General features: G+C 63.6%; 51 protein-coding genes and 1 pseudogene. 25 read left to right on the top strand and 27 right to left on the bottom strand.

The window, feature by feature from the left end; translation table 11 throughout:
- Positions 1–27 precede the first annotated feature (27 nt).
- The 4 genes from GDA49_06975 to GDA49_06960 all read right to left on the bottom strand — a co-directional run bounded on the left by GDA49_06975 (position 28) and on the right by GDA49_06960 (position 2,885).
- Positions 28–1,917, bottom strand: a complete 1,890-nt coding sequence (locus GDA49_06975; protein ID MBC6440141.1) for an ABC-F family ATP-binding cassette domain-containing protein — start codon at positions 1,915–1,917, stop codon at positions 28–30.
- A gap of 44 nt (positions 1,918–1,961) precedes the next feature.
- Positions 1,962–2,228, bottom strand: a complete 267-nt coding sequence (locus GDA49_06970) for a hypothetical protein (protein MBC6440140.1) — start codon at positions 2,226–2,228, stop codon at positions 1,962–1,964.
- Between the two features lie 80 nt (positions 2,229–2,308).
- A complete protein-coding gene (locus GDA49_06965) occupies positions 2,309–2,605 on the bottom strand; it encodes a hypothetical protein (protein MBC6440139.1) in 297 nt (98 codons plus the stop codon).
- Positions 2,606–2,693: 88 nt separating this feature from the next.
- On the bottom strand, positions 2,694–2,885 hold the full coding sequence (locus tag GDA49_06960; GenBank protein MBC6440138.1) for a hypothetical protein: 192 nt from the start codon (positions 2,883–2,885) through the stop codon (positions 2,694–2,696).
- Positions 2,886–3,037: 152 nt separating this feature from the next.
- On the opposite strand from GDA49_06960, the gene GDA49_06955 reads away from it, so the two are divergent.
- The 4 genes from GDA49_06955 to cas2 all read left to right on the top strand — a co-directional run bounded on the left by GDA49_06955 (position 3,038) and on the right by cas2 (position 8,989).
- Positions 3,038–3,907: an NAD(P)-dependent oxidoreductase gene (locus GDA49_06955; protein ID MBC6440137.1), complete on the top strand. Its 870-nt coding sequence runs from the start codon at positions 3,038–3,040 to the stop codon at positions 3,905–3,907.
- Positions 3,908–4,383: 476 nt separating this feature from the next.
- Complete coding sequence (gene cas9, locus GDA49_06950) at positions 4,384–7,707, top strand: type II CRISPR RNA-guided endonuclease Cas9 (GenBank protein MBC6440136.1); 3,324 nt, start codon at positions 4,384–4,386, stop codon at positions 7,705–7,707.
- A 29-nt stretch (positions 7,708–7,736) separates the two neighbouring features.
- Positions 7,737–8,648 carry a type II CRISPR-associated endonuclease Cas1 gene (gene cas1, locus GDA49_06945; protein MBC6440135.1) on the top strand — a complete coding sequence of 304 codons (912 nt, stop codon included), beginning with the start codon at positions 7,737–7,739 and terminating at the stop codon, positions 8,646–8,648.
- 35 nt (positions 8,649–8,683) lie between these two features.
- The gene (gene cas2, locus GDA49_06940) at positions 8,684–8,989 is read left to right on the top strand and encodes a CRISPR-associated endonuclease Cas2 (GenBank protein ID MBC6440134.1); all 306 of its coding nucleotides are present in this window, start codon (positions 8,684–8,686) and stop codon (positions 8,987–8,989) included.
- 518 nt (positions 8,990–9,507) lie between these two features.
- On the opposite strand, the gene groL is transcribed toward cas2, so the two are convergent.
- Together groL and GDA49_06930 are read right to left on the bottom strand one after the other, a co-directional pair.
- Complete coding sequence (groL, locus tag GDA49_06935) at positions 9,508–11,163, bottom strand: chaperonin GroEL (GenBank protein ID MBC6440133.1); 1,656 nt, start codon at positions 11,161–11,163, stop codon at positions 9,508–9,510.
- A gap of 70 nt (positions 11,164–11,233) precedes the next feature.
- Positions 11,234–11,539, bottom strand: coding sequence for a co-chaperone GroES (locus tag GDA49_06930; GenBank protein ID MBC6440132.1), 306 nt, complete (start codon positions 11,537–11,539; stop codon positions 11,234–11,236).
- A gap of 397 nt (positions 11,540–11,936) precedes the next feature.
- On the opposite strand from GDA49_06930, the gene GDA49_06925 reads away from it, so the two are divergent.
- The 9 genes from GDA49_06925 (at position 11,937) to GDA49_06885 (ending at position 19,924) form a co-directional block, all read left to right on the top strand.
- Positions 11,937–13,052 (top strand): extracellular solute-binding protein, encoded by a 1,116-nt coding sequence (locus GDA49_06925; GenBank protein MBC6440131.1) that lies wholly within the window; start codon positions 11,937–11,939, stop codon positions 13,050–13,052.
- 309 nt (positions 13,053–13,361) lie between these two features.
- On the top strand, positions 13,362–14,249 hold the full coding sequence (locus GDA49_06920; protein ID MBC6440130.1) for an ABC transporter permease: 888 nt from the start codon (positions 13,362–13,364) through the stop codon (positions 14,247–14,249).
- Positions 14,250–14,368: 119 nt separating this feature from the next.
- Positions 14,369–15,148, top strand: a complete 780-nt coding sequence (locus GDA49_06915; protein MBC6440129.1) for an ABC transporter permease — start codon at positions 14,369–14,371, stop codon at positions 15,146–15,148.
- 82 nt (positions 15,149–15,230) lie between these two features.
- On the top strand, positions 15,231–16,328 hold the full coding sequence (locus tag GDA49_06910; protein ID MBC6440128.1) for an ABC transporter ATP-binding protein: 1,098 nt from the start codon (positions 15,231–15,233) through the stop codon (positions 16,326–16,328).
- A gap of 97 nt (positions 16,329–16,425) precedes the next feature.
- Complete coding sequence (locus GDA49_06905; GenBank protein ID MBC6440127.1) at positions 16,426–17,604, top strand: aminotransferase class I/II-fold pyridoxal phosphate-dependent enzyme; 1,179 nt, start codon at positions 16,426–16,428, stop codon at positions 17,602–17,604.
- A 100-nt stretch (positions 17,605–17,704) separates the two neighbouring features.
- Entirely contained in the window at positions 17,705–18,286 is a 582-nt protein-coding gene (locus tag GDA49_06900; protein MBC6440126.1) for a DsbE family thiol:disulfide interchange protein, read from the top strand.
- On the top strand, positions 18,283–18,855 hold the full coding sequence (locus GDA49_06895; GenBank protein ID MBC6440125.1) for a TlpA family protein disulfide reductase: 573 nt from the start codon (positions 18,283–18,285) through the stop codon (positions 18,853–18,855). Before GDA49_06900 ends, GDA49_06895 begins: the two co-directional genes overlap by 4 nt.
- A 13-nt stretch (positions 18,856–18,868) precedes the next feature.
- The gene (locus tag GDA49_06890; GenBank protein ID MBC6440124.1) at positions 18,869–19,606 is read left to right on the top strand and encodes a cytochrome c biogenesis protein CcdA; all 738 of its coding nucleotides are present in this window, start codon (positions 18,869–18,871) and stop codon (positions 19,604–19,606) included.
- Between the two features lie 3 nt (positions 19,607–19,609).
- Positions 19,610–19,924, top strand: a complete 315-nt coding sequence (locus tag GDA49_06885) for an MGMT family protein (protein ID MBC6440123.1) — start codon at positions 19,610–19,612, stop codon at positions 19,922–19,924.
- 78 nt (positions 19,925–20,002) lie between these two features.
- Here the strand turns inward: GDA49_06885 and GDA49_06880 are convergent, their stop codons facing one another.
- Positions 20,003–21,643 carry an ABC transporter substrate-binding protein gene (locus GDA49_06880; GenBank protein ID MBC6440122.1) on the bottom strand — a complete coding sequence of 547 codons (1,641 nt, stop codon included), beginning with the start codon at positions 21,641–21,643 and terminating at the stop codon, positions 20,003–20,005.
- A gap of 344 nt (positions 21,644–21,987) precedes the next feature.
- On the opposite strand from GDA49_06880, the gene GDA49_06875 reads away from it, so the two are divergent.
- Entirely contained in the window at positions 21,988–23,058 is a 1,071-nt protein-coding gene (locus tag GDA49_06875) for an AI-2E family transporter (GenBank protein MBC6440121.1), read from the top strand.
- Between the two features lie 18 nt (positions 23,059–23,076).
- On the opposite strand, the gene GDA49_06870 is transcribed toward GDA49_06875, so the two are convergent.
- The 3 genes from GDA49_06870 to ccrA all read right to left on the bottom strand — a co-directional run bounded on the left by GDA49_06870 (position 23,077) and on the right by ccrA (position 26,944).
- Positions 23,077–24,078 (bottom strand): ornithine cyclodeaminase family protein, encoded by a 1,002-nt coding sequence (locus tag GDA49_06870; GenBank protein ID MBC6440120.1) that lies wholly within the window; start codon positions 24,076–24,078, stop codon positions 23,077–23,079.
- Positions 24,079–24,148: 70 nt separating this feature from the next.
- Complete coding sequence (locus tag GDA49_06865; GenBank protein ID MBC6440119.1) at positions 24,149–25,555, bottom strand: SEL1-like repeat protein; 1,407 nt, start codon at positions 25,553–25,555, stop codon at positions 24,149–24,151.
- Positions 25,556–25,711: 156 nt separating this feature from the next.
- Positions 25,712–26,944: a crotonyl-CoA carboxylase/reductase gene (gene ccrA / locus GDA49_06860; GenBank protein ID MBC6440118.1), complete on the bottom strand. Its 1,233-nt coding sequence runs from the start codon at positions 26,942–26,944 to the stop codon at positions 25,712–25,714.
- A 304-nt stretch (positions 26,945–27,248) separates the two neighbouring features.
- Between ccrA and GDA49_06855 the strand changes: the two genes are divergently transcribed.
- The gene (locus GDA49_06855) at positions 27,249–27,824 is read left to right on the top strand and encodes a hypothetical protein (GenBank protein MBC6440117.1); all 576 of its coding nucleotides are present in this window, start codon (positions 27,249–27,251) and stop codon (positions 27,822–27,824) included.
- An 88-nt stretch (positions 27,825–27,912) separates the two neighbouring features.
- Here GDA49_06855 and GDA49_06850 read toward each other — a convergent pair whose 3' ends face one another.
- The 3 genes from GDA49_06850 to GDA49_06840 form a co-directional block, all read right to left on the bottom strand.
- On the bottom strand, positions 27,913–28,587 hold the full coding sequence (locus GDA49_06850) for a DUF1028 domain-containing protein (GenBank protein MBC6440116.1): 675 nt from the start codon (positions 28,585–28,587) through the stop codon (positions 27,913–27,915).
- A 16-nt stretch (positions 28,588–28,603) separates the two neighbouring features.
- Positions 28,604–29,017 carry a RidA family protein gene (locus GDA49_06845; protein MBC6440115.1) on the bottom strand — a complete coding sequence of 138 codons (414 nt, stop codon included), beginning with the start codon at positions 29,015–29,017 and terminating at the stop codon, positions 28,604–28,606.
- A gap of 164 nt (positions 29,018–29,181) precedes the next feature.
- Entirely contained in the window at positions 29,182–30,627 is a 1,446-nt protein-coding gene (locus GDA49_06840) for a 4-hydroxyphenylacetate 3-hydroxylase family protein (protein ID MBC6440114.1), read from the bottom strand.
- 249 nt (positions 30,628–30,876) lie between these two features.
- Between GDA49_06840 and GDA49_06835 the strand changes: the two genes are divergently transcribed.
- Positions 30,877–31,833 (top strand): LysR family transcriptional regulator, encoded by a 957-nt coding sequence (locus GDA49_06835; GenBank protein MBC6440113.1) that lies wholly within the window; start codon positions 30,877–30,879, stop codon positions 31,831–31,833.
- 38 nt (positions 31,834–31,871) lie between these two features.
- Here the strand turns inward: GDA49_06835 and GDA49_06830 are convergent, their stop codons facing one another.
- From GDA49_06830 to pdxH, 4 genes are all read right to left on the bottom strand, one after another.
- Positions 31,872–32,600, bottom strand: coding sequence for an SDR family oxidoreductase (locus GDA49_06830; protein MBC6440112.1), 729 nt, complete (start codon positions 32,598–32,600; stop codon positions 31,872–31,874).
- A 140-nt stretch (positions 32,601–32,740) separates the two neighbouring features.
- Positions 32,741–33,604, bottom strand: a complete 864-nt coding sequence (locus GDA49_06825; GenBank protein ID MBC6440111.1) for a universal stress protein — start codon at positions 33,602–33,604, stop codon at positions 32,741–32,743.
- Between the two features lie 82 nt (positions 33,605–33,686).
- On the bottom strand, positions 33,687–34,703 hold the full coding sequence (locus GDA49_06820) for a cation diffusion facilitator family transporter (GenBank protein MBC6440110.1): 1,017 nt from the start codon (positions 34,701–34,703) through the stop codon (positions 33,687–33,689).
- Between the two features lies 1 nt (position 34,704).
- Entirely contained in the window at positions 34,705–35,337 is a 633-nt protein-coding gene (pdxH, locus tag GDA49_06815; protein ID MBC6440109.1) for a pyridoxamine 5'-phosphate oxidase, read from the bottom strand.
- A 294-nt stretch (positions 35,338–35,631) separates the two neighbouring features.
- Here pdxH and GDA49_06810 point away from each other — a divergent pair, with 294 nt between their 5' ends.
- From GDA49_06810 to aroC, 3 genes are all read left to right on the top strand, one after another.
- Positions 35,632–36,114 (top strand): glycine zipper 2TM domain-containing protein, encoded by a 483-nt coding sequence (locus GDA49_06810; protein ID MBC6440108.1) that lies wholly within the window; start codon positions 35,632–35,634, stop codon positions 36,112–36,114.
- Positions 36,115–36,315: 201 nt separating this feature from the next.
- Positions 36,316–37,128 carry an enoyl-ACP reductase FabI gene (gene fabI / locus GDA49_06805; protein ID MBC6440107.1) on the top strand — a complete coding sequence of 271 codons (813 nt, stop codon included), beginning with the start codon at positions 36,316–36,318 and terminating at the stop codon, positions 37,126–37,128.
- Positions 37,129–37,134: 6 nt separating this feature from the next.
- Positions 37,135–38,205, top strand: a complete 1,071-nt coding sequence (aroC, locus tag GDA49_06800) for a chorismate synthase (GenBank protein ID MBC6440106.1) — start codon at positions 37,135–37,137, stop codon at positions 38,203–38,205.
- Between the two features lie 15 nt (positions 38,206–38,220).
- On the opposite strand, the gene GDA49_06795 is transcribed toward aroC, so the two are convergent.
- Complete coding sequence (locus GDA49_06795; GenBank protein MBC6440105.1) at positions 38,221–39,489, bottom strand: Rieske 2Fe-2S domain-containing protein; 1,269 nt, start codon at positions 39,487–39,489, stop codon at positions 38,221–38,223.
- 166 nt (positions 39,490–39,655) lie between these two features.
- Here GDA49_06795 and GDA49_06790 point away from each other — a divergent pair, with 166 nt between their 5' ends.
- Positions 39,656–41,635, top strand: coding sequence for an FAD-dependent oxidoreductase (locus GDA49_06790; protein MBC6440104.1), 1,980 nt, complete (start codon positions 39,656–39,658; stop codon positions 41,633–41,635).
- Between the two features lie 140 nt (positions 41,636–41,775).
- Here GDA49_06790 and GDA49_06785 read toward each other — a convergent pair whose 3' ends face one another.
- The 7 genes and pseudogenes from GDA49_06785 to GDA49_06755 all read right to left on the bottom strand — a co-directional run bounded on the left by GDA49_06785 (position 41,776) and on the right by GDA49_06755 (position 52,254).
- Positions 41,776–43,293: a hypothetical protein gene (locus tag GDA49_06785; protein MBC6440103.1), complete on the bottom strand. Its 1,518-nt coding sequence runs from the start codon at positions 43,291–43,293 to the stop codon at positions 41,776–41,778.
- A gap of 443 nt (positions 43,294–43,736) precedes the next feature.
- Positions 43,737–44,984, bottom strand: a complete 1,248-nt coding sequence (locus GDA49_06780) for a GIY-YIG nuclease family protein (GenBank protein MBC6440102.1) — start codon at positions 44,982–44,984, stop codon at positions 43,737–43,739.
- Positions 44,965–47,046 (bottom strand): DEAD/DEAH box helicase, encoded by a 2,082-nt coding sequence (locus GDA49_06775; protein MBC6440101.1) that lies wholly within the window; start codon positions 47,044–47,046, stop codon positions 44,965–44,967. The genes GDA49_06780 and GDA49_06775 overlap by 20 nt, the downstream gene beginning before the upstream one ends.
- Positions 47,047–47,099: 53 nt before the next feature.
- Positions 47,100–47,738, bottom strand: a complete 639-nt coding sequence (locus GDA49_06770; protein ID MBC6440100.1) for a hypothetical protein — start codon at positions 47,736–47,738, stop codon at positions 47,100–47,102.
- Entirely contained in the window at positions 47,735–48,151 is a 417-nt protein-coding gene (locus GDA49_06765) for a hypothetical protein (GenBank protein ID MBC6440099.1), read from the bottom strand. The genes GDA49_06770 and GDA49_06765 overlap by 4 nt, the downstream gene beginning before the upstream one ends.
- Before the next feature lie 201 nt (positions 48,152–48,352).
- Complete coding sequence (locus GDA49_06760) at positions 48,353–49,471, bottom strand: pentapeptide repeat-containing protein (protein ID MBC6440098.1); 1,119 nt, start codon at positions 49,469–49,471, stop codon at positions 48,353–48,355.
- Positions 49,468–52,254, bottom strand: a pseudogene (locus tag GDA49_06755) (class I SAM-dependent DNA methyltransferase). The gene GDA49_06760 and the pseudogene GDA49_06755 overlap by 4 nt, the downstream one beginning before the upstream one ends.
- Before the next feature lie 182 nt (positions 52,255–52,436).
- Here GDA49_06755 and GDA49_06750 point away from each other — a divergent pair.
- Both GDA49_06750 and GDA49_06745 read left to right on the top strand, forming a co-directional pair.
- Positions 52,437–53,168, top strand: coding sequence for a DUF4065 domain-containing protein (locus tag GDA49_06750; GenBank protein MBC6440097.1), 732 nt, complete (start codon positions 52,437–52,439; stop codon positions 53,166–53,168).
- Positions 53,137–53,640, top strand: coding sequence for a hypothetical protein (locus GDA49_06745; GenBank protein MBC6440096.1), 504 nt, complete (start codon positions 53,137–53,139; stop codon positions 53,638–53,640). The genes GDA49_06750 and GDA49_06745 overlap by 32 nt, the downstream gene beginning before the upstream one ends.
- 193 nt (positions 53,641–53,833) lie before the next feature.
- On the opposite strand, the gene GDA49_06740 is transcribed toward GDA49_06745, so the two are convergent.
- Positions 53,834–54,649, bottom strand: a complete 816-nt coding sequence (locus tag GDA49_06740; protein ID MBC6440095.1) for an NAD(P)-dependent oxidoreductase — start codon at positions 54,647–54,649, stop codon at positions 53,834–53,836.
- 214 nt (positions 54,650–54,863) lie between these two features.
- Between GDA49_06740 and GDA49_06735 the strand changes: the two genes are divergently transcribed.
- From GDA49_06735 to GDA49_06725, 3 genes are all read left to right on the top strand, one after another.
- Complete coding sequence (locus GDA49_06735; protein MBC6440094.1) at positions 54,864–55,637, top strand: SDR family oxidoreductase; 774 nt, start codon at positions 54,864–54,866, stop codon at positions 55,635–55,637.
- A 226-nt stretch (positions 55,638–55,863) separates the two neighbouring features.
- A complete protein-coding gene (gene msrA / locus GDA49_06730) occupies positions 55,864–56,340 on the top strand; it encodes a peptide-methionine (S)-S-oxide reductase MsrA (protein MBC6440093.1) in 477 nt (158 codons plus the stop codon).
- Between the two features lie 234 nt (positions 56,341–56,574).
- Entirely contained in the window at positions 56,575–56,838 is a 264-nt protein-coding gene (locus tag GDA49_06725; GenBank protein MBC6440092.1) for a hypothetical protein, read from the top strand.
- A 323-nt stretch (positions 56,839–57,161) separates the two neighbouring features.
- Here GDA49_06725 and GDA49_06720 read toward each other — a convergent pair.
- A partial coding sequence (locus GDA49_06720; GenBank protein ID MBC6440091.1) for a hypothetical protein occupies positions 57,162–57,671 on the bottom strand: 510 nt, incomplete at its 5' end.

Raw genomic sequence — 57,671 nt, 5'->3', positions numbered from 1 at the left:
GCAACTGTGGCCATAGGAGGCTCCGTCTCAGGCGGCGTCGGCTGCCTCGAGCGCTTCATGGGCTTCGAGCCAGCGAGCTTCGGCGGCGCTCAGAGCTTCTTCGATCCTCGCTCGCTTCTTCATCAGATCGGTCATGGCAAGGTTCGTTTCGGGGCCATCGTGGTTGGCCGGATCGAACAATGCACGGTCGATATCGCTGCGCTGATCGGTCAGCCGGGTGACCTCGTTTTCGGCCTTTTCGACCGCCTTGCGCAGAGTGCGCGTCTTCTCGCGCGCTTCGGCGGCGCGTCGCCGTTCATCCTTGCGACTGAGCTTCGGTGCCGCTTTGTCGGAGGTGTCTGTGTTGTCGTTCGAACCCGAACGACCGAGGACGAGATTGCGGTAGTCGTCGAGGCTGCCGCCGAAATCGTTCGCAGTGCCGTCGGCCACCAGCACCAGCCGGTCGGCCGTCAGCTCCAGCAGATGGCGATCATGGCTGACGATCACGACCGCGCCACCATAGCCGGCGAGCGCCTGCACCAGGGCCTCGCGGGCATCGACGTCGAGATGGTTGGTCGGCTCGTCGAGAATCAGCATGTGAGGCGCTTCGCGCGTGATCAGCGCCAGTGCCAGCCTTGCCCGCTCGCCGCCTGAAAGGTGGCGTACGGCAAGTTCCGCCTTGTCGCCGGAAAAGCCGAAGCGGCCGAGCTGCGCACGGACGGCGCCGGGCTTTGCGTCGGGCATCAGCCGGGTCATGTGCTGCAGCGGTGTGTCCTGCGGTTCAAGCTCCTCGACCTGATGCTGGGCAAAGTAGCCGACCCGCAGCTTGCCGCTCGCATTCATGCCGCCCGTCATCGCGGCCAAGCGACCGGAGAGCAGCCGCGCGAGGGTCGTCTTGCCGTTGCCGTTGCGGCCCAGAAACGCCACGCGGTCGTCTGGGTCGAAACGCAGGTTGAGCCCTTGCAGCACGGGACCGTCGCCGTAACCGACGGCGGCGCCGTCGAGCACGATCAGCGGCGGGCGGAGCTCGGCGGGATCAGGGAACTCGAACGACAAGCTCGAATCCTCGACTGCCGCGGCGATCGGCTCCATGCGCACCAGCGCCTTCAGACGGCTCTGGGCCTGCCGTGCGGTGTGAGCCTTGTAGCGCCAACGGTCGACGAAGGCCTGCAGATGTGCGCGCTGGCGATCCTGCTTGCTGCGCATTGCCTCGATCTGGTCGAGCCTCTCGCGACGCTGCCGTTCAAAAGCATCGTAGCCGCCAGCGTAGAGCGTCACCTTGCCGCCTTCCAGATGAAGGATGTGATCGACCACATTGTTGAGCAGGTCCCGCTCGTGGCTGATCACCAGCAGCGTGCCGCGGTAGGTCTTGAGGAACGAATCGAACCAGATCGCCGCCTCAAGATCAAGGTGGTTCGAGGGCTCGTCGAGCAGAAGAAGCTCCGGGCCCGAGAACAGCGCCGAAGCCAGTGCGACGCGCATGCGCCAGCCGCCGGAAAAGCTGTCGAGCGGCTGGTGCTGGTCAGTCTCGTCGAAACCGAGACCCGCCAGAATGCGGGCGGCGCGCGCCGGCGCACTGTGGGCGTCGATCGCATTGAGGCGTTCGTGAATCTCGGCAATACGATGGCTATCGTCGGTCTCTGCTTCTTCGGCGAGCAACCGGGCGCGTTCCGTATCGGCCGCAAGAACACGCTCGAACGGGCTGTCCGGGCCGCCCGGCGATTCCTGGGCGACATAGCCCATGCGCATGTCCTTTGGAATCCCGATCGAACCGTCGTCGGCCTCCTGGATACCCGCGATCGCCTTCATCAGAGTCGACTTGCCAGCACCGTTGCGCCCGATCAGCCCAACCCGGCTCTTGGTCTGGATCGAAGCCGAGGCGCGGTCGAGGATAATCTTGCCGCCCAGCCGCACCGTGATGTTGGAGATCGTCAGCATGGCGCGGCTGATACCACGCCAGGCCGAGCGGCGTCATCGGGCGTTCATATCTCTTCTTCGGTGACGCCGTCGTCGTTGCTGTCGCCTGTCGCCTCGGGATTCACGCGCCGGATGATGATGTCGCCGTTTTCCAGAACCTCAGGCATCTCGTACTGCGGGATCCCCGCGACCAGCAGCTCAAGCGTCAGCATCAGGCGCTTCATGGTCTCTTTGGCCATGGCGAAGGGGTCATCCTCTTCTGCCAGGGCCGGCTGAAACGAAAGCGGAAAGGCGATAGCGGCTGCGATGAGGCAGCCCTTCAACGGGGGCATCGGCGGTCTCCGGTCCATGCGTCGGGCTGACGTTGCGGCGGCAATGCGGCGATCCTGTGACGGCTGGACCGCGTGCCGCCCTATTGCAGGTGGCCGCAAGCCGGTTCCGAGCAGGTCATCAGATCCCAGCGCGTGTCGATCTCGTTCCAGAAGAGGCGGTAGCTGCCTGCTTCGTTCAGGCGGTAGCGCAGTTCGACGCCGTCGGTGAGGATCAGGAAGTACCAGTCGGCCGCACCGCTGAACACGGCGACTTGGCCGGAGTCGAGCTTGAACCGGCTCCAGACCTCGTTGTCGTTGGAAAGGCCGAATGTCAGGCGTTGGGTCGCCGTGTTCTCGACGTAGATTTCGTTGGCTTGCGGGGCGGCTGTCTCATCCACCTGCGCGTCGACAGGTGTCCCACAGGCAACAAGGGCTGCGACGACGACGTGGAAAGCGAGGCGGTGCAGCCTCACGGGCTCGCGGGAATCAGTGCCCGTTCCTGGCGCGCACCTGATCTTCGGCGCGCTTGCCGTGATAAGCGACCATGAAGAACCAGGCGAACAGTATCAGCCCGATGCCCATGAACTGCGCCGGGCCGTCCTTGGCTCCGGCTGCGATGAGCAGGCCCATCAGGCCCATCAGGAAAAACGCAAGGGAGGTAACCAGCATACCCAGCATCAGTCTGTCTCCACGGAAACGTCGTTGCGCGGAGCATACTCGGAACGGCGCTTGAGGCAAGGCTGAGGCGCCCAATTCCAGGTTCTGGCGCCGTGGTCATCCACGGCCCTGATGGTTAGGATAGCGCCGACACGCGTGAGGGGAGATCAGCCGTGAAGGTGGCGTTTCTGGGTATGGGTGTAATGGGTTATCCGATGGCGGGCCACTTGGCTGCCAAGGGGCATGAGGTCACGGTCTACAACCGCACTGCGGCCAAGGCCGAGCAGTGGAGCGGGGAGCACGGCGGCAGCCATGCGGCGACACCGGCTGCAGCCGCCGAGGGCCAGGAGATCGTTTTTGCCTGCGTCGGCGACGACCCGGACCTGCGTGAGATCATCGCGGGCGAGAGCGGTGCCATGCACGGCATGAGCGACGGCGCGATTTTTGTCGACCACACCACCGCCTCGGCTGACATCGCGCGCGAGATGGCCGAGATGCTCAGCGCCAGGGACATTGGTTTCCTTGATGCGCCAGTCTCCGGCGGTCAGGCGGGCGCCGAGAACGGTGCGCTCACCATCATGGTGGGCGGTGACCGGGACCAGTTCGACCGTGCTGCGCCGGTCATGGAGTGTTACGGCAAGGCCGTCACGCTGATGGGCACAGTCGGCGCCGGCCAGCTCTGCAAGATGGCCAACCAGATCTGCATTGCCGGTCTCGTCCAGGGTCTCGCCGAGGGCCTCAACTTCGCCCAGCGCGCAGGGCTCGACGGCGACCAGGTGATCGACGTGATCTCACAGGGTGCGGCGGGCTCCTGGCAGATGGTCAATCGTGGCTCCACCATGTGCCGGGACGAGTACGACTTCGGCTTCGCTGTCGACTGGATGAGGAAGGACCTCCGCATCGCCATCACCGAAGCCAGGAACAACGGCGCACTGCTGCCTGTCGCTGCCCTCGTTGACCAGTTCTACGCTGAAGTCCAGTGCCTGGGCGGCAGCCGCTGGGACACCTCGAGCCTGATGCACCGGCTCAAGCGTGCGCCTTGAGCGAAGAGCGTCTCGTTGAGAGATGCGAAACTCTTTGTGCAAAGTGGTGGTCAGATCAGGGTCTATTCGGGTTTTTCAGGGATGTGTTGACATGATCAACACAGCGGGTCCCGTCGAGGGTCTCGGGGGTAACAAGCGGCATGGCGGGTTCCGGCTCTCCGGAAAGAGTTTATGGGATAGCGTGCGGTGCCGGGGCTGTGTCCGTCGGCCGTGAGCCGTCGGACATGTTTGTTCGATTGTCATTTCAGGTTGTGGCGATCAGGTCGTGCCAATAGAGTAAAGGGATGGAACAGAACACCGACAACCTCACCCGTCTCGGACTTGACATTGGCACAAATTCCATTGGCTGGTGGCTTTATTCGACCGACGGTAATCGCATAACCGACGTCATGGACGGGGGTGTGAGGATTTTCTCTGACGGTCGTGACCCGAAGTCCGGTGCGTCACTGGCTGTTGACCGGCGTGCAGCCCGCTCCATGCGACGCAGGCGGGATCGCTATCTGCGTCGCCGTGCGGCTCTCGTGCGAAAGCTGTCCAAGGCCGGACTGGCCTTCTCGATCAGCGAGGAGGGGGTCAAGAAGGGCGTGGCTCTCATGCGAAAACTGTCCAAGGCCGGACCGATGCAACTCTACCCCGGCGCCGAGGGCGGTGCGGCTCTCATGCGAAAACTATCCGAGGCCGGGCTGATGCCTGACGGCCCGGAGGCGGCCAAGGCGCTTGAGGTGCTTGAGGCGCTTGATGGTGAACTTGGCGACGCGGACCGAGGGGAGGCGGCCAAGGCGCTTGAGGCTCTTGCGTTGCTGGACCCTTACGCGTTGCGCGCCTGGGGGTTGGACAAGAAGCTTCCGCTTGCACATCTGGGCCGGGCGCTTTTTCACCTCAATCAGAGACGTGGCTTCAAGTCGAACCGCAAGACGGATCGGGGCGATAATGAAAGCGGCAAAATCAAGCCGGCCACGAAGCGGCTGGATGAGGAGATAAAGAAAAATAAGGCCCGAACCTATGGCAAGTTCCTTCACATGCGCCGCAGCGGAGAGCCAGAAGAACCGGGCGAGGACGGAACCCGGCCTGACGACCGCCGCACAAAATCCGTGCGTACCCGGTCGAGCATGGCTCGGCGGGGCGATGCAGAGAAAGAAGAAGAAGGTTATGATTTCTATCCGGACCGGCGGCACCTGGAGGAGGAGTTCAGGGAACTCTGGGATGCGCAAGTGAAACATCATCCGGATGTTCTGACGGATGATCTGAAAAAAGCTCTCTTCAAGACGATCTTCCATCAGCGCCCTCTGAAGAAGCCGGCTGTCGGGCTGTGCCTTTTTTCCGGTCAGCATGGTGTTCCGTCCGATGAGAGGCGGCTTCCCAAGGCACACCCCTTGACCCAGCGGCGCGTGCTCCATGAAACGGTGAACAACCTGCGTGTCACGGCCGACGGGCGTGCGAAACGGTCCCTGACACTGGAACAGCGCGATCGGATCATTCACGCACTGGACAACAGGAAGGCGACGAAATCACTGAAATCGATGAAGTTGACCCTCGATCAGCTCGGCAAGGTCATCGAGCTTGCGCCAGATGAGCGCTTTACGCTGGAAACTATCGCACGTGACGCCATTGCATGTGACCCGGTGCGGGCCAGCCTCAGCCACCCCGACAGGTTTGGACCGAGGTGGTCAGACCTGGATCTGGACGCGCAGTGGGAGGTGATCCGACGTCTTCGCGAGGTGCAGAGTGAGGCCGATCACAAATGTCTGGTCGCCTGGCTGGTCAAGACTCATGGATTGACGAAGGAGCACGCCTCGGCCACTGCAAATGCGCCCTTGCCGGAGGGATATGGACGCCTGGGAGAAACGGCTTCGCGGAAGATTCTGGGTGCGCTGGAAGCCGATGTGGTGACGTATGATCAGGCTGTCAAATCCTGTGGCTGGCATCACTCGGATCACCGCACAGGCGAGGTTCTGGATGAATTGCCCTATTATGGGGAAATTCTTGATCGGCATGTGATCCCTGGCTCGGGGCAGCCCGGGGATGACGACATCACCCGCTTCGGGCGGATTACCAATCCTACCGTGCATATCGGTCTCAACCAGTTGCGGCGATTGGTGAACAGGATCATCGCCACCTACGGGAAACCCGATCAGATCGTGGTGGAACTGGCCCGGGACCTCAAACAATCCGACAAGCAGAAGAAGGACACACAGAACCGCATCAAGACAAACACCGAGGCAGCCCGCAAGCGCAGCAAAACGCTGGAAGAAGAGCTTGGCCAGGCGGATAGCGGTGCCAATCGGATGCTGTTACGGCTCTATGAGGAGCTGGGGCCGGCAATCGGCCCGCGCTGTTGCCCCTACACGGGGAAACCGATCAGTGTCACCATGGTCTTTGACGGCAGCTGCGATGTGGACCACATCCTGCCCTATTCCCGCACGCTGGATGACAGCGTTGCCAACCGGACCCTGTGTCTGCGCGAAGCCAACCGGGAGAAAGGGAACAGAACCCCATGGGAGGTCTGGGGCGAAACGCCACGGTGGGACATGATCGCCGCCAACCTCGAACATCTGCCCAAAAACAAGCGTTGGCGCTTTGCTCCGGACGCGATGGAACGATTCGAGGGCGAAAACGACTTTCTTGACCGGGCGCTGGTGGATACGCAGTACCTGTCCCGCATTGCCAGAAGCTATCTGGATGCCCTCTATACCGAAGGGGGGCATGTCTGGGTTGGGCTGACCGAGATGCTGCGGCGGCATTGGGGCCTGAACAGCCTGCTGCCGGATCACAACAAGGGCGCGGCCAAGGCCAAAAACCGCACCGATCACCGACATCATGCCATCGATGCGGCTGTCATTGCCGCAACGGATCGGGGTCTGATCAAGCAGATCAGCGATGCGGCAAGGCGTGGCGAAGGAGATGGCCTGAGCGCCGAAGAGGTGGCAAGAACCACGCCCGAACCCTGGGAGGGCTTTCGCGGGGATGTTCGCAACCAGCTCAACAGGATCATCGTCAGCCACCGCGCCGATCATGGGCGTATTGATCCCTCGGCGAAAAAGCGGGGACAAGACAGCACCAGCGGTCAACTCCACAACGATACCGCTTACGGTATCGTGGACGAGCAAAGCGTGGTCAGCCGCAAACCACTCCTGTCGCTGACGTCCGACGATATTGCCAGGACATCAATGGGCAAGCGCATCCGCGACCCCTATTTGCAGTCACTGCTCTCCGAGGTCATCAAGGGCAGGGAGGACAAAAAGGACATCGAGGCCGCGCTGGCGGCGTTTGCCGCGTCCGATCACCTGCCGAACGGCGAGCCCAACCCCTATCGGGGAATCCGTCATGTCCGTCTGATCGAAAGCCTGCAATCGTCCGCGCGGGTAGAAATCAGGGACAGGAAGGGAGAACCCTACAAGGCCTACAAGGGTGACAGCAATCACTGTTACGAAGTCTGGAGAATGCCGGACGGCAAACCCAAGGCCAAGATCGTCACAACCTTTGAGGCGCATGGTGACGCTGTCGATCGCCCGCACCCGGCGGCAAAGCGGCTCCTGCGACTGTTCAAACGCGATATGGTGGCCATCGAAAGGAATGGAGAAACGCTGATCTGCCATGTTCAGCAATTCAATCTTTCCGATGGCGTTGTTCTCGCAGCCCATTTTGAAGCGAATGCGGATGCGCGAAATCGTGACAGGGATGACGATTTCCGGTTTATTCGAATGGGTCCGAGTTCAATTCTGAAAGCCCGCCTCCGCAGGGTCCTTGTCGATGAGATCGGTCGCGTGCGGGATCCCGGACCGACGCATCCGATGGACTGAGGCTTCTCTCAGGTTCACGGGAGCGCGATCTGGATCAGATCCTTGACATTGCAACCGATGGACGGCACCTGGCGCGGCTGCGAGGCTTCCTGACGGTCTCGGAGGGAGGAGCTGAAATCGGGCGCACCCCACTCGACCGGATCGCGGGTGTGATCGTTCATGCGCATGGCACCACCTGGTCCACGTCGCTGCTCACGGAACTGGCCGACCGGGGCGTGCCGGTGGTGTTGTGCGGTTCCAATCATGCGCCGCGTTCCGTGCTCATGCCTCTGGAAGGGCACCATGCGCAAGGTGGCCGGATACGAGCTCAGTGGCATGCCCGATTGCCCCTGATGAAACAAGCCTGGAAGAAGGTCATCATCGCGAAGGTGGAGATGCAGGCCGCCGCCCTGGAAGCCATGGGAGAATCCGGTGCCCCGCTGCGCATGATGGTCCGCAAGGTCACCTCGGGCGACAGCACCAATATCGAAGCACAGGCGGCCCGCACCTATTGGCCGTGCATGATGGGCAAGGCGTTCCGGCGCGATCCAGGGGCCTCTGACGTCAATGCGTTGCTCAATTATGGCTATACCGTCCTGCGCGCCGCCACAGCCCGTGCCGTGGTGGGTGCAGGACTGCACCCATCCATCGGCATACACCACGCAAACAGAGGCAATGCGTTTGCTCTGGCCGACGATCTCATGGAACCCTTCCGCCCATTGGTGGATTGCGCCGCCCGGAATCTTGCGCTTGACCGTGGGACCGAGGTCGACACTGCGGCAAAGCAGGCTTTGGCACGCCTGATCGGCACGGATCTGCCGCTTGGCGACGGTGTGACACCGGTCTCGCTTGCGCTCACAAAGCTGGCGACCTCGCTGGGACAGAGTTTCGAGACCGGAAAACTGGCGCTGGTTCTCCCCAGTCCACCGGGCGCGCTCACACTGGCGGGGCTCGGACGATGACCCGCAAGTCCGACATTCTGTCAGGATATCGTCTCATGTGGATGCTTGTGATGTTTGACCTTCCCATCGAGACCAAACAGCAACGCAAGGCGGCCACGACGTTTCGGCACTTCCTGCTGGACGAGGGTTTCGAGCGAAGCCAGTTTTCCGTCTATGCCCGCTTCGTCAATGGCAAGGAAGCCTTTCATGCAAGGGTCAACAGGATCGAGCGCTCCCTGCCTTCTGCCGGCGATGTCCAGATCCTCAACTTCACCGACCGGCAGTATCGCGATATTGTTCACTTCTCGGATCAGGGCCGCAGGGGCCCTCGGAAAAACCCCCAGCAACTGGTCCTGTTTTGATGGGTTCATTCTGGAACAGAGCAAAACAAACCCGGGTAAGCTCCTGTAAAATCAAGGGCTTACCCGGGTATGGAGTCTAGGCGTTCAGAATTCGGGGTCAAGCCGCAACATGGTCGATCGAGGACCGCCGTACTGATGCAGTCTAGGCGTTCAGAATTCGGGGTCAAGCCGCAACGCGCGGGCGGGGTCGCGCGGGGGGGGGGACTGACGAGTCCAGGCATTTTGTGTGCCCGGTCACCTCGGCAAAGGTTGTCCCGACAGCGGACCCGGCGCAAGGCTGGTCTGGCACGAGGCGACAAAAAGGAAACGCGCCCCGTAGGACGCGCTTCAATGTGGTGCAATCGAGTGCTTGTTAACCGCTCGACCACGAATTCTGAACGAACCCAACATATACGCTCCAAAAGTGGATCGTCAAGGGAATTCTGTGGGATTCTGCCGTAAGCCGGGACGAACGGAAAAGAAAGGGCCGCGGCGTGAACCGCGGCCCTTTCGGGTCACCGTGGGAGATCGGCTGGTCTCTAGAAGCCCATGCCACCCATGCCACCCATACCGCCCATGTCGGGGCCGCCGGCCGGCATGGCAGGGGGGTCCTTTTTGGGCTTCTCGGCGACCATGGCCTCGGTCGTGATCAGCAGACCGGCCACCGAAGCGGCGTCCTGCAGCGCGGTGCGCACGACCTTGGTGGGATCGACGATGCCGGCCTTGACCAGGTCCTTGTAGGTCTCGGACTGGGCGTCGAAGCCGACGTTCTTTTCCTTGCTCTCAAGGATCTTGCCCGCAACCACCGCACCGTCGAAGCCGGCGTTCTCGGCGATCTGACGTGCCGGGGCCTGGATGGCCTTGCGCACGATGTCGACGCCGACCTGCTGGTCGGAGTCATCGAGCTTGAGCTTGTCCAGCGTCCTGATGGCGTAGAGCAGAGCGGAACCGCCGCCCGGCACGATGCCTTCCTCGACCGCCGCGCGGGTGGCGTTGAGCGCGTCCTCGACGAGGTCCTTGCGCTCCTTCACCTCGACCTCGGTGGCACCGCCGACCTTGATCACCGCAACACCGCCGGCGAGCTTCGCCAGGCGCTCCTGCAGCTTCTCACGGTCGTAGTCGGAGCTGGTCTCCTCGGCCTGCTGGCGGATCTGGTTGCAACGGCCCTGGATCTGCTTTTTGGCACCCGCGCCGCCGACGATGACCGTGTTCTCCTTGGTCATGTCGACCCGCTTGGCCGTGCCCAGCATGTCGATGGTGACGTTCTCGAGCTTGATGCCGACGTCCTCGCTGATGACCTGGCCGCCGGTGAGGATCGCGATGTCCTCAAGCATGGCCTTGCGGCGATCACCGAAGCCCGGCGCCTTGCATGCCGCGACCTTGAGGCCGCCACGCAGGCGGTTGACGACGAGCGTGGCCAGAGCCTCGCCCTCGACATCCTCGGCGATGATGACGAGCGGACGGTTCGACTGCACGACCTGCTCCAGAACCGGAAGCATGGCCTGCATGTTGCCGACCTTCTTCTCATGCAGCATGATGAAGGGGTCTTCCATCTCCGCGATCATCTTCTCGGTATCGGTCACGAAGTAGGGCGAGATGTAGCCGCGGTCGAACTGCATGCCTTCCACGGTCTCGAGCTCGGTGTCGATGCCCTTGTTCTCCTCGACCGTGATCACGCCTTCCTTGCCGACGGCCTGCATGGCGCTGGCGATCATGTCGCCCACGGTGGCGTCGCCATTGGCCGAGATCGTGCCGACCTGGGCGATCTCGCTCTCGGTGTTGATCTTGCGCGAACGCTTGTCGAGGTCGTCGACCACGGCCGACACGGCGGCCTCGACGCCGCGGCGCAGATCCATCGGGTTCATGCCGGCGGCAACCGCCTTCGCACCCTCGCGCACGATCGACTGGGCGAGCACGGTCGCGGTGGTGGTGCCGTCACCGGCGACGTCGTTGGTCTTCGAGGCAACCTCGCGGACCATCTGGGCACCCATGTTCTCGAACTTGTCCCCAAGCTCGATCTCCTTGGCGACGGTCACGCCGTCCTTGGTGATCCGGGGTGCGCCGAACGACTTGTCGAGGACCACGGTGCGGCCCTTGGGGCCGAGCGTGACCTTGACCGCGTCAGCCAGAACGTCGACACCGTGCAGCATGCGCGCGCGGGCTTCGGCGCTGAACTTCACGTCTTTGGCAGCCATAGTGCTTGTTTCTCCTTGCAGATGCTTGTGCAGATGCTTGTGATTGGGCGGAAGCGGGCCGGAGCCTTGCTTACTTCCTGCCCCTGGTCGTCGCGATGACGCCCATGATGTCGGTCTCCTTCATGATCAGGAGCTCTTCGCCATCCAGCTTGATTTCGGTGCCGGACCACTTGCCGAACAGAATGCGGTCGCCCGCCTTCACGTCCAGCGCCTGAACCGCGCCGCTGCCGTCACGCGCGCCGGGACCGGTGGCGACGACTTCGCCCTCCATCGGCTTTTCCCTGGCGGTGTCCGGGATGATGATGCCGCCCGCGGTCTTGTCCTCACCGTCGATGCGACGGACGAGAACGCGGTCGTGCAAAGGCCTGAAACCCATGAGCCACTCTCCTTCGAACTGGCGGTTTTCAACAACGTTGCCGGAATGTGCTGGCACTCTGTGGCAACGAGTGCCATCCAGATGGTCGCCCGTGTTGCGACTGTCAACCCGACAAAGCCGGAATCAGGCAGAAATTCCTCATCTCCGCGAATCGGAGATCATCCTCAATGTGTCGCTGCCGCGACACGCGCCGACCACGAGCGCTTTTTCTCCGATGCCATTGCGCCTGATGCCGTTGCGGAATTGTGATCGCGGCGACGCTTTCCTTCGTGCGGGAATGCTGCAAGGATGAGATCATGTTCCGTACGTGAGCGTTTCATGCGCCCGCGTTCGTAACGATCCACGTGTTCGTAACGATCATGGACGCCCTGTGGCGTCAACTTCCGGGGAGTGAATCATGAAGCGCATGGGTATCAACGAGTTCCAGGACAAGTTGTTCACCGGCCAACTGAGCCGGCGTCAGGCCCTGGGCGTGATGGGCACGATGGGTGTCGCGGCGATGAGCGTGTCGCCGCGGGGCCTGCGCGCAGAACAGCAGCCGCTGGTCCTTGAGTGGTCCGGCTACGAAATTCCGGAGCTTTATCCGTCGTATTTCGAGAAACATGGCGAACCCGTGTTTTCGTTCTTCGCCAGCGAGCAGGAAATGGCGGTCAAGATCCGTGCCGGTTTCCCGGCCGACATCACGCATCCCTGCGCCGACACCTGGGGCCGTATGGCCGATGGCGGACTTCTCCGGCCGATCGACACGTCGCGCCTGTCGAACTGGGAGAACGTGTTCGAGGGTCTGCGCGGCCATCGTTCCACCGTCAACGCTGCCGGCGAGACGATGATGCTGCCGGTCGACTGGGGCAACAGCTCGATCATCTATCGCACCGATCTCTACGAGGGTGAGGAAAGCTGGTGCATGCTTTTCGATGAGCGCTACGAGGGCCGTCTCTCGAGCGTCGATTCCGAGGTCTCGGTCCTGGTTGCCGGCCTCTGCCACGGCTTCGGTGAAGACAGCTTCAACATGACCGATGAGATGCTGGCCGAGATTCGGCCGCTGGTCGAGAAGCAGGCCCGTATGGTCCGCTTCTACTGGAACGACCAGACGGAGATCGAGAACGCCATGGCCACGGGCGAGCTGGTCGCGGCCTATGCCTGGAACGCGGCGGTCAAGACCCTGCTCGATCAGGGCGTTCCGGTGGCCTATGCCGTGCCCAGGGAAGGCATCCTGAACTGGCTGTGCGGTCTCTCGATCGTCGCCGGCGGCGAGGCCGACGAGGATCTGATCTACGCGTTCCTCGATGCTTGGCTCGACCCCGAGGCCGGCCGTTTCCTTATCGAGGAATACGGTTACGGTCACTCGAACAGCGTGGCGTTCGAGATCTCCGATCCGGACAAGGTCGCGTCGCTCGGCTTCCCGGGCAACCCGATCGAGATGCTCGACAAGGGCATCATGTTCCAGCCCTACGACCCGCAGGTGCTGGAGAACATGGTCAACATGTTCGACGAGGTGAAGATCGGTCTCTGATCGCTCATCGTCGTATGGACAGCAGTCGTATGGACATGAACGGGGCGCGGTCGATGCCGCGCTCCGTTCAGTTTCTGCCCAGTCTGACAATCAATGGCGATCACAACCGTGCGCCAGGCTGTCAACATGCTTTCCATATGGAGGTCTGCTGTGTAAGAGAGACGATCCGGGATGTGCGGGACGACAGGCGTTCGGGAGGTCTGCACGTCACCGCTCGACCGGCCGGGGACATGATGGCCGGGGACATGATGGGGTAGGGGCATGACCGATCAAACGCGGGGCGTCAGCGCAGGCTATGCGGAACAGCAGATGTCGCCGGGCTTCAGGGCCCGCGCGCTGTTCCTGAAACACGAATGGGTGCGCGGCTACACGCTGATGACGCCGACGCTGCTGTGCATGATCTGCCTGATGTGTCTGCCGCTGTTCATGCTGTTTTCGTACAGCTTCTGGACGCAGAACTATCTCGACATCGACAAGACGTTCACGCTGGCCAACTACGAGGCCTTCTTCCAGAAGCCGATCTATATCGCGCTCATGATGAAGTCGATCAGGATGTCCCTGTTCTGCACCTTCATCACGCTGCTCCTAGCCTACCCCATGGCCTATTTCATCGCCTTCAAGGTGACGAAAAACAAGCTGGTGTGGCTGATCCTGATCACGGTTCCGTTCTGGACGAGCTATCTGCTTCGCGTTTTCGCGTGGAAGGTCATCCTTGGCTTCAACGGCGTGATCAACTCCGGCCTGATCAGCATGGGTATCATCGACGAGCCCCTGCAGTTCCTGCTCTACAATCCGACGGCGGTGGTGCTCACATTGGCGCACGCCTGGGCCGCCTTCGCGATTCTCCCGATCTACGTATCGCTGGAAAAGATCGACAGATCGTTGCTCGAAGCGGCAACCGACCTCGGCGATACCCCGACGGAACGCTTCTGGCGGATCACGTGGCCGCTCTCGCTGCCTGGCGTGATTGCCGCCGGACTGCTCGTCTTCATTCCGACCGTGGGTGACTACGTGACGCCAAGACTGGTGGGCGGAACGACAGGCATCATGATTGGCAACATCATCCAGTCGCAGTTCGGCAAGGCCAACAACTGGCCCATGGGTGCCGCGCTCTCGGTGATCTCGATGATGCTCATTGCACTCCTGGTGGTCACCTTCATTGTCTCGACGACCCGCGCGAGGGCCAAATCGTCATGACCGACGCAACCGCCTCCAACATCACGGCCCGGAAGGCCGCGGAAGACACGCGCGGCGAGGAGACGCCGCAGTTCTTCCAGTCGAAGCACGAGGGCTACCACTGGACCTCGGAAGCGCCGATGTTCCTGTACGCGGTGTGGTATCTCGCGTTCCTCTACATCCCGGTGCTGTTCCTGCCGCTGTTCTCGTTCAACGACTCGATCTATGTCACGTTCCCGCTCAAGGGCTTCACGCTTGCGTGGTACGGCGACATGATGGACAACCCGGCGCTCCTGCGGGCGCTGGAGAACAGCGTCAAGGTCGGCCTCACGGTTGCGCTGCTCTCGACCTTCCTGGGCCTCTTCGCAGCCAAGGCGATGACGCGCTACTACATGCCCGGCAAGGGTCCGCTCACCAGCTTCATCATGCTTCCGCTGGTCGTTCCCGGTATCATCCTGGGCATCGCGCTGCTGGTCATCACGAACCTGCTCGGCCTCCCGCTTTCGCTCTTCACGATCGGACTCGCGCACACGCTGATCGGTGTGCCGTTCGCCATGCTGGTTCTGATGTCGCGCCTGGAAGGGTTTGACAAGAGCCTGGAAGAAGCGTCGCTGGATCTGGGCGAGGGCGCGTTCCAGACCTTCTGGCGCGTGACCCTGCCGCTCGCCTGGCCCGGTATCCTGGCGAGTGTGCTGCTGACCTTCACGATCTCGTTCGATGAGTTCATCCTGGCCTTCTTCCTGGCCGGCAACGAGGTCACGCTTCCGATCTACATCTGGAGCCAGCTGCGCTTCCCGAACCGCCTGCCGATGGTGCTGTCGCTCGGTGCCTGTATCCTCGTGTTCTCGTTCTTTATCGTGACGTTCGCCGAAGTGGTGCGCCGGCGCGGTGTGGGACCGCAGAGCGGTGCCGCAATCTGATCGGCCCGAAAACCGATCGGATCAAAACCTCTGGAGACCAGTTCAGGACCGGTGGCAACAACAACAGTGGACATGGGTGCTCATGGCGCGTGAAGACTATATTTCGATGAAGAACACCTCGAAGCACTTCGGCAGTGTGAAGGCGGTCGACGACATCTCCTTCGACATCGGCGAAGGCGAGTTCTTCTCGCTCCTGGGAGCCTCGGGCTGCGGCAAGACCACGCTTCTGCGTATGCTGGCCGGATTTGAACAGCCGACGCTCGGCAACATCTACATCGACGGCCAGCCGCAGGCCGGTGTGCCGCCGCATCAGCGGCCGGTCAACATGGTGTTCCAGAACTACGCCATTTTCCCGCATCTCAACGTTCACAGGAACATCGCCTATGGCATGCGCAAGTCGGGCCTGAGCAAGGCCGAGGTCGACGGCAAGGTCGACGAGATGCTGGAGCTGATCAAGCTGCCGGGCTATGGCGCGCGTGGCGCTCATCAGCTTTCCGGCGGCCAGCGGCAGCGTGTGGCGCTGGCCCGGGCGCTGATCAAGAAGCCCAAGGTGCTGCTGCTCGACGAGCCGCTCGGTGCGCTCGACAAGAAGCTTCGCGAGCAGATGCAGCTTGAGCTTCGCGCCCTGCAGCGCGATGTCGGCATTACCTTCGTGTTCGTGACCCACGATCAGGAAGAGGCCATGACGATGTCGGACCGCATCGCGGTCATGTCGCTCGGCAAGGTGCTTCAGATCGACTCCCCGACCCGCCTCTACGAGGTTCCGCAGGTCAAGGAAGTGGCCGACTTCATCGGCACGATCAACTTCTTCGAGGGTTCCATCCGCGGCAGGGAAGGCGAGAGCACGGTCGTCGATGCCGAGGGTCTCGGGACCGTGCACTCGACGGCGTCGTCCGAGCCGCCAAGCTCGGGCCAGGTGACCGTGGCGATCCGGCCCGAGAAGTTCAATCTGACCTTCCGGCAGCCCAACGTGCCGACCAATGTGGTCGAGGGCACGATGCAGGCGACGGCCTATCTCGGCGATCGCAGCCATTACTATGTGCATGTCGACGGGCGTGATGCCCCGATTGCGGTTGCCGCGCAGAATGCCCAGCGGCAGCTCAGTGCGGTCGACGCCGACAGGCAGGACAAGGTCTGGCTGACGTGGGACGACGATTCGGCGCTGTTGCTGACAGCCTGAGTCCAACCGGTTACAATGTCGCGCGTGGGGCCTCTGGTGTCGCGCGCTTTCTCCTTCCGGGCCTTCCTTTTCCGGGGTCTCGTCTTTCCGGGGTTTCATGCGCTACGCCGCCATCGTCGATCGTCTCGCCAACGAAGGCGCACGCGCCTGGGAAATCCATGCCCGCGCCATGCAGCGTCGACGCGAGGGGCACGATGTCGTCATCCTCAGCATCGGCGACCCGGATTTCGCTACGCCGCCCTCGATCGTCGATGCCATGTTCGACCGGGTTCGCGCCGGCGATACGCACTACGGTCCGACCGACGGCGGACCGGCGCTCAAGGCGGCGATTGCGGCCTACCACACCCGCCACGCCGGCCAGCAGGTCGGGCCCGGGAACATTTCCGTCACACTTGGTGCGCAGGGCGGGCTGTTCGGTGCGGCGATGTGCGTTGCCGAGCCCGGTGACGCCGTGATCGTGCCGCAGCCGGTCTACGTGACTTATGAATCGGTGGTTCATGCGACCGGCGCGACACTGGTCGATGTGCCCTTGCGTGCGGAGCGCGATTTCCATCTCGATCCGGCCGATATCGAGGCCGCGGTGACACCGGCGAGCCGGGCCGTCATGATCAACACACCGCACAACCCGACGGGCGCAGCTTACGGGCGCGAGGAGCTTGAGGCACTGGGCGAGATCTGCAAGGCACACGATCTCTGGCTGATCTCGGACGAGGTCTACAGCCGCACGCTCTTCGACGGTCGCGAGCATGTCTCGCCGGCGGCCCTGCCGGGGATGGCGGAGCGCACCATCGTGGTCAACAGCCTGTCCAAGTCCCATGCCATGACAGGCTGGCGCGTCGGCTGGACCGTCGGACCCGAAGCCTTCACCCGTCACATGTACCACCTGGGCCTGGCGATCCACTATGGCCCCCCGACCTTCATCCAGTCCTCGGTGGCAGCGGCGTTCACGGACGACTTCCCCGAGATCGATGCGATGCGAGCGCACTACGAGGCCCGCCGCAACAGTGTCTGCGACGTGCTTGAGGGCAATTCCCGGCTTCGTGTCATCCGTCCGCAGGGAACCTGCTTCCTGATGATCGATATCCGCGCGAGCGGGCTGTCGTCGCAGGATTTTTCGTTCCGCCTGCTGGAAGAGGCCGGCGTCTCGCTGCTGGCCGGTGAGGGCTTCGGCAGCGGTGGAACGGGCTTCGTGCGCCTGTCGCTGACCGCACCCGACGCGGACCTGGCCGAGGCCTGCCGCCGCATCAACCGGTTTACCGGGAGCCTCAGGACCTGACGGGCGCCGGGCGCGGCATCACCTTCGTGTCAGGCCGGCGTCATGGCCTTGCATTGCGGAAGACCGAACGCCACGTTATCGCTCCGACAGGCAGGGACATATGAGCGAGACCACCGGTTCGGCAACCAGACGGCAGACGACGGGCAAAGGCGGCCGACGCCTCCTTTTTGCCGTTCCCGTGATCGGGTTTGTCGTGCTGGCCGTTGCGCTGGCACTTGGCCTCGGCCGCGATCCGGGCCTGGTGCCGTCGGTCCTGATCGGCGCTCCGGCGCCCGAGACCGCCCTGCCGCCTGTTGACGGCCATGGCCCCGGCTTCTCGGCGGCGGATTTCGAAGGCCAGGTGACCCTGGTCAATGTCTTTGCGTCGTGGTGCACAAGCTGCATCGACGAACATCCGCTGCTGATGAAAATTGCCGCGAACACGGACGTTGCGCTTTTCGGGCTCGCCTACAAGGACGATCCGCAGGACACGGCGAACTGGCTTGCGCGTCACGGCAATCCGTTCGATGCCACGGCCGCCGATATCGCCGGGCGCGCCGGGATTGACTGGGGCGTCTATGGTGTGCCCGAGACCTTCGTCGTCGGGCCTGACGGCAAGGTGGTCTACAAACACATCGGTCCGATCTCGCCCGAGAGCTGGAGCCAGACGATCCTGCCCCTGATCGACGAGCTCAGGACATGATGCGGATGGTTCATGTTGCGCTGGCGCTGGTCTTCATGACGGCGCCCGTCGTTGCCGACGAGGATGCGGCCCTGCCCGATCTCGTCTGGCTCGACCCGCCACGGGCGGTGTCGGACGGTCAGTTTCTCACGGCCGGTGACGAATTGGCGACGATGGAGATGTTCGAGGGCAGGGCCGTGGTGCTCAACTTCTGGGCCACATGGTGTCCGCCCTGCATCGAGGAGATGCCGTCGCTCGATCGCCTGTCTGCCGGTTACGGCGGGGACGACCTCGTTGTGGTGACCATGTCGGTCGACCGGGGCGGAGAGCAGCAGATTGCCGACTTCTACGAACGTCTCGATCTGCGGCATCTCGGGATGTATCGCGATCCCCGGATGCACTTTTCCCGCTCCCTGCGGGTCTTCGGCCTCCCGACCACGCTGCTGATCGATCACGAGGGCCGGATCCTGGCCCATCTCGTGGGCGATGCCGAATGGGACGGCGAGGCCGCGCTGGCCGTGATCCTGCCGCTCGCCGATGCGGCGCGTCGGGCACGCCTGGATCCGGTGGAGCAGGCATCCGCCGACTGACGCGGGCTGTTGCATGGAGATCCACGGCATCGAGATCACCGCCGCGTTTGCCGCGGGAGTCATCTCCTTTCTTTCGCCCTGCGTTCTTCCGCTGGTCCCGGCCTATGTGTCCTATATCGCCGGCGAATCGCTCGACGATCTGAAGTCCGAGGCCGCGGCGAAGCGCCGCATGATGGTGCTGACCCTGAGCAGCCTCTTCGTGCTCGGTTTCTCGACCGTCTTCATTCTGCTTGGTGCCAGCGCCACGGCCGTCAGCGGCCTGCTTCATCGCAACGGCCAGTTCCTGCTGCAGATTGCCGGTGTGGTGGTGATCCTGTTCGGGCTCGTGACGATGGGCGTCTTCCGGCTGCCGTTTCTGCAGCGCGACATGCGCTTCCACCTCAATGTGCCGGGCGGCAGGCCGGTCAGCGCCTGTGTTCTCGGTGCCGCCTTCGGTTTCGGCTGGACACCGTGCATCGGGCCGATCCTGGGCAGCATCCTCACGGTCGCCGCCGTCAACAACACCGTGGGTGGCGGTATGGCGCTGCTGGCGATCTATTCGCTGGGCCTCGGCGTGCCCTTCCTGCTCGCCGCCGGTTTCACCGGCTTCTTCCTGCGTCACATGCGCGGTCTGGGCAGGATCGGCCATCGCCTTCAGATTGGGGCCGGCGTCATTCTCGTGCTGATGGGCATCGCGATGCTGACCGGTTATCTGTCCGACCTTGCCTTCCGGCTGCTGGAGACCTTCCCGGTCCTGGCGACGATCGGTTGAGCCATGGCGAGCGAGGAGTACGAGGCCTACTACGCCGTGATCCGGGCCATTCCGCCCGGGTCGGTCATGACCTATGGCGATGTCGCGAAGACGGCGGGCTACCTGCGCCGGGCGCGCCGGGTCGGCTATGCGCTGTCGTCCTGCAACGATCCCGGCGTACCGTGGTGGCGGGTCGTCAACGCGCAGGGAATGATCAGCAAGGGTGGCGGCCGGGCACCGGAAAGCGCCGATCGACAGCGCGACCTGCTTGAGGCCGAGGATGTCCCCATCGATCCGGAAGGGCGGATCGATCTCGACACCTGTCGCCACATCCCCTGACCGAAAGCAACGGAGGGAGCCTTGCGGCTCCCTCCGGGCAACGGTGTGTCTTCGATCTGTCGAGCAGAGAGCTGTCGATCAGGAATCGATCGCCAGGGTCTCACCGAAGATGTAGCTCGTGGGATGCATGATGTATCCCTGAACACGCTTGTCGGAGACGTTGTAGATCGCGCGCCACAGCGGCTGAACGATCGGGCCGTCTTCCTGCATGATCGTTTCGAGCTCGGCCATCACCTCGCGGCGGGCGTCGATATCCAGGAGGCCTTCAGCCTGCGTGAGCTTGGCGTCGAACTCGGGGTTGGCATAGTGCGTCTCGTTCCACGGCACGCCGCTGCGATAGGCGAGGCCGAGAACCATGAAGCCGAGCGGACGGTGAGTCCAGGGGGTGAAGCCGAACGGCACCTTGTCCCAGCTCTCCCAGAACTGGTCGGACGGCAGAACGTTGATGTCCACGTTGATGCCGGCTTCCTTCCACTGCTCGACCAGGGCCTGAACCGCGAGAAGCTCCCAGGCCGGGTCTTTCTTGCAGGTGATCTCGGCATCGATGCCGTCGGCATGGCCGGCTTCGGCAAGCAGCGCCTTCGCGGCTTCGACATCGCGGGCCATGAAGGGCAGTTGCGCATAGTCGGGATGGATCGGGGCCACGTGATGATGCTCGGCAGCCGAGCCAAGACCGCGATGGGCGGCCTCGAGTATCGACGGCGTGTCGATCGCCAGACGCATGGCCTTGCGAACGCGGGGGTCGGTGAACGGCGCGGTGTCGACCTGGATACGCGCAACGGCCGTCTGCGCCGTGGTGGCCGGGTTGATATCCACGTGCGGCATGGCCTTGTAGGCATCGAGCTGGATGATGTCGCCCTCATAGACCGCGTGAACCTGCTTCGACGCAATGGCACCGATGGCGGCCGAGGGATCGTCACCGAGATCGATGAACTCGATCCGATCCAGGAACGGACCTTCGCCGTGCCAGGTGGCGTTGTTGGCGTTCTCGAGAACCGAGCGCTCGCCGACGACGTGCTCGACCAGCGTGTAGGCACCGGTGCCGTTCGAACCGACACCGAAGACGCCGTCCTCGGCCGGATCGATGATCATCAGCGGATAGTGGAACAGATGCTCGGGGATCGCGACGTTGGCCGAGCGGGTGTTGAGCCGCACGGTGGTGTCATCGACGAGCTCGATGGCGTTCGCGTCCCACATCGCCGAACCGTCATCGTTCATCATGTAGCCCTTCATCAGGCCGAGCACCGACGAACCGGTCTCCGGATCGAGCACCCGTTTCAGGTTCCAGGCGACGTCCTCGGCCGTGAAGGCGCGGCCGTTGTGCCACTTGACGCCCGGGCGCACGTTCAGCGTCCAGGTCATCAGGTCGTCGCTGGCCTCCCAGCTCTCGACCAGGTCGGGGCGGGTGACGTTGTCGGTGCCGGTACGGGTCATATAGCCGCAGACCTGGCGGGCGATGTTGGAGTCGATGATCCAAGAGAAGGTGTGCGGGCTGTCGACAACGTAGACGCGCATCGCGATCCGCATCGTGCCGCCCATCGGCATGTCCTGAGCCTGGGCCTTCGGCGCAAAGTCCTCGCCGACGATCCGGCCGGCAACCGCGTAGGCTGCGGTGGCCGACACACCCAGAAGGGCCGAATAACGTACGAATTCGCGGCGATCGAGCCGGCCGGAGGCCAGCTGCTCCTGCAGCGTCTTGAAATAGGTATGCTCTGCCATGAGGTTACTCCTCCCGTTTGGCGTTCCGTTTGGCGTTTTTGCCCCTTGGTTGCGAACCGCCCCGGCGCAGGACCGAGACTGTCCTTGACCCCCATTCTTTCAGCATGTCGCCTCATGTCAACCGTGTTACGCAAATGCCGCGCCCGTCACGTCATTCCGCCCGGTGTCATTCCGAAGCCCCGGAATCGACGTCGACCGGTGCGGGACCGCCGAAGACGCCCGCCGAAGACGCACGTTGCGGGCACGCGATCCCTGGGGGATGATGACATCACGATTTTCGGTCGCGAGGGTTTTTCGGGCACGGTGGTTTTCGGGAGCCGCACGGGGGGCCGCACGGACACGTCATGAATCTCCTGAGCTTCACGCTCTACACCGCCATCGCGGGATTGACCCTTTACCTTCTGATTGTCGGTCGGGCGCTGATCCTGCCTTTCGTCGTGGCGCTGGTCTTCTGGTATCTCATCGCGACACTGGCCCGTATTTACGGCCAATTGGGGACATGGGGTTACCGCGTGCCCGGCTGGATGGGCATGACCCTCGCCATCCTGACCTTTGTCGCGGTCCTGGCGGCCTTCGTCGACCTGACGCGCAGCAACATCAACGACGTGGTCGGGGCGGCCCCTCTCTATCAGGCCAATCTCGAGCGGGTCTTCAGAGAGCTCATCGCGTTCCTCGGGGTCAATCGGCTGCCCTCCGTCGAGCAGCTTCGCGAACAGATCGACCTCGGGAACATTGCGGGACAGCTCGCTTCCGGCGTGGCCGGTTTCGCAGGCAATGTCGGCATCATCCTGGTCTATGTCATCTTCCTGCTGGTCGAGCAGAAGGGTTTCGGCGCCAAGATCGACGCGCTCGTCGGTGGCGATCCGGCCAGGGTGGCGCGTGTCCGCCGCATCCTCGACCGCATCAACGCCGACGTCAGGACCTACATCCGGGTCAAGACGCTGATGTCGGCCGCCACGGGCGGCATCTCCTACCTCGTCATGATCGCTGTCGGTGTCGATCTGGCCGAGTTCTGGGCCGTTCTGATCTTCCTGCTCAACTTCATTCCGACCATCGGCTCGATTCTGGGCATCGTCTTCCCGGCCCTGCTGACCCTGGTGCAGTTCGCCGATCCCTGGGTGCCCTTCATCGTCGTCTCGAGCCTTCTGGGTGCCACGCAGATCGTCACGGGCAACGTGGTGGAACCGCGGATGATGGGCCGTTCGCTCAGCATCAGCCCTGTGGTCATCGTGATTTCGCTCGCGCTCTGGGGCAGCATCTGGGGTGTCATCGGCATGTTCCTGAGCGTGCCGATCACCGTGATCGCCATGATCGTGATGGCACAGTTCGAGGCGACCCGGCCCGTCGCGATCCTGTTGTCGGCCGATGGCAATGTGTCGCATCTCGAGGACGACGGAGGCGAGGGCAGGGCGTGAACCGCAGGCGCCGGGCGATCAGGCATAGGGCAGGGTGTGGCCGATCCCGAGACGTTCGGCCTTCTCCAGCATGGCGCAGGCCAGGGCGATGTCCGAGGTCGAGAGCCCCCGGTGCCACAGAAGGATCGTCTCGTCGTCGCTGTCGCGGCCGGTCCTGAGGCCGGCGCAGATCTGGCCGAGTTCGCCGTGAATGGTCTCCTGCGTCACCTTGCCCGAGTCGATGTGGCGTCTGAGACAGCCGAACGGCCCGATCAGGCACTGCCCCCAGTCGTCGACCACGATCCTGTCCATGACATCCGTCAGGTCGTCCTCGACGGCGCTGACCGTGCCATAGGGGATGACCAGCGCGCCGGGTCTGATCCACGATGTCCGGAAGAGCGGCTGCGGTGCGTCGAGGCGGGAGGCTTCGACCATGATGTCGGCACCTTCCAGGCAGCTTTGCCAGTCGTCGGTCACGATCACCGGTTTGCCGAGCTCGTTCGAGAGCCGTTTGCCGAAAGCGTTCCGGCTCTCGGGACGCCGCGAATGAACCCGGATCTCCTCGAAATCGAACAGGTGGTCGAGCAGGCGCACATTCCAGTAGGCGGTGCCGCGCGCACCGATATGGCCCAGCCGCTTGGGCCTGGACGGGGCGAGATACCTTGCGCCGATCGCGGTGACCGCGCCGGTGCGCATCTCTGTTATCGCCGTGGCGTCCACGACGGCGCGCGGGGTGCCGGTCCTCGCATCGAACAGGTTCACCAGCGCCATCTCCGAGGGCAGATCGTGCTGCCAGTTGTCGATATAGTCGCTCACGACCTTGACGCCGGCCACGCCGAGCGGCGCGATATAGCCGCGCAGGACGTTGAAATGGCCGCGAAACGCCTTGTCGGCGACCAGGTGCATACGGGGCTCCACGACGGTCTCCGCGCGGCCCTGGGCGGCGAGGCTGGCCTCGATGGCATCGAGGATCTCGTCGCAGGTCAGCGCGAGCGCGGCGACGTCATGGCCGCTGAGATAGCGCAGGGTTATGTCTTGCATCGCGGTCTCCGGGCATCGCGGTCTCCGGTGTCGCCGGCGTCCGGAGCGGATCGCCGGGTGGATCGTGCCGTTATCCCCCGGATGTGTTGTCGGGCGCGACGCCCCGCGGTGCGCGCCGGGCGGCAACCTCCGCGAGCGCGGCAACAAGATCGTCACCGATCCGACCGTCGGCCTCAAGACCCCGGTCGCGCTGAAACGATCGTGCCGATGCCAGCGTCGCCGGGCCGGCGATGCCATCGACCGGCCCCGAGAGATACCCCAGAACCTTGAGCAGGCGTTGCGCTGCGGCCGCAGGCGAGCCCATGTCCTCCACGGCCATCGGCCACAGCCGTTCGCCGCTTCGCCGCAGTGCCTCGTCGGCCACCGCGTCGCGCAGTGCCTGGGCCCGCGCGATGGCCTCGCGATGCGTGTCGGCGGTCAGCCGTGGGGACAGGCGGCGGCCGTATTCGGCGGCGGTCGCGCGCGCCTCCGCGTCGTCCGATATCCGGGCGAGCAGAATCCATGCATAGGCTTCGGCGAAGTCCTGCGCGACGCCGAGACCGTTCGCGCAGGCATTGGCGAGGTTGATCTGCCCGAAGGGATCGCCGCCCATCGCGGCCGCCCGATACCGCATGGCCGCGGCGACCGGGTCGACTGCCACGCCCCTGCCGTACTGCAGCATGATGCCGAGATTGTTCTGGGCGACCGCAAGCCCCTTGTCGGCGGCGCGCCTGTACCAGGAAACGGCGGTGGCGAGGTCCTTGGGCACGCCTTCGCCACGTTCGTACATCAGCGCCAGGTTGTTTTCCGCTTCGGCCAGGCCGGCGTCCGCGGCGGCGCGATACCATGCGAGCGCCTGTTCGGTGTCGCGCCCGCCAGGCGCGCCCCCACCAAAGTCGCGCCCACCAAAGCCGCGCCCGCCAGGCGCGCCCCCACCAAAGTCGCGCCCACCAAAGTCGCGCCTGCCAGAGCCGTGCCCGCCGGCCATGAGGAGGCGCCCCAGAGCGTATTGCGCTTCCGGCAACCCCCGGGCCGCGGCCCGGCGATACCAGAGCGCGGCCAGATCGGCGTCCTGCGGCAGGTGCAGTCCGAGCTCGTGGGCGACGGCGAGATTGTTCTGTGCCGGCGCATAACCCGCCTCGGCCGCCTTCGTGAGCAGATCGACCGCGAAGGCGGCGTCGGCTTCCATGCCCGCGCCGCGCATGGCAAGGCCTGCTAGACGGTCCTGCGCGGCAGGCAGGCCGCGCGCTGCCGCGGCGCGGTACCAGCGCACGGCCGCCTCGTGATCGACCTCGCCGAGGAGACCGGATTCATGCAGCAGCCCGATGTTGAACTGCAGGTCGATATCGCCGGCATGGGCATCGTCGAGCCAGGCCGCCCGCGCCGCGGCATAGGCTCCTTCACCGATCGCCTGCCAGCCCGAGAGATGATCGGCACGGACCTCCGCCGCACCGAAAAGCAACGCAAGAGCGATGGCAAGGCCCCGATGTCGGTTCAATGGATGTCGGTTCACCGGGTATCGGTTCATGGGTTTCGGTTCATGACGGTCGGACGATCCGGACTCTGGCCCGATGCGAAAAAGGGCGGCACCCCGGTGCAAAAAAATTGCGCAGCGATGTTATCGCACGAGCGTGAAAACTGACGGATTCCCGGATCAGGAACGGCCCTGTCCGGTTTCCGTCGCGTTCACAAGGCAGGCCATGTTGCCATAGGGGTGCCTGTTCTCGCGCATCAGCTGATGGGCGTGGCCGATCTCGTCGAAGCTGTAGGTCGCCGAGAGACAGGGATCGATCTTCCCCTCGATCATCATCCGGTTGACCGCTGCGGCCTGCTCGTCGTTCGAGAGATGGCTGCCCTGAAGGCGCTTCTGGCGCATCCAGTGATAACGCAGGTCCATGGTGATGTTGTAGCCGGTGGTGCCGGCGCAGATCACCACCATGCCGCCGGTCGAGGCGACGAATCCCGAGGTCGGCAGTGTCGACTCGCCGGGATGTTCGAAGACGATCTCCGGGCTGACACGCTCGCCGACCGCGTCCCGGATCGCCTTGCCGAAGGCGCGCGCGCCCTTCATCCAGGTGCCGTATTCCGGGCTGTCGGTATCGGGCATTCTGCCCCAGTGATCGAAGTCGTTGCGGTTGATCACGCCGACCGCGCCGTGATCGTGGCAGAACTGCCGCTTGTCCTCGTCGGAGATCACGGCGACGGCGCGCCCGCCGAGCGCCCTCGTGATCTGCATGGCATAGCTGCCGAGGCCACCGGCCGCACCCCAGACAAGGACGACATCGCCCTCCCTGACCGTGTTGGGCGCCCAGCCCATCAGCATGCGATAGGCCGTCGACGCGCAAAGCAGGTAACAGCCCGCTTCCTCCCAGGACAGGTGCCGGGGTTTGGGCTGGCACTGATGGGCCTGCGCCCTGGCGAACTGGCAATAGCTGCCGTAGTTGGTCTGGTAGCCCCAGATACGGGTGCTCTCGGCCAGCATGGGGTCCTTGCCCGCGACAACCCAGGGATCGTCGGGCTCCCACCAGCCGGAGTGGACGACAACCTCGTCGCCGGGCTTCACCTCGGTCACCTCCGGGCCGACCTTCCAGACGATGCCCGCGCAGTCCGAGCCACCGGCGTGGAAGTCCTCGGGCTCGCCCTGCTTCTGGCGCACGGCGATGACGTCGAGCGGGATGCCGAGCGCGGCCCAGACGTTGTTGTAGTTGATGCCGGTCGCCATGTTGTAGATCAGGACCTCGCCGGGCCCGATGTCGGGAACGTCGAGGATCTCGCGCTGCCAGGCGTCCCTCGGTTCGCCGAAGCGGTTCTGGCGCACGGCGAAGGCGTGCATTTTCTCCGGAACCTCGCCGAGCGGCGGACGTTCGCCGAGCGCACAGATGTCCATGGATGGTCTCCCTTGGGCGGTTTGGGGATGGCATACGGGGCCGCACTGCCGTCTTGCCGTGCACAGGCAGCTGGCGCATATGTCCGGACCGGACGGGCTCCGTCAAGTCGTCAACACGTCGCGAACATCTCCCGCGCCGTGGACATGTCCCGGCAGGCCGGTGCCGGAGGCGGATGGGAGCCGCCCTGTCCTCCGGCCGCTCTTCGCCCCGCTCTCCGGTGAAACGATTCGCCAGCCCGGCGTCGAGACTGTCAGTTGAGACTGTCAGTTGAGACTGGCGGGGGCCTCGCGCTAGGATGGCGTCATGCAGCGCGACCGCACCCTCATGCCCGCCGAAGCCCTGCGCCTGGCCGCGCTCGGCATTCTGGTCTGCCGCGGGCGCATGACCTATGGCGCGCTCGCCACCGAGGTCCGCCTGTTCACGGCGAGTTACGGCGGCTCACCGGTCGACGTCATGTCGTCGTCGATCGAACTCCTGCGCTTTGAAGGGTTGATCGCGATAGCCGAACAGGCCGACGACCCCGAAGATGTGCCCGGAGATGTCGTTATCGTGCCGACCGACGAGGGGCGCAGCGAGCTCTGGCGTCTGTTGCAGACAGCCGTGAAACCCTCGGGCGCATATGCCAGGCTTCTGATGGCGCTCAGGATGCGCTTCATCCACCTGCTCGACGAGGACCGGCGCGCCCTTCAGGTCGAGCTTCTGATCGAGGGCCTTGAGGGCGAACGCGCCCGCCTGCTGGACCTGCGCCGGCGCATGGCCGGCGAACACCCCGACTTCCTCGCCTGGCTCGACCGCGATATCGACCGGGTGCGTCAGGAGCTGGCCGCCGTCCGGCGTGCCCGCCATCGCCGTGACCCGGCAGGACACCCCGACAATTGACGACTCCGGGAGGGCGGCCGGGCGCATGGCCGCTCCGGTGCGGTTTTCCGGGCCTCGGGTCGGATGTTGCGCCCGTCGGCAGAGCCGGTCAGGGATCGCCCGGGACGCCGTAGCTCGGTGTGTCGCGTGGGTCGAGCGCGCGCATGATGTAGGCGTCCATCTGGGGACGGTAGACGTCCCAGACGCGGCGCAACGCCGCGATCGGTTCGTCGTGCCAGTCGACGCGGAGGTCGCAGATCGGCCAGTCGTGTTCGTGGCAGACCGTCACGCCGGCCGACTTCACGTCGCCCTCTTCGCCGCCGGCATCGAGACCGGCTTCGACGCCCTTGAGCAGGCGTTCGGCGAGATGATCGTCGGCATGGGCTTCGAAGGCCTCGACCATCGCGACGGGAACCTTCGGGGTCGAGAGCAGATTGCCCGCGGCGACAGCGTTCTCGCCCTGCGCCACGTTGTTGGTGCCAAGCGTACCGGAGCCGGAATGATGGGCTGTGTGGCCCAGCCGGTCGACAATCGCGAGCTGGCGGGCCTCGCTGTACTCCCTGGCAGCCACCATGATCTCCATGGCCTTGCGGGCACCGTAACCCTGCCCGAGCAGATCGAGGCCCATGAGGCCGAGACCGGGATCGGTGATGTTCTGGCTGGCGACGGCACCGACATGGCCGCGCACCCAGGCGCAGCGCGCGGCAACGGCGGGGCTCGACGATGTGACGACCACACCGAACATCCCGGTGCGTGCGCAGCGCGCGGTGAGGGAAAACGTCATTGTCTGCGCCCCGTCTCTACGCTTCGTCGGGAACGACGGCGTCGACGTCGATCTCCATCAGCATCTCGGGCCGGGCAAGCGCCTGGACGACCAGACCGGTGGAGCAGGGATAGATGCCCTTCAGCCATGTGCCGATGACGTTATAGACGGGCTCGCGCCAGCGCGGGTCGGTGAGGTAGATCGTGACCTTGCAGATATGTTCCATCTTCCCGCCGGCCTCTTCCAGCAAGTGCCTGACGCAGCGCATCGCCGTCTCGGCCTGGGCCGCGGCATCGCCGACGCCGTGGAAGTTGCCGTCGAGATCGAAGCCGGTCTGGCCGCGCATGAAGATGTGGTTCCCGGCGCGCACGACCATGCAGAGATCGTTGTCGAGCGATTGTTCGGGATACATGTCCTTCGTGTTGAACCTGCGGAAGCGCTGGTGCGCCATGGTGTCCTCTCCCCCTGTGAATTGCGTCGGGAATTGCGTCGGGAATTGCGTCATGAACCGGCCCCGTGAACCGGTGTGCCGCCCTCCCGCCATGAGGCCCGGCCCATGAATCACGGCCCATGAATCACGATTAGCAGGCCGGGGCTCTGCAATCGAGCGGCAGGTTACGGCATCACGTTGTCGGAAAGGCCTGCGGCCTTCTTCACGAAATTCATCGGGCCGTTGAAATCGAAGTTGCGGTAGACCGCGCCCAGATGGGCGAACGGCGGCGACTGCGCGAAGAGCTGGAACGTCACCTTGTGGCCGGCGTAGTCCGAGTTCACGAGGTCGCGTCCGAACGCCAGCAGCTTGCGCCGGTCCTCGGCCTGCCAGTTGTCGTTGACGCTGTAGAACTTCTCCATCCAGGCCTGTGTCTCGGGCGAGGCGAAGGCCTGGCTGTCGGGCGTGACGCAGATCTGGCCGCCGCACAGTTCACGCGTGAGGTGCATCATGGCCGGCAGCTGGCTGCAGGCCAGCACGCGGCCGGTGTAGAGCAGCGACTGGTTCGGCATCAGGAAGCCGCCGGGGCTCTCTTCCGCCGTCGCGATGGCGCCGGTCAGATGGGCGTTGATGCCCTCGCGGTAGCAGGCCAGCTGCGCCAGCTTCTCCATCACGGCCTGCTGTTTGTCGAGGCCGGTCTGCTTCACGTTGAACAGCGCGGTGCCGATCATCAGGTCGGCCATGTGCATGATGCGCAGCGTGAACATATAGGCGCTGTAGCGGTGCAGCGTGCCGCGGATGAAGGTGGCGGCGGCCGTGTGGCGGTAGAACAGGAGGTTCTCCCAGGGCACCAGCACGTTGTCGAAGACCAGCAGGGTATCGACCTCGTCGAAGCCGTTCGACAGCGGATAGTCGTCCTTCGGCTTCACGCCGGCGAAGCCGTTGCGGCAGATGTGCCTCAAGCCCGGCGCGTTCATCGGGCAGATGAAACCCAGGGCATAGTCGGAGAGCTTGGCATCGCCCCAGTTGGCGATGGTCGGCTTGACGAAGGCCTGGTGGGCATAGGCCGCGGCGGTCTCGTATTTCGCGCCGCGCACGACGATGCCTTCGTCGGTCTCCCTGACGACATGGAGCAGCATGTCGGGATCCTGATCCTGCGGTGCCCTGGAGCGGTCGCCCTTCGGATCGGTGTTGGCCGAGACGTGGAAGATGTCGTTCTTCAGAACCTTGTCGATATGGTTGTCGATGTTCGACGCCCATTGGTTGTCGACCTGGTTCAGGATGTCCTTGCCGTCGGCCAGCGACCACATTTCGCCCACGGTCTCGTCGCCGACGCGGGTTACAACGCCGCCGATCTCGTGCATGACCATGCGGACCCAGTCCTTTTTGGCCCACCAGTCGTCCCGGGTGCGGGGCGGCTGCCAGGCGGTGGCACAGCTCTCGCCGTCCTTCCGACAGGCCATGACATCCCTGAAGCTGTCCTCATGCGCCATGTCGTAGATGCGCGCGCGCACGTCGACAATCGGCTTGAACGCGGGATGGTTCGGCACGTCGGCGACGCGCTCGCCATCGATAAAGACCTCGCGGCCGTCACGGATCGACTCGCGGTACTGCTCGCCCGTCATGAGCATGGTGTGTCTCCCGGGAAGTCGGGCCGGCGGATCCGGCCCGCAATCGGACTTGGAAACGAACGCACAATCGAACTCAGGAATCGAAAACAGGATGAGAACAGGATTGACTGTTCTTCCCGCAACAGGAAAATATCATCTATCGACGTATTGCATAGCTTTCGATGATTCACTGCCGATTGACCGCCGATCCACCGCCGATCCACCGATGATCCACCGATGATCCACCGATGATCCACCGATGATCCACCGATGATCAACTTCACACTGAAACACCTGCGCTATTTTGTCGCCGCCGCCGATGCGGGCCGTGTCAACGCCGCCGCGGAGGTCTGCCATGTCTCGCAGCCCTCGGTCTCGGCGGCCGTGGCGCATCTTGAGGACGTCTTCGGCGTCCAGCTCTTCGTTCGCCACCATGCCCGGGGGCTTGCGCTCACGCCGGCGGGGCGTCGCCTGCACACCGCGGCGCGCGATCTGCTGGTTCACGCCGAGGAACTGGCACAGGACGCGCGTGGTCTGGCCGACGGTCTGGAGGGTGACTTCGACGCCGGTTGCTTCGTCACCTTCGCGCCCATTGTGCTGCCCCGCCTGCTTCGTGTGCTGGCTGCCGAACACCCGGCGATCCGGGTCAGGCCGCATGAGAACGATCTCAGGGCATTGCAGGACGGCTTGCGCCGGGGCCGTTTCGAGGTGGCCCTGACATACGATCTGAACCTCGCCGCCGATATCGCCTTCGAGCCGGTTGTGACGGTGCCGATCTACATCGCCCTGCCGTCCGGTCATCGCCTTGCGTCACGCAGCGGCATTCGCCTGGAGGACCTCGCGGAGGAGCCCCTGGTGCTGCTGGGCCTGCCCGAGAGTCGGGGCCATTTCCTTTCGGTCTTCGCCGAGGCGGGCATCGAACCCCGGATCGCCTATGAGACCAGCTCGTTCGAGATGGTGCGCGGGCTGGTCGCCAACGGCTACGGCTACAGCCTGCTCCACTCGCGTGCGCCGCATCATCGTGCGCTCGACGGCTCGTCGCTCGTCTGCCTGCCGCTCGACCGTCCCCGGCGCGCGATGCATATGGGCCTCGCCCGGCTCACCGCCTCGCGCCCGACCCGCATGGGCCTCGCCTTCGCCCGAATCTGCCGCGAACACCTGCCGGATCTCCTCGCGGAGCAGACGGCAGGCCCAGCAGCACCAGGGGCTCCACCCTCCCTGCCATGACGGGCCAGCCATGACGGGCCTGAAGACCGTGCCGGGTCTCAGATCAGATGCTGGCCGCCGGTGATCATGATCTCGGTCCCGGAGACATAGGTGCTGTCGGGACCGCAGAGGTAGAAGATGGTTCCGGCGACCTCCTCGGGCGTGCCCATGCGGCCCAGAGGGATGCGCGGGACGAGATCGTCGTATTCCGGCGAGAGCATCGCGGTTTCGATCTCGCCGGGTGCAATGGCATTCACGCGCACGCTCAAGTGGGCGAATTCGGACGCCATCTCGCGGGTGAGGGCCGACAGCGCGGCCTTCGAGCAGGCATAGGCACTGCCGGCGAAGGGATGGACCCGATGCCCGACGATCGAGGTGACGTTGACGATGGCACCTTCGCCGCGATGCAGGGCCGCCGCGAACCCGCGCGCCAGAACGAGCGGTGCGAAGAAGTTGAGCTCGAACACCTCGCGCCAGTGATCGAGACCGCCGTTGAGCGTGCCCAGACGTTCCCTGAAGCTGGTTTTCGGCGACACCCCGGCGTTGTTCACCAGGGCGTGGACCGGTCCGCTGCCGATGAAGTCGTTGGCCTCCGTGACGAAGGCGTCGATGCTCTTCCGGTCGGCGAGATCCGTCGGGATGTGGCGGTGTGGCGAGTCGGTGACCTTGCGATCGGGCGGGATGTCGTCGCGTGAGCAGCTGATGACCCGCCAGCCCTCGCGCACGAAGCGAATCACTGTCCGGTGGCCGATGCCCCGGCTGGCCCCGGTGATCACCACGGTCTTCATGTCCGCCTTCGTGTCTGTCGGGTCCTCCGAAACTCGTTGCGCATTTTTTTGGGGATGGGGCTGGATGGGGCTGGATTCAACAGGATGTTGACGATCTCGACACCGCGCGTTCAACACCGTGCGGGGGTGCCAGACTGTCGTCAGTGGGTAAGGAGAACGGGCAGGTCGGCGTGGTTGAGCATGAATCGCGTTGCGCCACCCAGAATGAGCTGGCGCAGCTTGCCCTGGCTGAAGGCGCCCATGACGATGAAGGACGCCGCCTCGTTGTGGGCGATCCCGAGCAGCGCCTCGCCGATGTTCGTCCAGTTTGTCGGCAGGTTGTGGACATGGCAGTCGATGTTGTGGAGCGCCAGATAGCCCGCCAGCGAATCGGGTCCGGGGCCGCGCATCGAACCCTCCTCGGGTGCCATGATGGCGACCTCCCTGGCCTTCTGCAGCAGCGGCATCGCACGGTGGACGGCACGGGCCGCCTCCGCACTGCCGTTCCACGCAATCGCGGCATTGCCGCTGAGGTCGGAGACAATGCCCGGCGGCACCAGCAGAAGGCCCGAGCCCGACTCCATCAGCACGGACTCGGCCACGACCTCTTCCTTCGCGTCGCCGTCGGCGGTGGGGCGTGCGGCCACGACGAGATCCGAGAGCCGGCCGCGTTCGGCGATGACGTCATCCTCGCGGCCCTCGTCCTGCCGGAATGTTACCGAGGCATGGCCATGGGCAGGTTGCCGCGTCAGCGCGACGCCGAGGCGTCCGGCGATGGCATGAAGGTCGGCCGAGGCGCTGTCGGCCCTCCGCTCGATATCCTGTTCGGCGGTGACGATGATGTCCTCGATGACGGCACCGGTCATGCCTTCGGTCATGAAGGCGACGGCGTCGCGCGGATTGCGCCGGACATTGACGGCCTCGACATGGGCGTCGAACCGTTTGGCCAGAAGCAGGGCGCTCTCGATCGCACCCCGTCCCTCGGGCGTGCCTGAGGCGGCCACCAGAATCCTGGCGATGGTCATCGTTGCGTTCACTCCCCCGGTTCCGTTCATCTGGCATCATCCTGGCACCTTTGCCGGCCCCGGGCCATACGCCCGGCGGCATTCATCCACGACCCGGCCATTCACGATCCGGTGGTTCCGGACTCCGGGGGTCCGGACTCTGGAGGTTCTGGACTGGCGAATGCGGTGCCTCGTGGCCGGCGGGGTCCTGATGGATGATGACCTCGGCACCCGGAAACGCCTTCACGATCAGGCGTTCGACATCGTCGGCAATCGCGTGGGCCCTGACGAGCGACAGGTCCGGCTCAAGCTCGAGATGAAGCTGGATGAAGGGCTGCACCCCCGAACTGCGGGTTCGCAGATCGTGCATCCCGCGGGTTTCGGGGTGGCTCCACACGATGGACTTGATCCGCTCGCGTTCCCCGTCGGGAAACTCGCGATCCATCAGGAGATCGAGCGAGCGCATCGCGACCTTACACGCGCTGACCGCGATGGAGACGGCAATCGCGATGGCGACGACCGCGTCGACCCACCAGAGGCCCAGCTGCGTCGTTGCGACGAGGGCGGCGATCACGCCGGCATTCAGCAGGAGATCCATCCGGTAGTGCAGCGCATCGGCGCTGATCGCGACCGAGCCCGTGCGTTTCACCACGACGCTCTGGAAGGCGACCAGGGCCAGCGTGAGCAGAATCGAGAGCACCATCACGGCGATACCGATCTCGCCATTTCCGACCCTGTGACCGTCGCTCAGGCGATACAGCGCCTCGACCACGATGAAGACGCCGGATCCGGCGATGAAGGCCGCCTGGGCCAGGCCCGCCAGGGGCTCCGCCTTGCCGTGCCCGAAGCGGTGTTCGCGATCGGCCGGCTGCAGGGCGTGGCGGACCGCGATGAAATTGACCGCCGAGGCAAAGGCATCGAGCAGCGAATCGACAAGCGAGGACAGCAGGCTGACCGATCCCGTCATCAGCGCCGCGGCCAGCTTGGCGACGATCAGGATGCAGGCCACCGAGACCGACGCCCCCGTTGCGAGGCGCATCAGCCGTGCGCCCGAAGCGTCGACGCGGCCTGTCCCGCCCCCGCCCCCGCTGTGTTCGCCGTGTTCGCCGTGTTCGGTCATCTCAGGGGAACAGCCGTTCGGCGGTCCATGACGCCCCGTCACCATTATGTGCGCCGTCGCGTGTGCCGTCACGGGCGCCGTCGCGTGAGAAGACGATTCTCTCGTGCAGGCGAAACGGCTTCCCTGTCCAGAACTCGATCAGATGCGGCACGATCCGGAAACCCGACCAGCAGGGCGGACGCGGCACGCTCCCGAGGTTGAACCGGAGCGCCATCCTGGCGACGTTTTTCTCAAGCTCGCGGGGCGTTGCCATGGGCCGCGATTGCCGGCTCGCCCAGGCACCGATCTGGCTCGCGCGCGCCCGTGACGCAAAATAGGCGTCGGCTTCCCCGTCGCTGACCTGCTCGACGCGGCCCTGGACGCGGACCTGACGTTCCAGCGGCATCCAGTGAAAGCAGAGCGCGGCCTTCGGATTTGCGAGCAGTTCGCGGCCCTTGCGGCTCTCGCAATTCGTGTAGAAGACAAAACCGTCGGGTCCGAAACCCTTGAGCAGCACCATCCTCAGCGAAGGCTGGCCGTCGCTGTCGGCGGTCGCCAGCGCAACGGCCGTCGGTTCCTGCAAGCCGCAGTTGGCGGCCTCGCCATACCATTCCGAAAAGACGTCGAGGGGATGTCGCTCGTCGACAGGTGTCATCGTCGCGCTCCGGGATGCACAGGGTTGGTCGTCGTTGCCTGCGTCGTCGGTGTCTTCATTGTCCACTTATACTTATAGATACGCCGGTCGTTCCCATCCATATCTGTCTCTAATCTGTGTCCCGGGCCGTGTTCCGGAACCGAAAATCGTGTATGGTCCGACCTCCGGCCTGTCACAGAAGGGCCACAGTTGACGACGAAGCCGATGAAAGGGTTACAGTTCATGCACATCATGCAAAGGGGAAGAGCAATGGGATCGGGGAACATGGAGTCGAAGCACATGGAGTCGAAGCACATGGCGACCTCGGGAATCGCCGCGCTGGCTGTTGCCGGTGCCCTCACACTCTCTGCCTGCTCGGACAGCGCGGGCGGCAAGGAAACCGTGGGCACCCTGCTCGGTGCAGCCGGTGGTGCGCTGCTGGGCGCACAGGTCGGCGACGGGTCGGGCCAGGTCCTGGCGTCGGTCGCCGGCGGTCTTCTGGGTGCCTATCTCGGCAACGAGATCGGCCAGTCGCTCGACCGGGCCGATCGCGCCCATGCCTCGCAGGCCCAGGCGGCCGCCCACAGCGCTCCGGTCGGTCGGACCGTGACGTGGAACAATCCCGACTCCGGCAACCACGGCAGTTTCACGCCGACCCGCGAGGGCAGGGACCAGGCCGGCAACTATTGCCGCGAATACCAGACCGAGGTGACCGTGAACGGCGAGTCGCAGCAGGCCTATGGCACCGCGTGCCGCCAGCCCGACGGTTCCTGGCAGGTCGTCAACACGCCCGGCTGAGCCCGGGCAGGACGCGCCGGAACCCCGACTCCGGCAACTCCGGCAGCATCGCACCGGCTTCCCCCGGCTTCGTCGCTGGCTTCCCGCCAGCTTCCTCGTTGGCCCGTTTCCGGCTTTTGTGCAGGATGGGCAAATGTGTAGGATAGGTGAACGCGGGGGCCGGTTTCCCATCGGTTCCCGGCACATCGCACGCGAGGACGCATGACCGAAGCCGGCTCCCTGATGGCAGGCAAACGCGGGTTGATCATGGGCGTGGCCAACGAACGCTCGATTGCCTGGGGCATTGCCCGCACGCTCGCCGCCCATGGCGCGGAGCTCGGCTTCACCTATCAAGGCGATGCGCTGGGCAAGCGCGTGATCCCGCTGGCCGAGGGCGTGGGCGCGTCGCTGACCGTGGACTGTGACGTCACCGACGATGCCGGTGTCGATACGGTGTTCGCCGAGGTTGCGTCCCGGTGGGGCAGGCTCGACTTCCTCGTCCACGCCATCGCCTTTTCCGACAAGGAAGAGCTCAAGGGTCGTTATGCCGACACGACCCGCGACAACTTCCTGCGCACGATGGATATTTCCTGCTACAGCTTCACCGCGGTCGCCCGGCGCGCGGCGGAGCTGATGACCGAGGGCGGCAGCCTGGTGACGCTGACCTACTACGGAGCCGAACGCTGGATGCCGCATTACAACGTCATGGGTGTCGCCAAGGCGGCGCTGGAGGCCAGCGTGCGTTACCTCGCCGCCGATCTCGGCGAACGGAACATCCGCGTCAACGCCATCTCGGCCGGGCCGATCAGGACGCTGGCGGCCTCGGGCATCGGCGACTTCCGCTATATCCTCAAATGGAACGAGCTCAACGCGCCGCTGGGGCGCAACGTCACGACCGACGAGGTCGGCGGTTCGGCGCTCTATCTCGCGAGCGATCTCTCGACCGCCGTGTCGGGCGAGGTGCACCATGTCGACTGCGGCTATCACATCGTGGGCATGAAGAACCCCAGGGCCCCCGACATCGCGACCGTCTGACGGGCCATGGCCGGGAACAGTTTCGGACATCTCTTTCGGGTCACGACCTGGGGCGAGAGCCATGGGCCGGAGATCGGCTGCGTGATCGACGGCGTACCGCCGCGCATTGCGCTGACCGAGGCCGAAATCCAGCACTGGATGGACCGGCGCAGGCCCGGCCAGTCGCGCTTCACGACCCAGCGCAGGGAACCCGACACGGTCAGGATCGTCTCGGGCTGGTTCGAGGGCCAGACCACCGGCACGCCGCTCGCCATGGTTGTCGGCAATGTCGATCAGCGTTCCAGGGACTACGGCGGGATCGCGGGGACATACCGTCCGGGCCATGCCGACTACACCTATGACGCCAAATATGGCATCCGCGACCACCGGGGCGGGGGCCGTTCCAGTGCGCGCGAAACCGCCATGCGGGTCGCCGCCGGTGCCGTCGCGCGCAAGCTGCTGGGCGACGGCATCGTCATCCGCGGCGCGGTCATCCGGATCGGCTCCTGCGCCATCGACCGCGCCAGGTGGGACTGGGAGCAGGTCGGGCAGAACGCCTTCTGGTGTCCCGACAGGGCCATGGCCGAACGATGGGAAGGCCTCCTCGACGGCGTGCGCAAGCGGGGCGCAAGCGTCGGCGCGGTCATCGAGATACAGGCCTCGGGCGTTCCGGTCGGGCTCGGCAGCCCGATCTACGGCAAGCTCGACAGCGATCTGGCCTCCGCGATGATGTCGATCAATGCCGTGAAGGGTGTCGAGATCGGCGCGGGCTTTGCCCTTGCCGCCGAACCCGGCGAGACCGCCGCCGACGAGATGGCCATGGGTGACGACGGCCCGCGTTTCCTCTCGAACAGGGCGGGCGGCGTGCTGGGGGGCATCTCGACCGGCCAGGACGTTGTGGTGCGCTTTGCGGTAAAACCGACAAGCTCCATCCTGCACGAACGCCGCTCGGTCGACCGCGACGGCAACGACACGACCGTCCGGGTCGGGGGCCGCCACGACCCCTGTGTCGGCATCCGCGCCGTCCCGGTGGGCGAAGCCATGATGGCCTGCGTCCTCGCCGACCACCTGCTGCGCCACAGGGCCCAATGCGGCTGAAGCGGATCGCGGCGGTCAGCGCATGCCTTCGACAATCATGCGGGCGAGGTGGAGCGGTGCCGCATCCCAGTAGGGCGAGAGGCGGCCACCGTCGTACAGGGGTGACGACCGGCCCTTCTGCAGGCCCTCGATCAGGCCGATGTCCTCGTGGTTCAGATCGTTCCACATGTCGAGCACGGCCTGGCGTTGCCCGGCCCGGTCGGGTGAATCCGCGGCATCGCCGATGAGATAGATGTCGATCCGTTCACGGCACCGGTCGGGTGCCAGCGGTGTCACGTGAAAGCTCGCCACATGATCGGGGTAGACCTCGAAGCCGAAGGCAGTGGGCAGGATGAACCAGAACCACTTGTGCGCGGCCTCGTCCGTGAGACCGGGGAAATGCGGCAGGCCTGCGCCGCGGCCCGCTTCGGCCTTCCTGAAGCGATAGCAGTTCCACATGATATGGTCGCTGATCCGGCTCGGCTGGCGTTCGGCCATCGGCACGAAGGCGTGGAGCCGGGGATGCGCGGCGAACACGTGATAGGGCTCGATGTAGTTCTCCAGCGCGAACTTCCAGTTGGCCCGGGCCTCGAAGTGGACCGTGCCGGCATAACGTGTCGCCGAGAGGTCGTAGTCGCCGATCAGCGCGCGTGCCGGTGCCAGACAGTCGTCCAGCGGCGGCGCCTTGCCGTCGGGATTGACGAAGATCCAGTGGTGCCAGACCTCCGTGCGCACCGGAAAGAGGCCCGGAGCATCGGGCCCCGGTGCGGTGTCGTGCCTGTCGCCGCCGTGGAAATGGGGGCGGGTTCGCAGGCTGCCGTCAAGGCCGTAGGTCCAGGCGTGATAGGGGCAGGTCAGAAGACGCTGACCGCTGCACCGCTCCGGCACGAGGACGGTGCCCCGATGACGACAGACATTGTGGAAGACGCGGATCCTGCCGTTGTGGTCGCGCAGGATGACAAGCGGCATGCCCGCGGCCTCGATCGGGAGAACGTCGCCCGCGTTCGGCACATCCTGGGTGAACCCCGCGACGAACCAGCTGCGCGCGAACAACCGTTCGTACTCCAGCCGCTGCCAGGCTTCGGTCGTGTAGCAGGCGTTGGGCAGGGCCGAGGCCTCGCCGACGGGCCTTGCGAGGGCGGCAAGCGCGTCCTCGCCGAGCATGGCGGCGACGTCGTTCCATGTCGATGCCGGCCCATTCGATGCCAGCCCATTCGATGCCAGCCCATTCGATGCCAGCCCATTCGATGCCAGCCCATTCGATGTTAGCCCGGTCGATGTTGAAGTCCACGCGGATGGCATCATGGCCCGATCCCGAAAAAGAGGGCGTTCGGCAGATTGGTACATGACAGGATGAGGACGACACAATAAGGAAATGAGGGGAGGAAATGAGGGGAGGAAATGAGGGGAGGAAATGAGGGGAGGAAATGAGGGAGTGACCGGAGATGAGGGAAAAGACAGGAATGGCACCATGACGCGCACCGCGACACCGTTCCCGCACCTCTTCGAACCCATCGCGATTCGCGGTCACACCATCCCCAACCGGCTCTTCTTTCCGCCCCACGGGACGTCGATGGGAGAGGGCGGCATGGTGGCCGAGCCGCTGATTGCCTATCACGAGGCCCGCGCCCGGGGCGGCGTCGGCATGATTGTCGTCGAGGGCATGTCGATGCATCCCAGCTTCGGCATCGCATCGGGCTACCTGCTGGCGGACAGGCCGGAAATCGTGCCCGGCTTCCGGCGTCTGGCCGAGCGCATCCACGCCCATGGCACGACGATCGTGGGGCAGCTCTTCCATCCCGGTGCCGCCATGCGCGGCACCCTCGACGGTTCGCGGCGGCCCGCGATTTCGGCCTCGGCGGTGCCGTTCGAGCGTTACAGCCTGATGCCGAGCCCGGCCACCCGGGAACAGATCGCCGGGTTCGTCGAGGCCTATGCGCTGGCCTCCGGCCATATCGTCGAGGGCGGCCTCGATGGCGTCGAGATTCTCGCCAGCATGGGATACCTCATCGCCCAGTTCCTCAACCCGCGGACCAACCTGCGCGAGGACGACTATGGCGGCAGTCTGGGGAACCGCTGCCGTTTTCTGGTCGAGATCCTCCGGGCGGTCCGTGCCCGTATCGGCGCGGCGCCCATCCTCGGCATCCGCATCACCGATGGCGACGGGACACCCGGCGCGATGGCGTCGTCCGAGGTGCTCGCGATCTGCCGCCACCTCGAAACCCTCGGCCTGCCCGATTACGTCAGTGTCATCGGCGGCAACACGGCCACCGCCCGGGGCTGGATCGACGTCTTTCCGCATATGGCGGTCGAACCCGGTCATGTCGCAAGCCATGCCGCTGCCCTGAAACAGGCGCTCTCCGTTCCGGTGCTGGTCACGGGCCGCATCAACCAGCCGCAGCGCGCCGAGGAGATCCTGGCCTCCGGTGCGGCCGACATGGTTGGCATGGTGCGTGCGCAGATTGCCGACCCGTTCTTCGCCGCCAAGGCGCGGGATGGCCGCCCCGACGACATTCGTGCCTGCATCGCCTGCAACCAGGCCTGTGTCGCCCACCGGTTGCAGTACTTCCCCGTGTCCTGCATCCAGCATCCCGAAACCGGCCGCGAGCTTGCCTTCGATCACGTGAAGGCCCCGGCGGCGCAGAAGAAATCTGTCTGGGTTGTCGGTGGCGGCCCCGGCGGCATGAAGGCCGCCGCGGTCCTGGCCGAGCGCGGACACGCGGTCACGCTTTACGAGAAGGCGGGGCAGCTTGGCGGGCAGGCCCTTCTGGCCCAGGCCCTGCCGGGACGCGCCGAGTTCGGTGGCATCGTCACCAACCTCGCCCGCGAGATGGCGCTTGCCGGTGTCGCCGTGGTCCGCAACACCGCGGTCGATGCGGCCATGGTGCGCGCCGCCGGTCCCGACGCCGTGGTGCTCGCCACCGGCGGACAACCCTATCGTCCGGCGGTTGAGGGCGAGGACGAGGCGCATGTCGTCGAGGCCTGGTCGGTCATCCGGGGCGAGGCCAATGTCGGCGGTTCCGTGGTCATTGCCGACTGGAAGAACGACTGGATCGGTCCCGGCCTTGCCGAAAAGCTCGCGCGCGACGGTTGCCGTGTGCGCCTGGCGGTCACCGGCATCGTGCCCGGCCAGAACCTTCCGGACAGTGTGCGCGATCACTGGATCGGCCAGCTCTCACGCCTCGGCGTCGAGATGATTCCCTATGCCCGGCTGTTCGGTGCCGACCGCGACACTGTTTATCTTCAGCACACGGTCACCGACGAACCTGTCATCTGCGAGGACGTCGAGACTCTGGTGCTGTCGCAGGGCACGGCAGCTGAGAACAGCCTCGCGGTCGCGCTTGCGGACTGGCCCGGCGAGCGTCATGTCATCGGCGACGCCCTGTCGCCGCGCACGGCCGAAGAAGCCGTTCTCGACGGTCTCAAGGCGGGCATGGCGATCGGCGCATGACGGTCCGGCCCCTCACCGGACGCGACGCACCGGGCGAGCGTTCCCGGTCCTCGGGAGGCCGTCGGGAGGCCGTCGGGAGGAAAGGGAAGGCTTCAGGCGGCAGGACCGCCCGAAGCCTTGTCCCATTCCTGCCTATTGGTTCAGTTAGTCGGGGCCGGGGCCGAGGCATAGAAAGCAGAGGAGCTTTCAATCTGTTGTGTTATTTTGCCGGCGTCAGGTGTTCGTATGGTTGTTTCAACATTTCCTGTAACGCCTCCGTGTACAAGCAACATGCGCTGGTTATCGTACACCTTACCTTCCAACATGAGGTCGGCCTTGTGTTCGACATCAGAGGGTAAGTTAATGATGGCAGAGGGAGAGAATGCACTGGGAAGATCACCGTCAAGACGGATCTTTTCAGGCTCACGAAGGGTGCCTTCCAGCTTGCCTGTCATGGTCATCGCAGTGGAATCGATCGTTCCCGTACCGGTGAGAGACCCCTGCAACACATGTTGGAAGGCACCCGTGACCATATCAGAGCCTGCCATGATCGTAAGCTCCTTGTTGAACAACGTCGGGGCAGCCGGGTCGGAAACGTCAAACCTGGCGAAATTGCTTGCCTCTGTTGTGAACGTCGCGTCATCGAAACTGGCATCGATTGTGAGATTGCCAAGGACACGATTGCCGGGCAGGTCGACCCTGACATACCCCGTCAGGGTTCCTCGCCCCTGCGGGAGAGCGGCCGGGGCTGCGAGACCGTCGCTTATAGCCATTTCAATCGCCTTCAACGCATCGTCGGCCATCCTGTATTCTGGCAGGCCGATTGTTGAATCCTGCGTGGCATAGAAAGCAGAGTCGCTTTCAATCTGTTGTCTACGTATTGGGATATCAGTGGAGGGTGTGACACCCTTTGCGGTTGTTACAACATTTCCTGTAACGCCTCCGTGTACCAGCAAGGGGCCATCGTTATCGTACACGTTACCTTCCAACGTGAGGTCGGCCTTGTGTTCCAAAGTAGCAGGTACGGAATTAACTTCGGCTGAACCAAGCGTACCGCTAAGCTCGACGGCTTCACTCAGGGTGCCGTCCAAGGTGCCTGTCATGGTCATCGCAGTGGAATCGATCGTTCCCGTACCGCTGAGAGACCCATCCAACTCATGTCCGAACATACCCGTAAGCATATCAGAGCCTTCACCAGAGGCTTCTATGATCGTAAGCTCCTTGTTGAACACCACCGGGGTCGGGCCGGAAACGTCGAACCTGACGAAATCGCTTGCCTTTGTTGTGAGCGTCTTCTGATCGAAATTGGCATCGATTGTGAGATTGCCAAGGACACGATCGTCGGGCAGGTCGACCCTGACATACCCCTTCAAGGTTCCTTGCATCGGCGGGAGAGCGTCCGGGGCTGCGAGACCGTCGCCGATAGCCTCTTCAATCGCCTTCAACGCATCGTCGGCCGTGCTGTATTGTGACAGGCCGATTGTTACATCATTATCTGCACCGGGCGGGATCGCCCCAAGGGAGACAGTGACGGGCTCGGTCTCTGGAGTGGGCGCGGGCTCTGGAGTGGTCGTCTCGGTCTCTGGAGTGGGACTGTTGTTGTTCGAACCGGAAAAACTGCACGCGGAAACCGCTGCAAGCAGGAACATGCCTGCGGCAACATTCAGAAGTTTGTTCATGATCTGTTCGATCTTCCATGGTCTCAGGTGATTGTTCGTGGCTCACGGTCCACATTCAGGCGCTGGCTGTCAAGGCGTTTTCCGGGCTTTTTCTGGCCGCTCCCATTGCGCCGGACACCTGTCTCGCCAAGCACAAAACCTGCCTGTTGCGCATCGACAACCTGGAAAGCACATGACAGACCCGTTGCGGGTTGTCAAGAGGTTTTGCGCAGTCGTCGAGAGGCGTGGCGGGTCTGTTGCCTCGTATTTGCCCCCGGATGCTCCGAGCGTCAAGAGAATTTTACACCCTTCTCACAAGAAATCGCTCATGGCGGTCCCGCATCTCACCCCCGGCCCGCTGCCACACCGACGGCTGCCCCCGGACGGTGGGGGCGGATGGACCTTGCCGGGGATCGACAACCCTGAGGATCGACAACGCAGCGATCCGCCGGGGCTCTGCCGTTTCAGTGCGCCCGTTTTTTCAGCGAAGCCCCGGCGGGATCGTAGACATAGTCGCCAATCGTCCCGTCCCTGATCCGTTCCACAGCGTCCCCGATTGCGAACAGGGGCACCAGAAACCACTCGCGCGGGACAACCGGTTTCCCGAAACGGTCCATGACCTCGATCTCGAGGCGGGCGGGCTCGAAGATGCGATGGATGAGGTTTTCCAGCCTCGTCCGGTTGATGTTGTAGAGCGCATAGCTCGCCACGATCTCGACACTGGCCATCAGGAATGTCGGCTGAAGATGCGCGCCCGCGATACGCTTTTCGACACTCATGGTCGTCACGCCGATCTTGTGCACAAGCTCCCGGTTTTCCGCCACAAGCGGATGATCGGACCCGCTGCGCAGGACATAGATCGTCCCGCTTGCCTCGTCGCCCTCGACCGTTCGGTCGGAAAACAGCGGACCGGCGGCCGGCTCGGTAAGCCGTCGCCCGGCCTCGTCCCTGTTCAGGGCCCGTTGGAGCGAGCGCATGAGCATGGCGCTCTCGGTGCCGTTGTCGAAGATCACGCGAAGGCGGGCATCGGTGCGCCCCTGGTCGTTGAGCGTCGTTTCGCCCTTCTCCGCGACATAGGCCTTCTGACCGCCGACGATGAAGAAGCGCCCCTGCTCGATCTCCGCCTTCATCTCGAAAGGCCGCGCCTCGCGCAAACCGCTGTCGAGCTCCTTTTGCACCTGCTCGAAGAGCGGCCTGAAGGTCGCGAAGTCCTCGCATCGCTCGCGGCTGGCGATCTCTTCGGCGGCCTTCTTCTCTGCGCTCGAACGCACATGCTTGAGTTCCGCGATGGCTGGCGCTTCCGTCGCGATTCCAAGCGCGGCCAGAAGTTCATCGTCATCGAGCTCCTCCGCATCCGCCCCATCATACGCCGCCCCATCCGCCTGGGCCGCCGGGGCCGCGCCCGTGAGCCCTCCCATGTCGTCGATGGGCGTATCCAGCGGCGCGACCAGGTCCCGACATTCCGGCAGCGCGCGGATGCGATCGAGCCGAACCGCATGAAGGCGTTCAAAAATATCCCTGTCCCCGCCATGCTGCGGCGCACGCCCGTGTTCCTCGACAAAGCGCTGGATCTCCTCGAACCCCGCGACGATACGCTCCTCGCACGCCGTGCGCGTGACCGCCTTCCCGGGCTCGCCCTCGATTCCAAGCGCGGTCAGAAGCGCCGCGTCTTCCTCGGTGAACCGGTCTTCCTCAGCCAACCGTCTCGCCATTGCCCGCCTCCTGCTGCATGGCCTCCTGCCGCATACTCTCCAGGAACGCCACGCCTTCGGCCATCGTCCTTTCCCAGGGGTCGGCAGACTTGAGGGTCGGCAACCACCCCCGCTCCTGCTTGAACATCAGGGCGCGGCGCGCCAGGTCGCGGGCCTCGTCCGGCGTGAGCCGCAGCTTTCTGACCGATACAATCTTGGCGACCTGCCTGAGGTTGTCCTCATTCATGCTTTTGGCGAGGATCGCATAGGCTTCCCCGAAGGGGTTGATGCTGTCGATCAGGTCGATATCGAGCTCGCGCACATCCATGGCAAACCTCCTCACCCCGTCGATCAGCGCCGTGTTGGCGCCTGTCCCATCGTCGGAAGCGGAGTCGTCGGCAGGCGAAAGGGCGGCAGCCTTCGCCTTCTGCGTCAGAGTCAGCGCGGCAATCGCGTGCTGGCGCACGGCTTCCCGATCCCCGTCATCGAGGTCGGGATATCGGTCGGCGACGATCCTGCCCATATGCACCTGGGTCAGTTCCTGCGGCACAAGCTCGTCATCGAAAAGCCCGCGCTCGGTGGCCGTCCTGTCCTGGACAAGGTCGGCGATCACCTCGTTCAGGTCTTCCCGGCATATACGTTCGGCCTCCCTGCTCCGGGGCGGGGTCAGCCCCCTGATCTCGATCCGGAACTGTCCGCGTTCCTCGTCGAACCCGATGTTCTCCTTTTTCGGGTCGTAGCCGCCTTCGCCGTAGTCGAACCCCTCGACCGGCCCGCTTTCGGTCGTCTTCGGCGTGAAACTGAACCTTGGCGCAAGCACCTGCTCCATGAGCAGGCTCGCGGCGATGGCTTTCAGCGTGTCGTTCACCGCCTCCGTGACGGCGGCCTCCGAGGCGTCCGGCTCGGCGATCAGATTGGTAAAACGTGCCCGCTCCTTGCCTTCGGCATCGCGCGTGACGCGGCCGATGATCTGCACGATCTCCGTCAGGCTCGCGCGATAGCCGACCGTCAGGGCATGTTCGCACCAGATCCAGTCGAACCCCTCCTTGGCCATGCCCAGGGCAATGATGATATCCACATGGTCCCGGTTGTCCCTGTTGGCCGGGTCCTTGAGCGCCGCCGACACCCTGTCGCGCTTCGCCGCCTCGTCGTCGACCAGGTCGGCAACCTTGAGCACATGCCCGTCCGCCGTTTTCACAAGCTGAAAACCCGTGGCCGGGTCCGTCCCCTGCCACGCGCCCAGGGAGTCGATGATGTGCTCGACCTCCCTGTGCTTGTCTTTGGTGCTTTCGCGCGAATTCACATTCGGAATATGCACGATCGTCTTCTCCTGCGGATCGAGCACCTTGAGAATGTGGTCGGCATAGGAACCGGCATAGAAGAAATACCCGATATCGAGCCTTTTCAGAAAGCTGTATCCGTTCAGCTGCTCATAATAGGTATAGGTCACCGTATCGAACCGGGCCTCGTTCTCCGGCGTCAGGATCGGCAGGGCATCGCCCCGGAAATAGCTTCCCGTCATCGCCACGACATGGACCCGGTCGCGCGCGATCAGCGCGTTGATCTGCGTGCCGAGAATGCTGTCCTCGCTCGCCGAGACATGATGAAACTCGTCCACGGCAATCAGACGCCCGTCGAAGGCCTCCACGCCCAGCTTCTCGACGGCAAAACGGAAGGTCGCATGTGTGCAGACAAGCACCGCATCGCCGCTTGCCAGAAACGCGCTGACGGATTTGACCTTGCCGCCCTCCGTGCCCGGTGAATTGCACAGGTTCCATTGCGGCGCGACGGTCCAGTCGGCATGGAAGCCGGCCTCGCTCAGCGGCTCGTCGCCGAAGCTCGATCCGATCGAGGTTTCGGGCACCGTCACGATGGCCTGCCTGACATCCCGGTTCGCGAGCTTGTCGAGCGCGATGAACATGAGCGCCCGGCTCTTGCCCGAGGCCGGCGGCGACTTGATCAGAAGATACCGCTCGCCCCGCCTCTCATAGGCCCGCTCCTGCATCTCCCGCATACCGAACTCGTTCGCCCTTGTGGACCTGCCGTTCCGGGCATAGGTCACGGAGACCGAAGGGACACGCACCGAAGGGACACGCACCGGGGGGACATGCACCGGGGGGACATGATTGCTCTTGCTCATCGTCGAACCGTCAACGCCTCCAGAAGATTGTGCTCTTTCAGATAATGTCTTGCCCAGCCGGGCGGCCTGTTCCAGCGGCAAAGCCCCTTCCTGTGCCAGCCCAGGTTTCCGGCACCGATGAGCCCCCTGGCTTCCACATGGTCGACAAGCCGGTCGTGGTCGTAGAGATAGATTGTTTCCGTCTCCTCACCGCCGTGCTTCCCACCGCCGCGCTCGCCCCAGCCATGCTTGCCCCAGCCCTGTTCGCCATAGACGTGCTCGCGACGATCGCGCTCGCCACGGCCACGCTCGTGCAGGATGAAGGCGATGCGGATGCCCTTTCCCAGATACCTGCGGTTGACGGCCAGCCCTCCCTTGAGCTGCACCTTCAGGAAGCTCTTGCCATCGTCGTGGCAGGCAATGAAGTCGGTATATGGCGACGCCGCTGACAGCGCGTGGAAGGTCTCGCCGTCGATCCGGCTGGCCATGAAATCCGCCCACCTGCCGTCGTCAGCGAGCCGCCAATGGCATGTGAAGCCGCCCTGCTTCAGGCGCGCGGCAATCCTGTTGAAGTTGTGGTTTTCCCTCTCGCGCGACGTGAGATCGCCATAAGCCTGCGCATCGGGAGCGTCATGGGAGACGGATGGCATGGTCATCGGACCTCGTATTCCTGAAGCAAACCGCGCAACCATTTTGGAGGCGTCGGCCAATTATATGATCGAGGCCCTTTCCATGCCTCGTTATCGCCGACTTCACCGGTCTTGACGATCCGCCTCTCCATCTCGTCATGGGGATAGACATAGACCTTGTCTGTCTCCTCATCCCTGAAAGCGATGTAGAGCCCCTGGCCCACACGTTTGTGATCGATGGTCGCACGGGTTTTGAGCCTCACGAGACAGGATTTTCCATCGATATGACGGGCTATGAAATTCGTGTCATGCCCGCGCAAGTCAGGTGACGACGGAACACTGTCGTATCCATAGTCGGCCAGCTTTGCCGCCACCATGGAAAAGTTATAGGCTCTCCTCTGGTGCAATGGTAGCTTCCTGTAGTTCTCCTTCTGAAGCACCCATGCCGCTGCCTTCTCCTTGTGAGAGTCATGGGCTCTCTTCTGCTGCGGTGACAGCTCCTCGGAGTTCACCTTCTGAAGCGCCAATGGCGCAGTTGGGTGTGTCATGCTGCCTCCTTATCGGTCATGTGTGTGGTGAGGGTGAAGAGTTTTTCCAGGCGTTCATTGAAGCGGCAACCGATAGTAGCCCGCTCTTGCATCTCACGCATGCCGAGGGCTTCTCCACCTTTTCTTGGCACCATCCTCATCCCATGTCAAACCGTCAGGCAGATTCCTTGGCGGTCCCCCATCCGGATGTTGGGTTGCCTGATCAAGTTGGTCTTGTGTGACACCTATGACACCGATGAGGTTCGCACCCGTAAGGTTCGCATCCGTAAGGTTCGCATCCGTAAGGTTCGCATCCGTAAGGTTCGCATCCGTAAGGTCCGCATCCGTAAGTTTCGCATTCCCAAGGTTCGCATTCCCAAGGTTCGCATTCGTAAGGTTCGCCTTCCTAAGGTCCGCATCCGCAAGGTTCGCCTGCGTAAGGTCCGCGCTTTCGAGCTTGGCTGATAAAAGGTCCACACCTTTCAAACACGCACGCCAGAGACGTGTATCGGTGAGGTTCGCATCCGAAAGGGAGGTTTGAGATATCTGCACGCCAATAAGGTACGCGCCGGAGAGGTTGGCATGTTGGAGATCCGTGCCGACGATTTCCGCGTCGCACAGATTCGCCTGGGCGAGATTCGCATTTCTGAGAACCAAATTTATGAGGCGCTTGTTTTCCAGGTTCACTCCGACAAGCTTTGCGCCGGAAAGATCGAAACCAAGTTTCTTGTCCAGATCGTCACCTATCACAGTCTTGAGGGCGATTTCCGCGAGAGGATCAATCCTTTCTTCCTCCTCCGTTACCCGGAGAGGCTGTGCGCGGATAAACTGTGACAGCATGTCAAGCACATCCTGGCGGTTCGGATAATCCTGATCATGGACCAGCCTCGCAAGCGCCATGATGCCGCCACGCTTCACCACCGGGTCCTCGTCTTTCAAATGTTCGACCGCTTGAGAAAAACGTGTCTGGGAAAGGGACTGGCGGTGCTGCCTGTCGGATTGCTGAACCTGCTTGGAAGCAATTTCTGCTTGATGTGAGGCCGTCTGGCCACGCCAGACGGCCAGAAAAGCCGCCCATGAAGCAGCGATCAGAGCGCCGTAATTCTGGATGATTTCACTTCTTGATTGCGTCCGTTCATCCATCGTGACGTCGGTGTGTCCCCAGTCAAACAAAACACCGGTTGCCACCACTGCGAAAAGAAAAGTCGCGATTGTTGGCCGCCATTTCTTCATGCTGCCTCCTTCCCGGTCATGTGTGTGTAGAGGGTGAAGAGTTTTTCCAGGCGTTCGGTGTCGTTGCGGAAGCGGCGGCCGATATAGATGCGCTCCAGGGTCTCGTCGTTGCGCTCGTGGGCGGTGCGCAGGTTGTCGGGCATTGTTTCGGGGTCGTAGAGATCGGCAAGGGTCGCAGGGAAATGCGCCTCCCGTGCCAGAAGAATATCCTCGGCGCAACGGGTCAGGTCGTCCCTGTTCTTGCCCGTGAGCTTAGGGATGGGGAAGGTGTTCCAGCCGAGGGTGTTGGAATAGCGATAACCGGTTCCCAGCCTGCCGCATACCGTCGCGATCCAGACCAGATGCAGCCGCGATGCGATCAGCGCCATGTTCCAGAGCGGCGCATCGTAAAGGGCAAAAGCAAGATTGCTTACAATGACCCCGGGTGCAGCCACGCCAACGGGAAGAAAATCCCTGTTCTCGGAGCTTACGCCCGGCACAACGATGGTCATATCTTTACCTTCAAATTGCTCTCGAAATTTGTGGGGAGTCTCTGCCATGTCCCGCGCGCCTTTGTCTCTGCTGGACAGTCTCTCTTGTCGTACCAGGTCAATTCTCTTGCCTATGCTGTCTATGGACAGGGCTTCGTCAACATCCTCATCCTTGATCCAGAGACAATAACGTTGTTGCCCCCGGATAAATTCCTGAGAGCCGACAAAGGGTCTGACGAATTGTTTCCTCTGCGCCTCGGAAAGTTCCAGCCTGGCCACGTCGGAAGGTTCGAGAAGCAGATGACCGCCATCCCTGGGCATGTTGCCAAAGCTCATATCCGCCACGCCCGTGCGCGGTTTGCCGGATTTGGTGACAATGATATTGGGCGCGGCAGCAAGATATGCGTTGATGTTGGCCGTCTCCTGCAAGACTGTCTTGCCCCGGTCGTCGGGCGCATAGAGCCGTCGCACGGGTCCGGCATGGTTTGAAATGCCGATGATCGCAACGATGACGCCCGCGTTGTGGCTGGCAAGATTCGCCCATTTGAAGCTCGTGTGAGCAAAGGCGATCTCGTGCCCGGTCTGGAAAATCAGCGGCCACAGGATCGGCACATGCTGCCCCTAGCAGATCGAGTTGGTGGCCACGAAAGCCGCGCTGCTCTTCGTGTGCATCCCGTAATCGGCCGCCTTCATGAACCAGCCCGCCACATAGTCGAGCGATTTCCAGCTTCTGGCCCGTTCCCCGAAGACGTGCTTCAGGTCGTCTTTCTGCTCTGCGGATTGCCATCTTTTCCCAAGATAGGGCGGGTTCCCGCAGATATAGGTTTCCCCGCCCTCGTTGTCGAAATCGATCCCGGCCCGATCGACCGGCGACAGCAACAGATCCTCGGCACGGTGCTCCACGCCTGTGCCGGCCGGCGGGCAGATGCTGAGCCAGTCGAGCCGCAGGGCATTGCCGCAGGCGATCCAGTTTCCGGCATCGAGCGGCAGGAAATCGTGAAGCGCCTCTTTCTGTCCACGATGCAGCACATCGCACTGGTATTCCGCGATGATCAGCGCCAGCCGCGCAATCTCGGCGGGGAAGTCGTGCAGCTCGATCCCGCGAAAATTTCTCAACGGGATGTCGCTGCGCCGCTCGGCCTCGCCGCGCCGCCTGTTGATCACGGCCTCGAGGGCGCGCATTTCCTTGTAGGCGATCACCAGAAAGTTGCCCGATCCGCAGGCGGGATCGAAAACCCTGATCCTGGCCATGCGGTTGCGCAGGTTGAGCAGCTTGCGGGCGTTGTCGCCCGCCTCGTCCAGCGTTGCGCGCAGATCGTCGAGAAACAGCGGATCCAGCACCTTGCAGATGTTCGGCACCGAGGTGTAATGCAGCCCTAGGGCACCGCGTTCCTCCTCGTCGGCCACGGTCTGGATCATCGAGCCGAAGATATCGGGGTTGATCCTCGTCCAGTCGAGCCCGCCGATGTGCAGCAGGTAGGAACGCGCCATTTTGGAAAAGCGCGGCACCTCTGTCCCGCCCGAAAACAGCCCGCCATTGACGTAAGGGAAGACATTGGCCCAGCGGGGAAGGCCGGCAGCCGCGCGCGCACCGCCTTCGGTGTTCATGGCCCCGGTGTTCATAGCCCCGGTGTTCATGGCGTGGAAGAGCATCGCGATCACCTCATGGGTGTTCGAACTGTCCCGTTCGCTCATCCGCGCGACCGTGTCGGTGAAGAGATCGGATTCGGCGAAGATGCCGGTGTCTTCCGCAAAGAAGCAGAAGATCAGCCGCGCCATGAAGCGGTTCATGTCATGGCGGCGCGCCTCGCTCCCCCATTCGGGATTGTCCTTCAGAAGCGTGACATAGAGCTTGTTGAGCCGTCCCGTCGCCCTGATGTCGAACGCATTCTCGCGGATTTGCCTGACCATGCGGATGCCGGCAAGGGGCAGGAAGAACCAGAAGTGATCGGGCATCTCGCCATAGGCGCAGGCGATCGTTTCGCCGCTTGTCAGGTCCTCGGCTTCCAGATCGGTGCCATCGGTCGCCAGAACGAACCTGGCTTTGGCCTTCGCGGTCGCCGGGCTGGCCCTGAGTTGCGCCAGTGTGGCCGTAACCTCCCCCGGCGCGCACACCTTCAGATGGATATTGTTGGTTTGCAGGACAGCGCCCCGGTCCGACAGGTCCGACCTGTTCGTTTCCCCGCTGCGCAGGCGCTTGATTGTCGTGGCTTTGTTCCCGAAGGCCTCAAGAAACGAGAACGGAAACGCCTCACCGTCGAAATCCCGCCCCGCAAGCCCGGAAACCGCCTCCTCGATCTCGACAACATTCACAACCGCCTCCAGCCCATCCTTACCTTGCCCATCGTTCCGTCACCCATCCTGTCGTCCCCCGCCCCACAATACCACCCGAACCCCCCACCCGCAAAACACCGCGCACAGGCCCGGGGCACAGGCTTGGCGGGCCGCAAGCATCACGATCCTGTTACCGGAAAGGCTTGGCATCGGTAGACAGAATGTCTTACATTCTCTGCGGAACCATATTCCGTTGCTCTCAGGAAAATGTCGAAAGAACAACGGGTTACTCGGTAAAGTTACTCGGTAAAACGGAGGAAAAGATCGCGATGCCGGGAGGAGCACAGGTTCAGGCAGGCAGCCAGGCAAAAGAGTGGTCGGGCGGGCGCGAAGCTGCGCACCGAATCCCCGACCGCGAGGGAGCGCAAGGCTATCGCAGGGAAGGCCGCAGCGACAAGGTGGCGCTGATGGGCCCGTTTGACCCGCGAACGATTGCGAACAGGATGTTGGACTATGCGGAGCAACAGGGTCTGCACCTTACTGTGATGCATCTTCTGAAGCTCGTCTATCTGGCGCATGGGTGGTGGCTGACCTTCTCGAACGGTTCGCCACTGACGACCGCAAAACCGGAAGCCTGGAGGTACGGCCCCGTCTACCGCGACGTTTACAACGCGTTTATCCGGTATGGCAGAGGTCCTGTCATTGGACGGGCGGTAGACGGGGCAACCGGCTATGAGTATCGTGAGGACATGTCAGAAGAGGTTGAACATCTGCTCGAGCACATCGTGTCTTCATACGGAAAGCACTACGCCTTCACTCTTTCCAAATCGACGAACAAGCCGGCAGGACCGTGGTCAGTCACCGTAGAAAAGCGTGGTTACTATGCACCGATTGAACATGACATGATCCGCAAGCATTTCGATGGCCTCAGACAAAAACCCGCCGCAGCCTGATCTGGCAGGGCCCGAGTCCGACATCGATCGGGAAGCAGCTTCACTATCCCCCGAAGACCCTGATAACGAGATGGGCGAGCTTCGCCAACGCCTGGACGATGTTGGGTTGTTGGTTGAAGAGGTTTTTCAGGCGAAAGAACTCCACAGATCTGTATCGCGTTACGTTGAGGACCTTCGTGAGGAACTCAAGGACCTGAAACGTTTCCGCCTTTGGACGACTGTTTTCTCTGTCGTCATGTCTTGGCTCCTTTTTCTCCTGATTGGTTACTGCGTTGCATTTGCGCCAGAGTGGTTTGTCGCGCTCGATGGATCGGTAAAAGTGCCTTTCCTCATTGCCTGTGGTGGCGGCTCGGTTTTTCTGATGTCGATATTGCTGCGGGGTGTCTATCGGAGTCGAAGCGACAGGAACAGGGATGAAATCCTGCCCGAGCATTTGAAGCAGATAAGGGATGCGGTGTCCGGTTCGGAATGAACATTCCACTTCATCAAATAACCATACCTCATAAAATAACCCTATCGTATCGGAGACATGAACAGGCTGATCCTGCGGCTGATCCTGCACAAACGCAGCGGGCTCCTCGCCATGCCGGTCGATGCGGGCGAGGCTTGCGCGGCCTGCCGTGACGACCGAACGCGAGGGCGCGGGCCCGGCGGGTGGCAAGGCGTCAGATGCGCTTGCGGACCGTCGGCAGGTCGCCGTCGAACTCCATTTCCGGAAAGATGCCGCCGCAGAAGGTCTGCGCCACCTCGCCGCCCGCCTCCGGGGGCTCGACGGCGAGCAGCCTGTCGGCCCAGTCCTCGGCGTTGTCCTGCGGATCGTAGCCCAGGCTGAAGGCCAGGCTGTTGTCCCACCACGAGCGTGTGTTGCGCGAGATACCGTAGACCGGCGCATGACCGATGTCGGGCGCCTCCAGACCCGTGACGACCAGGCGCACGAGATCGCCGTGGCTCAGCCAGGTCGAGAGCATACGAACGTCCTTCGGCTCGGGCTGGAACGAGCCGATGCGCATGCTGAAGAACTCCATGTCGTGCTTGTCGACATAGAGGCTTCCGAGATCCTCGCCGAACGCCTTGGCGACGCCATACCGTGTGTCGGGACGGTGTTCCACCCTGTGGTCGATGAACGCGCTCCGCGGGTAGAAACCGACCGCATGGTTGGAACTTGCGAACACGAAGCGCCGCGCCCCGGCACGCCGTGCGGCCTCGATGGCGTTGTACATGGTGACGATGTTGTTGGGCAGGATGTTCTCCCAACTGTCCTCGAAGGCGATACTCGCGAGATGAACGACGGCATCCATGCCCTCGGCCATGGCCGAGACGGCATCGAGCTCGGTCATGTCGGCCTGAACCGTCTCCTCGCCGTCGCCCGCCGGGTCCATGGCAACCCTGTCCGTCAGGCGCACCAGCCCGTAGCGCCCCCTGATACCTTCGCGCAGGACGCGACCGATCGCACCGGCCGCACCCGTGACAAGCACCTTCATCCCGTTCTCCCTTTCCCTGTTTCCCGGATTCCACCGCACGGGCCACCATGCCCCCCAACCTCCGGCAAGGCAAGCCGCCGCCATCGCCTGAGACCCCGATAAACCCGAATAAACCCAAATAAACCCGCTTCCCCGCCGTTACTGCGTCCGTGCGGCATGGCGCACGCGATGCTAGTGTGCGCCCGCGCAATTCATGGCATCAGGAGTGCATCTCATGGGTCTGTTCGACCTCGAGGGACAGGTGGCGATCGTCACGGGCGGGTCCAGGGGGATTGGCCGCGCGATCTGCACGCGCATGGCGGAAGCCGGCGCGAAGGTGGTGGTGTCGAGCCGCAAGCCCGACGCCTGCGAGGAGGTTGTCGGGGAGATCGGGGCGAAGGGTGGCCAGGCGATGGCCGTGGCCTGCAACGTCAGCCATATCGATCAGCTCCGGAACCTCGTCGACAGGACCATGGCGGCCTGGGGCAAGGTCGACTGCCTGGTCGGCAACGCCGCCGTCAATCCGCACTACGGTCCGATGACGGACATCGGGGAATCGGCATTCGAGAAGATCGTGAACTGCAACATTCGCGCGAATCTCTGGCTCTCGAGGATGGTTCTGCCGCAGATGGCCGAACGCAGGGACGGGACCATCATCCTTCTGTCGTCGATTGCCGGTATCAGGGGCACCGACGACATCGGCATGTACGGTGTCTCCAAGGCCGCCGCCATGGCGATGGCGCGCAACCTCGCGGTCCGTTGGGGCGAACACAATATCCGCATCAACACGATTGCGCCGGGCCTTGTCAGGACCGACTTCGCGAAGGTGCTCTGGGAGAATGCCGAGCGCCTCGGCAAGGTCGAGGCCCGGTATCCGCTGCGCCGCATCGGCGAACCCGACGACATTGCCGGCATTGCCGTCTTCCTGGCATCCCGGGCGGGGCGCTACATCACCGGCCAGACCATCGTTGCGGATGGCGGCAGCACACTTGTCGCCGAAGGGGTTTGACGCTCGCATCCGGTGGGGCACGTCAGGCGCGCACCGTTTCTGGCGCGCGCCCGGGGAACACCGGCACCTCAACGCCGGGCTGCGCCGGAAGGAGGTGGCGGAGTCACGGCCCGGTCACTGCGGAGTAACGATTGCGCCAGCCGGGCATCCCGCGCTTGCGAGACGGCCGCGCCGCCCCCATTTCGGAAGCACATCGGAAGAACAGTGAAATCCGGGAGTGAGAACCATGGCCAAGGCGACCTTTGCCGCAGGGTGTTTCTGGAGCCCCGAAGAGGTCTTCAGCAAGGTCGAGGGCGTGACCGACACCGCCGTGGGCTACATCGGCGGAACCGCGGAGAACCCGACCTATGAGGAGGTCTGCACAGGCCGTACCGGACATGCCGAAGCGGTCCAGGTCGACTACGACCCCGACAAGGTTTCCTATGACGAACTGCTCAAGGTGTTCTGGGAGATTCACGATCCCACGACGCTGAACCGGCAGGGCCCCGATGTCGGAACCCAGTACCGTTCGGCCATCTATACCCATGACGACGGGCAGCGTGCCGCCGCGGAGGCCTCCAGGGAGGCTCAGCAGGCGGCACGCCACGATGACCGCATCGTCGTGACCGCGGTCGAGGATGCGCCGACCTTCTGGCGCGCCGAGGACTATCACCAGCGCTTCATGGAAAAGCGCCGCGGGCGCTTCGGCTTCAAGGTCGCCTGAAAGGCTCCTGGCGGCGACAAGGTGCCCGGTGACAAGGTGGCTGGCGACCTGCGCGCCGGGATGCGTTCCAGCCGCGCGCAACAAGCTCCTCGCAGCAGTGGATCAGGGCCTTCACACGTCTGCCGAGGCTTGCGAACCGCTCATCCCGGGTCTGGCCGCGCAGGTAGCGGATGTGGATCTGCTGCAGGATGGCCGCGACCCTGAAGCGGCCGAAGACCTCGTACCAGCCGAAGCGTGAGACGCGGCGGCCGTGGCGTCGTCGTCGCTGTAGTAGCCGTTGACCACCCAGGGGCCGCGGCACTGCAGCTCGCCCTGCGATTCCCCGTCGAAGGGAACCTCGTTGCCGGCGTCATCGATCAGTCGGAGTTCCACGCTGAAGAACCGGCGCTCCAGCTTCGTCAGCGTCTTGCCGGTCTCTCCCGCATATGGGTCAGCAGGCCGAGCCAGATTGTCGGCACGCCCAGGGTCACGGTGACCCCTTCGGATTCCATCAGCTGACGATCTTCGGGGGCAGCAAGGTTTCGCGCTTCAAGTGGTTCCAGACCGTGTTCCTGCTGGCATCCAGCAAGAGGGGCATCAGCGCGAACCAGCTTGTCCGCACCCTTTACTGGCAGGCATGGCGCAGCCACACGGCATGGGGGGAGACGGGCGGGATAAAGACAAAAGAACCTCAGGCGGCCATGCCGCCCGAGGTCCCGATGTCGGGAAGAAACAGAAGATTTCAGGCGGCGTGGCCGCCTGAAATCCTGATTCCGTACTCAGTAATGGACAGCGTAAAACGCCCCACCCTCGATACTTCAAGGGCCGAACGCTCGACACCGTCAGCGGTTCTCGACAGCGTAAAACGCCCCACCTTCGATATTGCTATCACTTTCTCCGGATCTGGAAAGGGTTCCTGTCAGGTCTCCGTGTAGCAGCAAATTCTGACCGTCAAGGTACACGTTACCTGCAATGGTCCCGTCGACTGTGGTGACGACGCCGTTACTGACCAGTGTAAGGTCCCCAGCCAGGGCGCTTTCAATCGCGGTTGCAGTGATCGTTCCTCTACCACGCAGCTTTCCATTCACATTTGTACCTTGTCTATCTTGCCAACTCGACGACGTACCACGGCTGGCAAGGCCGGTAAAACCTCTTGCCTTTGTTTTGACCTTGCCATTATCGAAATTGGCCGTGATTTCGAGATTGCCCATCATGGGAAGGTCCGAGACAAGATTGTCAGCCCTGACATATCCCCTCAAGATGCCGCTCCCCGCCGGAAGAGCATCCGGGGCTTCGAGGCGGTCGGCTTCGACAGCTGCAGCGATAAAATTCAGATTGTCGATTTGCTGGAG

The organism is Rhodospirillales bacterium (assembly GCA_014323865.1).
Lineage (GTDB): Bacteria > Pseudomonadota > Alphaproteobacteria > SP197 > SP197 > SP197.
Note: the sequence above shows the minus strand (reverse complement) of the source record. Positions and strands in the feature narration are given on the sequence as shown.

Coding starts and splice junctions, on each gene's coding strand:
- GDA49_06975 (MBC6440141.1), bottom strand. CDS start 1,917: ATGCTGACGATCTCCAACATCACGGTGCGGCTGGGCGGCAAGATTATC.
- GDA49_06970 (MBC6440140.1), bottom strand. CDS start 2,228: ATGCCCCCGTTGAAGGGCTGCCTCATCGCAGCCGCTATCGCCTTTCCG.
- GDA49_06960 (MBC6440138.1), bottom strand. CDS start 2,885: ATGCTGGGTATGCTGGTTACCTCCCTTGCGTTTTTCCTGATGGGCCTG.
- cas9 (MBC6440136.1), top strand. CDS start 4,384: ATGCGACGCAGGCGGGATCGCTATCTGCGTCGCCGTGCGGCTCTCGTG.
- cas2 (MBC6440134.1), top strand. CDS start 8,684: ATGTGGATGCTTGTGATGTTTGACCTTCCCATCGAGACCAAACAGCAA.
- groL (MBC6440133.1), bottom strand. CDS start 11,163: ATGGCTGCCAAAGACGTGAAGTTCAGCGCCGAAGCCCGCGCGCGCATG.
- GDA49_06930 (MBC6440132.1), bottom strand. CDS start 11,539: ATGGGTTTCAGGCCTTTGCACGACCGCGTTCTCGTCCGTCGCATCGAC.
- GDA49_06925 (MBC6440131.1), top strand. CDS start 11,937: ATGAAGCGCATGGGTATCAACGAGTTCCAGGACAAGTTGTTCACCGGC.
- GDA49_06920 (MBC6440130.1), top strand. CDS start 13,362: ATGTCGCCGGGCTTCAGGGCCCGCGCGCTGTTCCTGAAACACGAATGG.
- GDA49_06915 (MBC6440129.1), top strand. CDS start 14,369: ATGTTCCTGTACGCGGTGTGGTATCTCGCGTTCCTCTACATCCCGGTG.
- GDA49_06910 (MBC6440128.1), top strand. CDS start 15,231: ATGGCGCGTGAAGACTATATTTCGATGAAGAACACCTCGAAGCACTTC.
- GDA49_06905 (MBC6440127.1), top strand. CDS start 16,426: ATGCGCTACGCCGCCATCGTCGATCGTCTCGCCAACGAAGGCGCACGC.
- GDA49_06900 (MBC6440126.1), top strand. CDS start 17,705: ATGAGCGAGACCACCGGTTCGGCAACCAGACGGCAGACGACGGGCAAA.
- GDA49_06895 (MBC6440125.1), top strand. CDS start 18,283: ATGATGCGGATGGTTCATGTTGCGCTGGCGCTGGTCTTCATGACGGCG.
- GDA49_06890 (MBC6440124.1), top strand. CDS start 18,869: ATGGAGATCCACGGCATCGAGATCACCGCCGCGTTTGCCGCGGGAGTC.
- GDA49_06885 (MBC6440123.1), top strand. CDS start 19,610: ATGGCGAGCGAGGAGTACGAGGCCTACTACGCCGTGATCCGGGCCATT.
- GDA49_06880 (MBC6440122.1), bottom strand. CDS start 21,643: ATGGCAGAGCATACCTATTTCAAGACGCTGCAGGAGCAGCTGGCCTCC.
- GDA49_06875 (MBC6440121.1), top strand. CDS start 21,988: ATGAATCTCCTGAGCTTCACGCTCTACACCGCCATCGCGGGATTGACC.
- GDA49_06870 (MBC6440120.1), bottom strand. CDS start 24,078: ATGCAAGACATAACCCTGCGCTATCTCAGCGGCCATGACGTCGCCGCG.
- ccrA (MBC6440118.1), bottom strand. CDS start 26,944: ATGGACATCTGTGCGCTCGGCGAACGTCCGCCGCTCGGCGAGGTTCCG.
- GDA49_06855 (MBC6440117.1), top strand. CDS start 27,249: ATGCAGCGCGACCGCACCCTCATGCCCGCCGAAGCCCTGCGCCTGGCC.
- GDA49_06850 (MBC6440116.1), bottom strand. CDS start 28,587: ATGACGTTTTCCCTCACCGCGCGCTGCGCACGCACCGGGATGTTCGGT.
- GDA49_06845 (MBC6440115.1), bottom strand. CDS start 29,017: ATGGCGCACCAGCGCTTCCGCAGGTTCAACACGAAGGACATGTATCCC.
- GDA49_06840 (MBC6440114.1), bottom strand. CDS start 30,627: ATGCTCATGACGGGCGAGCAGTACCGCGAGTCGATCCGTGACGGCCGC.
- GDA49_06835 (MBC6440113.1), top strand. CDS start 30,877: ATGATCAACTTCACACTGAAACACCTGCGCTATTTTGTCGCCGCCGCC.
- GDA49_06830 (MBC6440112.1), bottom strand. CDS start 32,600: ATGAAGACCGTGGTGATCACCGGGGCCAGCCGGGGCATCGGCCACCGG.
- GDA49_06825 (MBC6440111.1), bottom strand. CDS start 33,604: ATGACCATCGCCAGGATTCTGGTGGCCGCCTCAGGCACGCCCGAGGGA.
- GDA49_06820 (MBC6440110.1), bottom strand. CDS start 34,703: ATGACCGAACACGGCGAACACGGCGAACACAGCGGGGGCGGGGGCGGG.
- pdxH (MBC6440109.1), bottom strand. CDS start 35,337: ATGACACCTGTCGACGAGCGACATCCCCTCGACGTCTTTTCGGAATGG.
- GDA49_06810 (MBC6440108.1), top strand. CDS start 35,632: ATGGCGACCTCGGGAATCGCCGCGCTGGCTGTTGCCGGTGCCCTCACA.
- fabI (MBC6440107.1), top strand. CDS start 36,316: ATGACCGAAGCCGGCTCCCTGATGGCAGGCAAACGCGGGTTGATCATG.
- aroC (MBC6440106.1), top strand. CDS start 37,135: ATGGCCGGGAACAGTTTCGGACATCTCTTTCGGGTCACGACCTGGGGC.
- GDA49_06795 (MBC6440105.1), bottom strand. CDS start 39,489: ATGATGCCATCCGCGTGGACTTCAACATCGACCGGGCTAACATCGAAT.
- GDA49_06790 (MBC6440104.1), top strand. CDS start 39,656: ATGACGCGCACCGCGACACCGTTCCCGCACCTCTTCGAACCCATCGCG.
- GDA49_06785 (MBC6440103.1), bottom strand. CDS start 43,293: ATGAACAAACTTCTGAATGTTGCCGCAGGCATGTTCCTGCTTGCAGCG.
- GDA49_06780 (MBC6440102.1), bottom strand. CDS start 44,984: ATGGCGAGACGGTTGGCTGAGGAAGACCGGTTCACCGAGGAAGACGCG.
- GDA49_06770 (MBC6440100.1), bottom strand. CDS start 47,738: ATGACCATGCCATCCGTCTCCCATGACGCTCCCGATGCGCAGGCTTAT.
- GDA49_06760 (MBC6440098.1), bottom strand. CDS start 49,471: ATGAAGAAATGGCGGCCAACAATCGCGACTTTTCTTTTCGCAGTGGTG.
- GDA49_06750 (MBC6440097.1), top strand. CDS start 52,437: ATGTCTTACATTCTCTGCGGAACCATATTCCGTTGCTCTCAGGAAAAT.
- GDA49_06745 (MBC6440096.1), top strand. CDS start 53,137: ATGGCCTCAGACAAAAACCCGCCGCAGCCTGATCTGGCAGGGCCCGAG.
- GDA49_06740 (MBC6440095.1), bottom strand. CDS start 54,649: ATGAAGGTGCTTGTCACGGGTGCGGCCGGTGCGATCGGTCGCGTCCTG.
- GDA49_06735 (MBC6440094.1), top strand. CDS start 54,864: ATGGGTCTGTTCGACCTCGAGGGACAGGTGGCGATCGTCACGGGCGGG.
- msrA (MBC6440093.1), top strand. CDS start 55,864: ATGGCCAAGGCGACCTTTGCCGCAGGGTGTTTCTGGAGCCCCGAAGAG.